Origin of the sequence: Aeromonas sp. RU39B (assembly GCF_900156095.1) — a bacterium.
Lineage (GTDB): Bacteria > Pseudomonadota > Gammaproteobacteria > Enterobacterales > Aeromonadaceae > Aeromonas.
Window position 1 is genome coordinate 1 of sequence record NZ_FTMJ01000018.1, and the last position, 57,671, is coordinate 57,671.

49 protein-coding genes and 4 tRNA genes (1 of these 53 running past the window's edge) are annotated in these 57,671 nt (G+C 56.4%); 29 read left to right on the forward strand and 24 right to left on the reverse strand.

What is annotated here, in order from left to right; genetic code table 11:
• A partial coding sequence (locus BW958_RS20425; RefSeq protein ID WP_143233151.1) for an NAD-dependent epimerase/dehydratase family protein occupies nucleotides 1-101 on the reverse strand: 101 nt, incomplete at its 3' end.
• A 196-nt stretch (nucleotides 102-297) separates the two neighbouring features.
• Here BW958_RS20425 and BW958_RS18670 point away from each other — a divergent pair.
• The 6 genes from BW958_RS18670 to BW958_RS18695 all read left to right on the forward strand — a co-directional run bounded on the left by BW958_RS18670 (nucleotide 298) and on the right by BW958_RS18695 (nucleotide 10,164).
• Nucleotides 298-1,305, forward strand: a complete 1,008-nt coding sequence (locus BW958_RS18670; RefSeq protein WP_076577423.1) for a substrate-binding domain-containing protein — start codon at nucleotides 298-300, stop codon at nucleotides 1,303-1,305.
• Nucleotides 1,306-1,445: 140 nt separating this feature from the next.
• Nucleotides 1,446-4,505: a beta-galactosidase gene (locus BW958_RS18675; protein WP_076577424.1), complete on the forward strand. Its 3,060-nt coding sequence runs from the start codon at nucleotides 1,446-1,448 to the stop codon at nucleotides 4,503-4,505.
• Nucleotides 4,506-4,751: 246 nt separating this feature from the next.
• Nucleotides 4,752-5,738 (forward strand): galactose/glucose ABC transporter substrate-binding protein MglB, encoded by a 987-nt coding sequence (mglB, locus tag BW958_RS18680; protein ID WP_076577425.1) that lies wholly within the window; start codon nucleotides 4,752-4,754, stop codon nucleotides 5,736-5,738.
• A gap of 81 nt (nucleotides 5,739-5,819) precedes the next feature.
• A complete protein-coding gene (gene mglA, locus BW958_RS18685; protein ID WP_076577426.1) occupies nucleotides 5,820-7,334 on the forward strand; it encodes a galactose/methyl galactoside ABC transporter ATP-binding protein MglA in 1,515 nt (504 codons plus the stop codon).
• A gap of 15 nt (nucleotides 7,335-7,349) precedes the next feature.
• Nucleotides 7,350-8,360, forward strand: a complete 1,011-nt coding sequence (gene mglC, locus BW958_RS18690; protein ID WP_076577427.1) for a galactose/methyl galactoside ABC transporter permease MglC — start codon at nucleotides 7,350-7,352, stop codon at nucleotides 8,358-8,360.
• A 70-nt stretch (nucleotides 8,361-8,430) separates the two neighbouring features.
• Nucleotides 8,431-10,164, forward strand: a complete 1,734-nt coding sequence (locus BW958_RS18695; protein ID WP_076577428.1) for a methyl-accepting chemotaxis protein — start codon at nucleotides 8,431-8,433, stop codon at nucleotides 10,162-10,164.
• A 59-nt stretch (nucleotides 10,165-10,223) separates the two neighbouring features.
• Here the strand turns inward: BW958_RS18695 and tdh are convergent, their stop codons facing one another.
• The 5 genes from tdh to BW958_RS18720 all read right to left on the reverse strand — a co-directional run bounded on the left by tdh (nucleotide 10,224) and on the right by BW958_RS18720 (nucleotide 15,684).
• Entirely contained in the window at nucleotides 10,224-11,249 is a 1,026-nt protein-coding gene (gene tdh / locus BW958_RS18700) for an L-threonine 3-dehydrogenase (RefSeq protein ID WP_076577429.1), read from the reverse strand.
• A gap of 54 nt (nucleotides 11,250-11,303) precedes the next feature.
• Nucleotides 11,304-12,494: a glycine C-acetyltransferase gene (locus BW958_RS18705; protein ID WP_076577430.1), complete on the reverse strand. Its 1,191-nt coding sequence runs from the start codon at nucleotides 12,492-12,494 to the stop codon at nucleotides 11,304-11,306.
• A 113-nt stretch (nucleotides 12,495-12,607) separates the two neighbouring features.
• Entirely contained in the window at nucleotides 12,608-13,243 is a 636-nt protein-coding gene (locus BW958_RS18710) for a TetR/AcrR family transcriptional regulator (RefSeq protein WP_076577431.1), read from the reverse strand.
• Nucleotides 13,244-13,276: 33 nt separating this feature from the next.
• Nucleotides 13,277-14,542, reverse strand: coding sequence for a PIG-L deacetylase family protein (locus BW958_RS18715; protein ID WP_076577432.1), 1,266 nt, complete (start codon nucleotides 14,540-14,542; stop codon nucleotides 13,277-13,279).
• Nucleotides 14,539-15,684, reverse strand: a complete 1,146-nt coding sequence (locus BW958_RS18720) for a glycosyltransferase (RefSeq protein ID WP_076577433.1) — start codon at nucleotides 15,682-15,684, stop codon at nucleotides 14,539-14,541. The genes BW958_RS18715 and BW958_RS18720 overlap by 4 nt, the downstream gene beginning before the upstream one ends.
• Nucleotides 15,685-15,911: 227 nt before the next feature.
• Between BW958_RS18720 and rfaD the strand changes: the two genes are divergently transcribed.
• The 7 genes from rfaD to BW958_RS18750 all read left to right on the forward strand — a co-directional run bounded on the left by rfaD (nucleotide 15,912) and on the right by BW958_RS18750 (nucleotide 22,816).
• Nucleotides 15,912-16,865, forward strand: a complete 954-nt coding sequence (gene rfaD / locus BW958_RS18725) for an ADP-glyceromanno-heptose 6-epimerase (RefSeq protein ID WP_076577434.1) — start codon at nucleotides 15,912-15,914, stop codon at nucleotides 16,863-16,865.
• Nucleotides 16,866-16,975: 110 nt separating this feature from the next.
• Complete coding sequence (locus BW958_RS18730) at nucleotides 16,976-17,974, forward strand: glycosyltransferase family 4 protein (protein ID WP_372630114.1); 999 nt, start codon at nucleotides 16,976-16,978, stop codon at nucleotides 17,972-17,974.
• 45 nt (nucleotides 17,975-18,019) lie between these two features.
• Nucleotides 18,020-18,733 carry a lipopolysaccharide kinase InaA family protein gene (locus tag BW958_RS18735; RefSeq protein WP_143233152.1) on the forward strand — a complete coding sequence of 238 codons (714 nt, stop codon included), beginning with the start codon at nucleotides 18,020-18,022 and terminating at the stop codon, nucleotides 18,731-18,733.
• 14 nt (nucleotides 18,734-18,747) lie between these two features.
• A complete protein-coding gene (locus BW958_RS18740) occupies nucleotides 18,748-19,566 on the forward strand; it encodes a glycosyltransferase (protein WP_076577436.1) in 819 nt (272 codons plus the stop codon).
• Nucleotides 19,559-20,893 (forward strand): O-antigen ligase family protein, encoded by a 1,335-nt coding sequence (locus BW958_RS20225; RefSeq protein ID WP_179078883.1) that lies wholly within the window; start codon nucleotides 19,559-19,561, stop codon nucleotides 20,891-20,893. The genes BW958_RS18740 and BW958_RS20225 overlap by 8 nt, the downstream gene beginning before the upstream one ends.
• A gap of 106 nt (nucleotides 20,894-20,999) precedes the next feature.
• Entirely contained in the window at nucleotides 21,000-21,752 is a 753-nt protein-coding gene (locus BW958_RS20430) for a hypothetical protein (RefSeq protein ID WP_143233153.1), read from the forward strand.
• 2 nt (nucleotides 21,753-21,754) lie between these two features.
• Nucleotides 21,755-22,816 carry a glycosyltransferase gene (locus tag BW958_RS18750; protein ID WP_076577438.1) on the forward strand — a complete coding sequence of 354 codons (1,062 nt, stop codon included), beginning with the start codon at nucleotides 21,755-21,757 and terminating at the stop codon, nucleotides 22,814-22,816.
• A gap of 79 nt (nucleotides 22,817-22,895) precedes the next feature.
• Here the strand turns inward: BW958_RS18750 and BW958_RS18755 are convergent, their stop codons facing one another.
• A complete protein-coding gene (locus BW958_RS18755; protein WP_083687413.1) occupies nucleotides 22,896-24,875 on the reverse strand; it encodes an LTA synthase family protein in 1,980 nt (659 codons plus the stop codon).
• Nucleotides 24,876-25,026: 151 nt separating this feature from the next.
• Here BW958_RS18755 and tcdA point away from each other — a divergent pair, with 151 nt between their 5' ends.
• Nucleotides 25,027-25,839, forward strand: a complete 813-nt coding sequence (gene tcdA / locus BW958_RS18760) for a tRNA cyclic N6-threonylcarbamoyladenosine(37) synthase TcdA (RefSeq protein WP_076577440.1) — start codon at nucleotides 25,027-25,029, stop codon at nucleotides 25,837-25,839.
• A 50-nt stretch (nucleotides 25,840-25,889) separates the two neighbouring features.
• Here tcdA and BW958_RS18765 read toward each other — a convergent pair whose 3' ends face one another.
• Entirely contained in the window at nucleotides 25,890-26,315 is a 426-nt protein-coding gene (locus BW958_RS18765) for a SufE family protein (protein WP_076577441.1), read from the reverse strand.
• Nucleotides 26,315-27,529: an aminotransferase class V-fold PLP-dependent enzyme gene (locus BW958_RS18770; RefSeq protein WP_076577442.1), complete on the reverse strand. Its 1,215-nt coding sequence runs from the start codon at nucleotides 27,527-27,529 to the stop codon at nucleotides 26,315-26,317. Before BW958_RS18770 ends, BW958_RS18765 begins: the two co-directional genes overlap by 1 nt.
• Before the next feature lie 141 nt (nucleotides 27,530-27,670).
• Here BW958_RS18770 and rep point away from each other — a divergent pair, with 141 nt between their 5' ends.
• On the forward strand, nucleotides 27,671-29,686 hold the full coding sequence (gene rep / locus BW958_RS18775; protein WP_076577443.1) for a DNA helicase Rep: 2,016 nt from the start codon (nucleotides 27,671-27,673) through the stop codon (nucleotides 29,684-29,686).
• A 4-nt stretch (nucleotides 29,687-29,690) separates the two neighbouring features.
• Here the strand turns inward: rep and BW958_RS18780 are convergent, their stop codons facing one another.
• The 5 genes from BW958_RS18780 to BW958_RS18800 form a co-directional block, all read right to left on the reverse strand.
• Nucleotides 29,691-31,967, reverse strand: coding sequence for a putative bifunctional diguanylate cyclase/phosphodiesterase (locus tag BW958_RS18780; RefSeq protein ID WP_076577444.1), 2,277 nt, complete (start codon nucleotides 31,965-31,967; stop codon nucleotides 29,691-29,693).
• Nucleotides 31,968-32,042: 75 nt separating this feature from the next.
• Nucleotides 32,043-32,498 carry a c-type cytochrome gene (locus tag BW958_RS18785; RefSeq protein ID WP_076577445.1) on the reverse strand — a complete coding sequence of 152 codons (456 nt, stop codon included), beginning with the start codon at nucleotides 32,496-32,498 and terminating at the stop codon, nucleotides 32,043-32,045.
• 146 nt (nucleotides 32,499-32,644) lie between these two features.
• On the reverse strand, nucleotides 32,645-35,725 hold the full coding sequence (locus BW958_RS18790; RefSeq protein ID WP_076577446.1) for a multidrug efflux RND transporter permease subunit: 3,081 nt from the start codon (nucleotides 35,723-35,725) through the stop codon (nucleotides 32,645-32,647).
• 18 nt (nucleotides 35,726-35,743) lie between these two features.
• Nucleotides 35,744-36,850, reverse strand: coding sequence for an efflux RND transporter periplasmic adaptor subunit (locus tag BW958_RS18795; RefSeq protein ID WP_076577447.1), 1,107 nt, complete (start codon nucleotides 36,848-36,850; stop codon nucleotides 35,744-35,746).
• A gap of 24 nt (nucleotides 36,851-36,874) precedes the next feature.
• Complete coding sequence (locus BW958_RS18800; RefSeq protein ID WP_256702079.1) at nucleotides 36,875-37,447, reverse strand: TetR/AcrR family transcriptional regulator; 573 nt, start codon at nucleotides 37,445-37,447, stop codon at nucleotides 36,875-36,877.
• Nucleotides 37,448-37,693: 246 nt separating this feature from the next.
• Here BW958_RS18800 and BW958_RS18805 point away from each other — a divergent pair.
• The 4 genes from BW958_RS18805 (at nucleotide 37,694) to BW958_RS18820 (ending at nucleotide 38,130) form a co-directional block, all read left to right on the forward strand.
• Nucleotides 37,694-37,770: transfer RNA gene (locus BW958_RS18805), tRNA-Arg, on the forward strand.
• Nucleotides 37,771-37,820: 50 nt separating this feature from the next.
• Nucleotides 37,821-37,896, forward strand: a tRNA-His gene (locus BW958_RS18810).
• A gap of 19 nt (nucleotides 37,897-37,915) precedes the next feature.
• A tRNA-Leu gene (locus tag BW958_RS18815) sits at nucleotides 37,916-38,001 on the forward strand.
• Nucleotides 38,002-38,053: 52 nt separating this feature from the next.
• Nucleotides 38,054-38,130, forward strand: a tRNA-Pro gene (locus BW958_RS18820).
• 110 nt (nucleotides 38,131-38,240) lie between these two features.
• On the opposite strand, the gene BW958_RS18825 is transcribed toward BW958_RS18820, so the two are convergent.
• The 7 genes from BW958_RS18825 to BW958_RS18855 form a co-directional block, all read right to left on the reverse strand.
• Complete coding sequence (locus BW958_RS18825; RefSeq protein ID WP_083687414.1) at nucleotides 38,241-39,047, reverse strand: Cof-type HAD-IIB family hydrolase; 807 nt, start codon at nucleotides 39,045-39,047, stop codon at nucleotides 38,241-38,243.
• Between the two features lie 90 nt (nucleotides 39,048-39,137).
• Nucleotides 39,138-40,166 carry an alpha/beta fold hydrolase gene (locus tag BW958_RS18830; RefSeq protein WP_076577449.1) on the reverse strand — a complete coding sequence of 343 codons (1,029 nt, stop codon included), beginning with the start codon at nucleotides 40,164-40,166 and terminating at the stop codon, nucleotides 39,138-39,140.
• 24 nt (nucleotides 40,167-40,190) lie between these two features.
• Nucleotides 40,191-40,922: a tRNA (guanosine(18)-2'-O)-methyltransferase TrmH gene (gene trmH, locus BW958_RS18835; protein ID WP_076577450.1), complete on the reverse strand. Its 732-nt coding sequence runs from the start codon at nucleotides 40,920-40,922 to the stop codon at nucleotides 40,191-40,193.
• Nucleotides 40,923-40,969: 47 nt separating this feature from the next.
• Complete coding sequence (gene spoT / locus BW958_RS18840) at nucleotides 40,970-43,090, reverse strand: bifunctional GTP diphosphokinase/guanosine-3',5'-bis pyrophosphate 3'-pyrophosphohydrolase (protein ID WP_076577451.1); 2,121 nt, start codon at nucleotides 43,088-43,090, stop codon at nucleotides 40,970-40,972.
• Nucleotides 43,091-43,215: 125 nt separating this feature from the next.
• Entirely contained in the window at nucleotides 43,216-43,491 is a 276-nt protein-coding gene (rpoZ, locus tag BW958_RS18845) for a DNA-directed RNA polymerase subunit omega (RefSeq protein ID WP_005356265.1), read from the reverse strand.
• A gap of 49 nt (nucleotides 43,492-43,540) precedes the next feature.
• A complete protein-coding gene (gmk, locus tag BW958_RS18850; protein WP_076577452.1) occupies nucleotides 43,541-44,167 on the reverse strand; it encodes a guanylate kinase in 627 nt (208 codons plus the stop codon).
• A gap of 238 nt (nucleotides 44,168-44,405) precedes the next feature.
• Nucleotides 44,406-45,503, reverse strand: a complete 1,098-nt coding sequence (locus BW958_RS18855; RefSeq protein ID WP_179078884.1) for a glycosyltransferase family 9 protein — start codon at nucleotides 45,501-45,503, stop codon at nucleotides 44,406-44,408.
• Nucleotides 45,504-45,588: 85 nt separating this feature from the next.
• Here BW958_RS18855 and BW958_RS18860 point away from each other — a divergent pair, with 85 nt between their 5' ends.
• Together BW958_RS18860 and BW958_RS18865 are read left to right on the forward strand one after the other, a co-directional pair.
• The gene (locus BW958_RS18860) at nucleotides 45,589-46,299 is read left to right on the forward strand and encodes a 3-deoxy-D-manno-octulosonic acid kinase (protein ID WP_076577454.1); all 711 of its coding nucleotides are present in this window, start codon (nucleotides 45,589-45,591) and stop codon (nucleotides 46,297-46,299) included.
• A gap of 73 nt (nucleotides 46,300-46,372) precedes the next feature.
• Nucleotides 46,373-47,239 (forward strand): GGDEF domain-containing protein, encoded by an 867-nt coding sequence (locus BW958_RS18865; RefSeq protein WP_076577455.1) that lies wholly within the window; start codon nucleotides 46,373-46,375, stop codon nucleotides 47,237-47,239.
• On the opposite strand, the gene BW958_RS18870 is transcribed toward BW958_RS18865, so the two are convergent.
• On the reverse strand, nucleotides 47,220-48,074 hold the full coding sequence (locus tag BW958_RS18870; RefSeq protein WP_076577456.1) for a carboxylate/amino acid/amine transporter: 855 nt from the start codon (nucleotides 48,072-48,074) through the stop codon (nucleotides 47,220-47,222). The genes BW958_RS18865 and BW958_RS18870 overlap by 20 nt on opposite strands.
• A gap of 41 nt (nucleotides 48,075-48,115) precedes the next feature.
• On the opposite strand from BW958_RS18870, the gene BW958_RS18875 reads away from it, so the two are divergent.
• Nucleotides 48,116-48,574, forward strand: coding sequence for a DUF6314 family protein (locus tag BW958_RS18875; protein WP_083687415.1), 459 nt, complete (start codon nucleotides 48,116-48,118; stop codon nucleotides 48,572-48,574).
• A 96-nt stretch (nucleotides 48,575-48,670) separates the two neighbouring features.
• Here the strand turns inward: BW958_RS18875 and BW958_RS18880 are convergent, their stop codons facing one another.
• Nucleotides 48,671-49,552, reverse strand: a complete 882-nt coding sequence (locus BW958_RS18880) for a DMT family transporter (protein ID WP_076577457.1) — start codon at nucleotides 49,550-49,552, stop codon at nucleotides 48,671-48,673.
• 90 nt (nucleotides 49,553-49,642) lie between these two features.
• Here BW958_RS18880 and BW958_RS18885 point away from each other — a divergent pair, with 90 nt between their 5' ends.
• Nucleotides 49,643-50,590, forward strand: coding sequence for a LysR family transcriptional regulator (locus BW958_RS18885; RefSeq protein WP_076577458.1), 948 nt, complete (start codon nucleotides 49,643-49,645; stop codon nucleotides 50,588-50,590).
• A gap of 29 nt (nucleotides 50,591-50,619) precedes the next feature.
• Here the strand turns inward: BW958_RS18885 and BW958_RS18890 are convergent, their stop codons facing one another.
• Nucleotides 50,620-51,054: a universal stress protein gene (locus BW958_RS18890; RefSeq protein WP_076577459.1), complete on the reverse strand. Its 435-nt coding sequence runs from the start codon at nucleotides 51,052-51,054 to the stop codon at nucleotides 50,620-50,622.
• Between the two features lie 318 nt (nucleotides 51,055-51,372).
• Between BW958_RS18890 and fabV the strand changes: the two genes are divergently transcribed.
• The 6 genes from fabV to BW958_RS18920 form a co-directional block, all read left to right on the forward strand.
• The gene (gene fabV / locus BW958_RS18895) at nucleotides 51,373-52,560 is read left to right on the forward strand and encodes an enoyl-ACP reductase FabV (protein ID WP_076577460.1); all 1,188 of its coding nucleotides are present in this window, start codon (nucleotides 51,373-51,375) and stop codon (nucleotides 52,558-52,560) included.
• Between the two features lie 74 nt (nucleotides 52,561-52,634).
• Nucleotides 52,635-53,162 (forward strand): non-heme ferritin, encoded by a 528-nt coding sequence (gene ftnA / locus BW958_RS18900; protein ID WP_076577461.1) that lies wholly within the window; start codon nucleotides 52,635-52,637, stop codon nucleotides 53,160-53,162.
• Nucleotides 53,163-53,239: 77 nt separating this feature from the next.
• Nucleotides 53,240-54,424 (forward strand): BaiN/RdsA family NAD(P)/FAD-dependent oxidoreductase, encoded by a 1,185-nt coding sequence (locus BW958_RS18905; protein WP_076577474.1) that lies wholly within the window; start codon nucleotides 53,240-53,242, stop codon nucleotides 54,422-54,424.
• Between the two features lie 30 nt (nucleotides 54,425-54,454).
• Nucleotides 54,455-56,128, forward strand: coding sequence for a sensor histidine kinase (locus tag BW958_RS18910; RefSeq protein WP_076577462.1), 1,674 nt, complete (start codon nucleotides 54,455-54,457; stop codon nucleotides 56,126-56,128).
• Nucleotides 56,129-56,139: 11 nt separating this feature from the next.
• Nucleotides 56,140-56,874 (forward strand): LytR/AlgR family response regulator transcription factor, encoded by a 735-nt coding sequence (locus BW958_RS18915; protein WP_076577463.1) that lies wholly within the window; start codon nucleotides 56,140-56,142, stop codon nucleotides 56,872-56,874.
• 126 nt (nucleotides 56,875-57,000) lie between these two features.
• Nucleotides 57,001-57,671, forward strand: the 5' portion of a protein-coding gene (locus tag BW958_RS18920; protein WP_076577464.1) for an L-lactate MFS transporter. The gene runs 526 nt beyond the window's last position; only the first 671 of its 1,197 coding nucleotides appear in the window; it begins with the start codon at nucleotides 57,001-57,003; its stop codon lies beyond the right edge, outside the window.

The following is a 57,671-nucleotide window of genomic DNA, read 5'->3' on the forward strand; positions in this document are numbered from 1 at the left end:
CAAAGGTTGTCGAGCAGCACCGGCTCGTGGCCAGCGGCCATCAGCGCCAGCGTGGTGTGACTGCCGATATAGCCGCACCCGCCGGTGACCAGAATCTTCATGATTACCTCCTGTCATGCAGACAAGAGTCTAGACGCTGAACTATCAAGAAACCGTGACCTAGGCAGCAAAAAAAGTGTAAACGTTTACATATTTTATCGTTAAGGCAAATAAGCAGATAAATCCTGTTATGGCTGGGAATTAGCCGCTTCGGAGATATAATGTTGCGACAAATTCTGTGAAAACAAGTGAAACAGCATGAGCACCATCAAGGATGTCGCCCGTTTGGCCAATGTCTCGGTAGCCACTGTGTCCCGGGTAATGAACAATTCCCCCAAGGCGAGTGCGGCATCCCGTGAGGTTGTGCGTAAAGCCATGGCGGAATTGGGTTATACCCCTAACGCCAATGCTCGGGCTCTGGTTAACCAAACCTGCGACACCATGGGGGTGATGGTCAATGACGTGGCCGATCCCTTCTTCGGCACGCTGGTGCGAGGGGTTAGTGCGGTGGCGGTCGAGCAGGGGATGCACTTGTTGATGGGTAATGGTTTTCACAAGGCGCGGCAAGAGCGGGAAGCTATCGAACTTCTGATTGGAAAACGCTGCGAGGCGCTGGTTGTTCATAGCAAGGCGTTATCGGATCAGGAGTTGATGGACTACGCCGCCCAAGTTCCTGGTATGGTACTGATTAATCGTGACATTCCTGAATTAGCTGGACGTTGTATTGCACTGAATAATCGCTTAGGAACGGCAACGGCAGTCCGCCACCTATTGGATCTTGGGCATCGGCAGATAGCCTTTCTATGTTCCGACCATGCCATTGAAGATGCCACTCTTCGTCGTGACGGATGGTATAGCGCATTGCATGAGGCTGGTTTGACGCCGAGTGAGGAGTGGATCGAATGGGGGGCGCCTAGTGAGGCTGGTGGCGAGCAGGCGATGCTCAACCTGCTGGCTAAGGGGCTTCCGGTGAGTGCAATTGTGACCTATAACGATGCTATGGCCGCTGGCGCGCTATCAGTACTGGCTGATAATGGCTTACGCGTGCCTGAAGATGTCTCTGTTGTGGGGTTCGATGATCTGGTGTATGCCCGCTATTTACGCCCCAAATTGACTACTTTACGCTACCCCATTGAGCTGATGGCAGCCCAAGCGGCACGTTTAGCTTTGCAACTGGCTTCCGGTGTCCCGACGGTGGACGTAGGCAGTCGTCTCTATACCCCGACCCTAGTCGTTCGCCAGTCCTCTTCTGCACGAAAATCATGAAGTAAAAATTTTACTTAGTTTTAACTGTGATTTACTTCTAGCAAACACTGTAATCGTTTACATTGCTGTGACATGGATCTCCGACAGGTAATGTCGCATCCTCCTACACTCATTCTTCAGCCTGAGAAGGAGAATGAAGGATGTTGAAGGAGATCGTGGCCAGAAGTGATTGGCAAACCCAGTCTGTCACTTCACTCAATCGTCTGGCTGCCCACACCCCGCAATCCAGTTGGCGTGATGAGGCGTCAGCCTCTGCGGATCTGCCGTCAGAGCACAATCTGTCGCTGGATGGTGAATGGTTTTTCTCCTGGTTTGACCGTCCGCAAGCCGTGCCTGAGGGCTGGCTCGCTGGCGAACTGCCCGAAGCGGTCGCCATTCGTGTGCCGGGCAACTGGCAGCTGGTCAGTGCCTATCCCGGCGACAAGCCGGAAACCGACGGCCCCATCTATACCAATATCAAGTACCCCTTCCCCTGCAATCCACCGCGTGTGCCGGATGAAAATCCGACCGGTTGCTACTCCCGTTATGTGGACGTACCTGCACAGTGGCTGGCAGAGGGTCAGACCCGCATTATTTTCAATGGCGTCAGCAGCGCATTTCATCTTTTCTGCAACGGTCATTGGGTCGGTTACTCTCAGGACAGCCGGCTGTCGGCCGAATTTGACCTGACCGACCACCTGCAACCGACCGGCAACCGCTTGGCGGTGTTGGTGCTGCGCTGGTCAGATGGCACCTACCTTGAAGATCAGGACATGTGGTGGCTGTCGGGCATTTTCCGCTCGGTGCAACTGCTGCACAAACCGACTCGCCACATCAGTGACGTGCAAGTGACCGCCACACTCGATGAGTGCTTCCGCGATGGTCTGCTGCAGGTGATGGTCGATACCTCTGTAGGTGCCGGGTTATCGTTGCGGGTGACGCTGCAACGCGATGGTGAGTGTGTACTGACTCATCAGATGGCGGTGGGCTCCGACATCATCGATGAAAAGGGACGTTACCAAGAGCGCACCCTGATGCAGCTGGCGGTGGCGGCTCCGGCCAAGTGGAGTGGCGAGGAGCCGAATCTCTATCGCCTGACTGTGGCGCTGCTGGATGAACAAGGCCGCGTCATCGAGGTCGAGGCTTTTGATGTCGGTTTCCGCCGTATCGATATTCATGAAGGGCAGCTGCGCCTCAATGGCCAGCCGCTGCTGATCCGCGGCGTCAACCGTCACGAGTTTGATCCGGCCCATGGTTATGCCGTGAGCCGCGAGCGCATCGAGCAGGATCTGCTGCTGATGAAGCAGCACAATTTCAATGCGGTACGCTGCTCGCACTACCCCAACCACCCCGAGCTCTACCGCCTGTGCGATCGTCTCGGCATCTATGTGGTGGATGAGGCCAACATTGAAACCCACGGCATGATCCCGATGCGCCGTCTGTCGGATGATCCGATGTGGCTGGGCGCATTCGTCGAGCGCGCCGCTCGCATGGTGGCGCGTGATTTCAATCACCCGTCGATCATCATCTGGTCACTGGGTAATGAGTCGGGCTACGGTGCGGCGCACGATGCCATGTATCAATGGATCAAACGTCGCGATCCGAGCCGCCCGGTACAATATGAAGGCGGTGGGGCCAATACCCCGGCCACCGACATTGTCTGCCCCATGTATGCCCGTACCGATGAAGATCAGCCGTTTCCGGCTGTGCCCAAGTGGTCGCTGAAAAAATGGATCGGCATGCCGGGTGAAACCCGTCCGCTGATCCTGTGCGAATACGCCCATGCCATGGGCAACAGTTTTGGCGGATTTGCCCACTACTGGCAGGCATTTCGTGATTATCCCCGCTTGCAAGGCGGCTTTGTCTGGGACTGGGTCGATCAGGGTCTCGACAAACTTACCGACGACGGTCGCCACTACTGGGGTTACGGCGGAGACTTTGGCGATGTGCAAAACGATCGTCAGTTCTGTTGTAACGGACTGGTCTTCCCGGATCGCACCCCGCATCCATCTCTGCTGGAAGCTAAACGTGCGCAGCAGCCGTTCCGTTTCTCGCTGCTGGCTACTCAACCGCTGCAGATCCGGGTTGAGAGCGAGCACCGTTTCCGCGCGACCAACAACGAACGCTTGCAATGGTGGGTGCGTGAAGGTGGCAAGGTGCTGTGTGGTGGAGAGATGTCCCTTGAACTGGCGCCGCTGCAATCGGTCGATCTGACGCTGGGTGAGTGGCCAGCTGCCGCGCCGGGCGCCTTGGTCTGGCTGGATGTGGCGATTGTTCAGCTGCAGGCAACTGCCTGGTCGGTGGCCGGCCATGAGGTTGCTCGTCAACAATTCCGTCTGGCGGCCGAGCTGGCGCAGCCCAAGCAAACACAGGGCGGAGCCACTATTGACGCTGTCGCTGAAGGGTGGTGGGTTCGTGGCAGCCGGCATCAGTGGTTTATTCAGGGCGAGAGTGGTCGCATTCAGCACTGGTTGCTGGCCGGTCATGAGCAACTGATGGCTCCGGTGGCAGATCACTTCTACCGCGCCCCGCTTGATAACGATATCGGCACCAGCGAAGCGGATCATGCCGATCCCAACTCCTGGATTGCCCGCTGGCAGGAGTGTGGCCTGGAGCGCTGGCAACACCGCTGCCTCGGTATTGAAGTGGGTGAGCGGGAAATTCAGGTGCGCCACGGCTATTTCCACGGTGACCGGCTTCAGGTCACTACGCTCTGGCGACACATCTTCGCCGCTGACGGTGCCATGACGCTGGATATCGATGTGGTGCTGGCTGACAACCTGCCCTCGCTGCCTCGAATCGGTCTGCTGATGCACTTGGCCATGCAGCCGGAACAGGTGCAATGGCTGGGGCGTGGCCCACATGAGAACTATCCGGACCGCTGCCTGAGTGCCGACTTTGGCCGCTGGCAGCTGCCGCTGGATGCGATGCATACCCCTTATGTGTTCCCGACTGACAACGGATTGCGGTGTGATACCCGCCATCTGTCACTGGGCGGTCTATCCTTCTGCGGTGACTTCCATTTCAGTGTCAGCCGCTATAGCCAACAGCAACTGGCAGCGGCACGTCACCAGACCGATCTGGTGGCCAAAGGTGGGGTCTGGCTCTGTCTCGATGGGGCACACATGGGGATTGGTGGTGATGACTCATGGAGTCAAAGCGTTCGCCCCGAGTTCCAGTTGATGGCACGACGCTATCGCTGGGGGTGCACCCTGGCGTGATGACAGGATATCGCAACACTTGAACAACGCGGGGCGGGGTGGTGAGCTTGCCAGAAGGCGGCAAGATCTGTGCCTTTTTCTGCAAAATTATGAATTATGTAGATTTTTTTGAATGTAACAGAGTGTAATCGTTTTCATTTTGTAGTCAGGATCACAGAAGAAACGTCAACAAGCTGATTACATTAACAGGCGCTTGCTGTTTTGGCTTGCCACCCTACAAACCAGATAGACACATCGGAGCACACAATGAAGAAACTGACTGCTGTCGCTGCCCTTCTGATGGGGATGACCACCGCCTCTGCTGCACTGGCTGAAACCACTCTTGGCTTCACCGTGTACAAGTACGACGACAACTTCATGTCGGTCGTTCGCAAGGCCATCGAGAAGGAAGCTTCCGCATACCCGGACGTGAAGCTGCTGATGAACGACTCCCAGAATGACCAGTCCAAACAGAACGACCAGATCGACGTTCTGATCGCCAAAGGCGTGAAGGCTCTGGCCATCAACCTGGTTGACCCGGCTGCCGCTTCGGTTGTTATCGAAAAGGCCCGTGTCGACGAGATTCCGGTAGTGTTCTACAACAAGGAACCGAGTGCCAAAGATCTTGCCAGCTATGACAAGGCCTTCTACGTCGGTACTGACTCCAAAGAGTCCGGTATCATCCAGGGTCAGCTGATTGCCAAGCACTGGAAGGCTCACCCCGAGTGGGATCTGAACAAGGACGGTCAAGTCCAGTTCGTACTGCTCAAGGGCGAACCGGGCCACCCGGATGCCGAAGCACGTACCACCTACGTCATCAAGACCCTCAATGACGGCGGCCTGAAGACCCAGCAACTCCACCTCGACACCGGCATGTGGGATACCGCTATGGCCAAGGACAAGATGGACGCCTGGATCGCCGGTCCGAACGCCAACAAGATTGAAGTGGTTATCGCCAACAACGACGCCATGGCAATGGGTGCCATCGAATCTCTGAAGGCTGCCGGCAAGACCAGCATCCCGGTATTCGGTGTTGACGCTCTGCCGGAAGCGCTGGCTCTGGTTGGCAGTGGCGCCATGGCGGGTACCGTTCTGAACGATGCCAACAACCAGGCTAAGGCTACCTTCGATCTGGCCAAGAACCTGGCCGAAGGCAAGGCTGCCGGTGAAGGCACCAGCTGGAAGATTGTCGACAAGGTAGTCCGCGTTCCGTACGTCGGCGTCGACAAAGAAAACCTGGCTCAATTCAAGTAATCCCATTACCCAGTAGTAGGAACCGTGGGGGGAGTCTCCTCCCCCCATGTATCACTGCGCTCCAGCGAGTAGTTGGCTGCTATGACAACAACAGCAAATCAATCGGAATGGCTGCTCGAGATGGTTGGCATCAACAAGGAATTTCCTGGTGTCAAAGCTCTCGATAACGTCAACCTGCGGGTTCGTCCCCACTCCGTTCACGCACTCATGGGCGAGAACGGTGCCGGCAAGTCCACGCTTCTTAAGTGCCTGTTTGGTATCTATGAGAAGGACAGTGGTCAGATTGTCTTCCTGGGCAGGGAAGTAAACTTCCGCTCCTCCAAGGAAGCGCTCGATAACGGCATTTCCATGGTGCACCAGGAGCTTAACCAGGTGCTGCAGCGCTCCGTGATGGACAACGTGTGGCTTGGTCGTTACCCGACCAAGGGCCTGTTTGTCGATCACGACAAGATGTATCAGGACACCAAGCGAATTTTCGAGGATCTGGAGATCGACATCGATCCCAGAGCCAAAGTTGGCACGCTCTCGGTCTCGCAGATGCAGATGATCGAGATTGCCAAAGCTGTCTCTTATGACGCCAAGATCGTCATCATGGACGAACCCACCTCGTCGCTGACCGAGAAAGAGGTCAACCACCTCTTCCGGATCATCAACAAGCTCAAAGAGAAAGGGTGCGGCATCGTCTATATCTCCCACAAGATGGAAGAGATCTTCAAGCTGTGTGACGAGATCACCATCCTGCGTGATGGTCAGTGGATCGCGACCCAGCCGCTGGAAGGGCTCACCATGGACAAGATCATCGGCATGATGGTCGGTCGTGAGCTGACCCAGCGTTTCCCTGAAAAGACCAACCAGCCCAAGGAAGTCATACTGCAGGTCAGCAATCTGACCTCCTTGCGCCAGCCCTCTATCCAGAACGTAACGTTCGATCTTCACAAAGGGGAAGTCCTCGGTATCGCCGGTCTGGTCGGTGCCAAGCGGACTGACATTGTCGAAACCCTGTTCGGTATCCGTGAACGCAACGGCGGCACTGTCCTGCTCAATGGCAAGGAAGTGTTTAACCACAGTGCGCACGAAGCGATCCAGAACGGGTTCGCCCTGGTGACTGAAGAGCGTCGTTCTACCGGTATCTATTCGCAGCTCGATATCTCCTTTAACTCCCTGATCGCCAACATGGACAAGTATCAGGACAAGCTGGGCCTGCTCAGCGACAAGAAGATGAAGAGCGACACCCAGTGGGTTATCGACTCCATGCGAGTCAAAACCCCGAGCCAGAAAACCAGCATTGGTTCGCTGTCAGGCGGTAACCAGCAGAAGGTGATCATCGGTCGCTGGCTGCTGACCCAGCCTGAAATCCTGATGCTCGACGAGCCGACCCGCGGTATCGACGTGGGCGCCAAGTTCGAGATCTATCAGCTGATTCTGGAACTGGCCAAGAAGGACAAGGGGATCATCATCATCTCCTCGGAAATGCCTGAGCTGCTGGGGATTACCGACCGGATTCTGGTTATGAGCAACGGCCGGGTGGCCGGTATCGTCAACACTAAAGAGACCGACCAGAGTGAGATTCTGCGTCTGGCCTCTCTCTATCTGTAACAGGGGAAGATCCTTATGGAGTGGGTCAAAAATTTCAACCTGATGCGTACTCTCAAGGAGAGTGGCATTTACGCTGTATTGCTGGTTCTGCTGGTGATTATCGTGGTGAAGGAGCCGTCGTTCCTGAGCCTCACCAACTTCAGTAACATCCTGACCCAGTCGTCGGTGCGGATTATCATCGCACTCGGTGTCGCCGGTCTGATTGTGACCCAGGGTACTGATCTGTCGGCTGGTCGCCAGGTGGGTCTGGCTGCAGTGATTGCCGCGACCCTGCTGCAGTCGCTCTCCAACGTCAACAAGGTGTTCCCGACCCTGGGTGAAATTCCGATTCCGGTCGTGATCCTGATTGTGTGTGCCATCGGCGCCCTGATTGGTCTCATCAACGGCCTGATCGTGGCTTACCTGAACGTCACTCCCTTCATCACCACCCTGGGTACCATGATCATCGTTTACGGGATCAACTCCCTCTACTATGACTTCGTGGGGGCATCGCCGATTGCCGGTTTTGATGCGCGCTTCTCGACCTTTACCCAAGGCTTCATACGGCTGGGAGGGTTCAAGCTATCGTACATCACCTTCTATGCGGTGATTGCTATCGGGCTGGTATGGATCCTGTGGAACAAGACCCGCTTTGGCAAGAACATCTTCGCCATCGGTGGTAACCCTGAAGCCGCCAAGGTATCCGGTGTAAACGTACCGCTCAACCTGGTCGCCATCTATGCCCTCTCTGGCGTGTTCTATGCTTTCGGTGGGATGCTGGAAGCCGGTCGTATCGGTAGTGCTACCAACAACCTCGGTTTCATGTATGAACTCGACGCCATCGCCGCGTGCGTGGTGGGTGGTGTCTCGTTTGCCGGTGGTGTGGGTACGGTCGCTGGTGTTGTCACCGGTGTGATCATCTTCACCCTGATCAACTACGGCTTGACCTATATTGGTGTCAGCCCCTACTGGCAGTTCATCATCAAGGGCGCCATCATCATTCTGGCGGTTGCGCTGGATTCGATGAAGTACGCCAAGAAGAAGTAAGGATCGCAATCGGTCTGGACCTTAAACGGGAGCCGTTCTTGCGGCTCCCGTGTCGTTACAAGGAGTAGGTATGTCGTTCAAGGCGAAGATCCGCGTGTTGTTGCTACTGGCTATCCTGATCACCGTGGCGACCTCGTACCTCAGTGTGAACCACTTCATCAGTGGTTATATCGAAAATCAGGCCCAGCAAAATATCGATAGTCAGGTGACTCTGGTCAGAGAGAAGCTGGCGGGTGACTTCAATCAGAAGATCATTTTGGCCGGTAACCTCAACTTCGGCGTCACCAACGTCAAGAAAACCCTCGAACAGACCGGCTTTTACAACATCGTCAAAATCATCAGTGACATGGCCTTTGATGGTAGTGGCGTGATTGATGATGCCAAGCGGGTTGCCGATCTCAAGGCCGTGGCCGCCGCCGCTGCTGGCAAGGTCACGGTGAGCCCACTGCAGACCATTGATGGCAAGCCCATGGTGGCCATTTTGGTGCCGCGTGGTTCTGACTCTGCCTATATCTACTACCTGGACATGACCCCCACCAAACAACTGCTAGAGCAGGCGGCCGGTGAGGGAAAATCATTCGAACTCAAGGATGCGGCCGGCAATATTCTCATCAGCCAGAAACCGGCAGGCGAGTCTGATGCCAAGCCTTATCCACTGGATATCGCCGGCTCGGGCTGGACGCTCACCGGGTTTGTCGATCATGACTACATCAAGCAGATGACCCGCGATCTGAACGGCGAGATCACGCTGGCGCTGCTCATGGTGGGCGCTGTGGTGTTGGTGCTGGCGTTTGCTGCGCTGAGCTTTGCCTACCGTCCAATCCTGCTCCTGCGCGATGTGGTGCAAGACCTCTCCCGAGGTAACGGTGACCTGACACGTCGTTTGACCGTTTCCAGCCGTGATGACCTTGGCCAGATGTCCGGCGGCATCAACAACTTTATCGGCAACCTGCAGAGCATGATGCTGGAAGTGCAGGAGTCTGCCGAGCGGCTCAATGGCGGCATCGAATCGTTGGCCACCCAGAGCCGGGCCGCCCAGTCGCTGCTCGAGCAGCACGCGGGCGAAACCAATCAGGTGGTCACCGCCATCGCAGAGATGAGTTCGGCTGCGGGCTCGGTGGCCGAGAACGCCTCGGCAACAGCCCAGTTGGCCGGTCAGAGCCGTGAACTGGCGGCCCAGTCTCGCAAAGTGGTCGATAGCGCCATGGCCAGCGTCAATGCACTGGTGGGCGAAGTGGAGGAGACCGCGTCTTCTATCCAGCTGATGCAAAAAGATGTGGATCAGATTGGTGCCGTGCTGGGGGTGATCGGCGGGATTGCCGAGCAGACCAACCTGCTGGCGTTGAACGCCGCTATCGAAGCGGCGCGCGCGGGCGAGCAGGGGCGTGGTTTTGCGGTGGTTGCGGATGAAGTGCGCGCCCTCGCTGGCCGCACTCAGCAGAGCACCGCCGAAATCCGCGAGATGCTTGAGCGCCTGCAGCGCGGCAGCCAGACCGTGGCCGCTGCGATGGAGGGTACCAAGGAGAGCTGTATCGCCACTGCCGACAAGACCTCCCGCGTGCATGGTTCGCTCGACGAGGTGATTGATGCGGTGATCCGTAGCAACGATCTGGTGAGCCAGATTGCTACGGCGGCCGAGCAGCAGAGTCTGGTTGCGGACGAGATTAGCCGCAACATGCATGCGATTGCTGATGTGGTGACCCAGTTGGAAGGGAATGGCCAGGAAATGGCGTCCACCGCTGGTGGTATGCAGCAGAGCTACCATACCCTGCGCGATATCGTCGCTCGTTTCCGTCTGCGATAATCATTCAGCTAAAAAAAGGGGCCGAATCTCGGCCCCTTTTCACGGTTGTCTTGCCTGGCTTAATCCCAGCTCAATACCACTTTGCCCGAGTGACCGGAACCCATGGCTTCGAAGCCTTGCTGGAAGTCATCAATGTGGAAGCGGTGGGTGATAATGGGGGAGAGATCCAGGCCGGATTGGATCAGGCTGGCCATCTTGTACCAGGTCTCGAACATTTCGCGGCCGTAGATACCCTTGATAAACAGCCCCTTAAAGATCACCTTGTTCCAGTCGATCGCCATGGTCGAGGGCGGGATGCCGAGCATGGCAATTTTGCCGCCGTGGTTCATCTTGTCGAGCATCTCCTGGAAGGCGCTCGGTACACCCGACATCTCGAGGCCCACGTCGAAGCCTTCGTTCATGCCGAGCTCGTTCATCACATCACTAAGCTTCTCTTTGGCGACGTTAACGGCGCGAGTTGCGCCCATCTTGCGCGCCAGCTCGAGACGGTATTCGTTCACGTCGGTGATCACCACATGGCGGGCACCCACATGGCGGCAGACGGCAGCTGCCATGATGCCGATCGGACCTGCGCCGGTGATAAGCACGTCTTCACCCACCAGATCGAAGGAGAGTGCAGTGTGTACTGCATTACCAAACGGGTCGAAGATGGCCGCCAGATCGTCGGAGATATTGTCCGGCAGCTTGAAGGCGTTAAACGCCGGGATCACCAGATATTCGGCAAAGCAGCCGGGGCGATTAACGCCAACGCCGACCGTGTTGCGGCACAGGTGGGTACGACCGGCACGGCAGTTACGGCAGTGGCCACAGGTGATGTGCCCTTCGCCCGATACGCGGTCGCCGATGGCAAAACCACGCACTTCCTGACCGATGGCGACGACTTCACCGGCGTATTCATGACCGACCACCATGGGGACCGGAATGGTTTTTTGTGACCATTCGTCCCAGTTATAGATGTGCATGTCGGTGCCGCAGATGGCGGTCTTGCGGATCTTGATCAGCAGATCGTTATGACCCAGCTCGGGCATGGGTACATCGGTCATCCAGATGCCTTTCTCGGCGTTCAGCTTGGAGAGCGCTTTCATGAGAGTTCCTTCAGGAGAGGGTCAAAAAAGGGGGCGCTTTCGCCCCCGTTATCATCAGATCACGCCCAGTTCGCGACCGATGCGGATAAACGCATCGATGGCGCGATCGAGCTGCTCGCGGGTGTGCGCCGCCGACATCTGGGTACGGATACGGGCCTGGCCTTTAGGCACAACCGGGAAAGAGAAACCGACCACGTAGATGCCTTCGGCCAGCATGCGGCTCGCCATTTCGGCGGCCAGCTTGGCATCGCCCAGCATGACCGGGATGATGGCGTGATCGGCGCCAGCCAGGGTGAATCCGGCGGCGCTCATGCGCTCACGGAAATAACGACTGTTCTCTTGCAGTTGCTTGCGCAGAGCACCGCCTTCGGCCAGCAGCTCAAGCACCTTGATGGTGGCGGCGACGATGGACGGCGCCAGCGAGTTGGAAAAGAGGTAGGGACGCGAGCGCTGACGCAGCCAGTCGATCACCTCTTTCTTGCCGGAGGTGTAGCCACCGGAGGCGCCACCCATGGCTTTGCCCAGCGTGCCGGTGATGATGTCAACCCGGTCCAGCACATCACAATATTCGTGGGTGCCACGGCCATTTTCACCGATAAAACCGACTGCGTGGGAGTCATCAACCATCACCAGCGCGTCATACTTGTCGGCCAGATCGCAGATGGATTTTAGATCGGCAATCACCCCATCCATGGAAAACACGCCATCGGTGGCGATCAGCTTGAAGCGGGCGCCATCGGCAGTCGCCTGTTTGAGCTGCTGCTCAAGGTCGGCCATGTCATTGTTGGCATAGCGGTAGCGCTTGGCTTTGCTCAGACGAACGCCATCAATGATCGAGGCATGGTTAAGCGCATCGGAGATGATGGCATCTTCGGCGCCAAGCAGGGTCTCAAACAGACCGCCGTTGGCATCGAAGCAGGAGGAGTAGAGGATGGTGTCTTCGGTGCCGAGGAAGGCAGAGAGCTGCTGCTCCAGCACCTTGTGTTGATCCTGGGTGCCACAGATAAAGCGCACCGAGGCCATACCGAAACCGTGGCTGTCGAGGCCGGCTTTGGCCGCGTCAATCAGGGCCGGGTGGTTGGCCAGACCCAGGTAGTTGTTGGCGCAGAAATTCAGCACCTCATGACCACCGACCTGAATACCGGCTTGCTGGGCCGAGGTGATGATCCGTTCATTCTTGTAGAGACCGTCCGCCTTGACCTGCTCCAATTCGGCGGCCAGGTGGCGATAAAATGCGTGTGACATCCTGTTTTACCTCTTATGCGTGGGGAGTGCAGCGCAAAGTGGCAACATATTACTCTGCGCTGGGATGGTTGTTTTCAACTTGTGTTAATCAAAATCAACAAATGTGAAAGGGATCACCCGGCCAGTGCGCGGTAGTGCGCTTCCAGGCTCTCGATCTGGCTACGCATGCCGGCGCGCAGGTAAGGGCGTAGCAGAAACAGAATGCGCAAGATGCCCTTGTAGAGCAATGCCTTGGTCACGCGGGTGCCCGGTGCCTGGGCAATCTGGTAGGCAATCCAGAAGGTCACCACCATCTTGATGGTCTGGCCAAGATCTGGCAGATCCTCATCCGCCACCTCCAGCACCCCACCATCACGCAGACTGGCGAGCAGCGCCACCACGGCACTGCCAAGCTGCTCCTGCGCCTTGAGATATTTGTGCTGCAACCGCTCATCGCGACTAAGAATGTCGGGCAGATTGGCGTAGAAGAAGCGGAACTGCCACATCAGATAGAAGATGGCATCCAGATAGCCCATCAGATGCTCAAGGCGGATCTCCTTGTCATGGATGGGCGAGAAGCTATCGGCCAGATGCTTGGCATAGTGGTCGAAGATGCTGTGGATGATGTCTTCCTTGTTGCGGAAGTGATAGTAGAGGTTGCCTGGGCTTATCCCCAGATGCGCCGCAATGTGGTTGGTCGTGACGTTGCGCTCCCCCTGTTCATTGAACAGCTCGGTGGCCCCGTGGATGATCCTGTCTCTGGTTTTCATGTCCTCTCCGACGAAAACGGGTGTCCTGCTACGTTAAGATTGTTCGGTCATGCCACGCAGGAATGCGTCACCGGTGACCCAGCAGAAAACCTCATCGGCTTTGATGTGGGTTTGAAAATAGTCATGGGTTCCATAGTAATGGAAGCCGTTGTGGCGCACGACCTGACCCCACCATCGCTTGAGTCGTTTTTCCAGCCGCAGATTTGCCTGAAGATCATGCATGCTGTCAAATGCGACCACTTTCTGCCGCTGGCGTTCCATATCTAGTGGGTGGCTGTAACACTGCCAGTCGCCGAGTCGCGACTGGTCATCAAACCAGGGCGGCAAGGTAGCCCGGCTATGTTCAGGACCATAGGGGAAATGTTTGCCATGACGCAGATGATTGGCATAAAGCAGCACCCGATCCGGAATAAAACCGCTGAATTGCATTGCCAGAGCCAGAGCTTCGGCAACCGCGATGTGATCTCGATGGGGATCAAGCTCGGGATGTGTGACGAGCACGGTCGTCGGTCTGATCAACTCCAATAGCGATTTGATATCGGCAATCAGCCGGGCTCCGCTATGCTGACTATTCGCATCGTTGGGCAAGCGATGGGGATTCCAGCGCCGGAAACGGGACGGTGTCAGGGATGGGACTGATGGGTGTGGATGTATCTGATTTGGCTCCGCGACTAAGGTACTCAGCATGTCATTGAAGTACCCTAGGCAAAACAGGCGATGAGGATTGACTCCTGCGAGACGTGGCGTACTGATGCTGTTCCAGGCACGGATATCGCCTTTGCGTAACACAGCCTCGTCCAATGAGGTGTCTAGACCATCAATATACTGTTTTTTTAGCGTTTTTAATTTCTCACCAGCACTGACGGTAATAATCCAGCTTTGCTCGGCGTGGTCACTGTAGAGACCATAGGCGGCCAGTTCTGCATCGTCCGGATGTGGAGAGAGAATAAGAATCGGACCGTCGGTCAGATCGGGATTCTGAAAGGCAAAAAGCTCCCCTTCCTTGGCCAGTGAACAGTCAACAGCTTCAAGGCGGCAATCTGCCAGCGATACGATGCCGGTCAGATTGAACCAGCGCTCTCCCTCTTCGCCTGCTTCAATATATTGAACCCACTGTTGTTTGGGACCATGGATCTTGACGTGACCCTGCTTGCGGCGGCTGCGAGCACGGCAGTTTAGGCGAAGTAACATCGTCATCTCTGCACCATTAATACTCTTTTCGAGTATCAGGCGACCGGTTGAATCCAGTGTCACATGGCAAGAGTCAGTGGCTTTTAACGGATAGGTATGGTGCGTCATGGTGCTTGTAATTCCACAAAACGTTGGGCCATGGCCATGTCATCGAAACGGGCTAACAGCGTCTCGTCTACCGGAACCGGATGCGACATCGCCTCACGCATCTTGTCGGCTAATGCCTCAGCATTCGGCGCAGAGAGCAGACGCATTTGTTCGCCAGTTAGTATTTCCCGGATGCCCCCCGGGACATCAGTGGCGATAACCTGAGTCCCACAGACTAATGATTCTATGAGCACCATGCCCAAGCCTTCAGAGCGTGAGCTGAGAACAAACGCCTCTGCTCCGGCCATCCACGGGTAGGGATTATCCTGATGTCCGGCAAAGATGACCCGGTCAGTGAGTCCTAACTCTGCCACCTTCTGTTCAAGTGATGCTCGTTCACTACCATCACCAACAATCACTAGCTGGCAAGACAGACCAGCTAACTTGAATGCCTCCAGCAGCATCTTTTGATTCTTCACTGGAACCAGACGGCTAACGTGAACCAGATAGGGGGCGCTTGGCATAACTGGGAGAGGCGTGTTTGCCAGCCGCTTTATGTCAGCCATCGGCAGCCCGTTATGAATGACGCAAACCTTGGCTGGTTTAACATCTGTCGCTTGTAACAAGCCACTGAGCATTGAGGCGATACCATGGGATACGCACACCACCTGCTTGTTTTGAAACAACAGGCGGCAAAACCAGCGCTTCCAGCGGTAGCTGCGAAGCTTCATCATCGAGCCCTCGACCACCTGCCATAGCCGTGAGTCTTGCCAGTTCCACAGCAATTCGAATGCGCCTTGCCCTCGAATGATGATCTGGTCGAAATGGCCAAACTCCTCTTCCCAAGTAGCCACCTGTTGCTTTGCTCTGCGGCTTGAGAGCCATCCATTCCAGATAAATCCGGAGCCGGGAAAGATGAAACGCAGCAGTGTACGGTTCAAGAGATGCAGCAGCGCGCCAGATAACCCCTTTCGAGCCGTACGTTCAAGATCGCCTCCTGCATGCACGATGACTGATGAGTTTGGCATTTGCATGGCCTGACCGCGCAGGACCCAGATATGGACCTGGTGCCCTTGGGTTGCCAAGGCGTTGGCCAGATTGATCGTTGCTTTTTCAATGCCGCCATGTTGCAGGCGTCGCAAAATGATCAGGATTTGCTTCATCTTCTCCAAGGACTACAGATTGTGTGCTCATGTCAGTTACCGGCAGATTCTGTCGGTAAGACGTGGTGTGTATCAGCTCAACATCAGGCAGGAGCAGGAGTGAAGATGGAAGATGTTTCTGCTCGAGACTGAGTACATGATAAACTTTTCGGCAATTTTCAAATCGCCCACTATACACGCCTTTGTGGCCTGTCTCATCGTGGGCCCATCTTTAGAGGGTAACCCCCATGATCGTAGTCACTGGTGGCGCCGGTTTTATCGGCAGCAATCTGGTCAAACAGCTGAACGCACAAGGTCGTACCGATGTGGTGGTGATCGATGATCTCACCGACGGCACCAAGTTTGTGAATCTGGTCGATCTCACGATTGCCGATTACATGGACAAAGACGAGTTCCAGGGGCGTATCGTCTCCGGCGACGAGTTCGAGGAGTGGGATGGTATCGAGGTGATCTTCCACGAAGGCGCTTGCTCGGCCACCACAGAGTGGAATGGCAAGTTCGTGATGGAAGTGAACTATGAGTACTCCAAGGATCTGTTCCACTACTGCATCGAGCGTGAAATTCCGTTCATTTACGCGTCGTCGGCAGCGACTTATGGTGGCCGCAATGACAACTTCATTGAAGATCCCAAGTTCGAGCAACCGCTGAACGTTTATGGTTACTCCAAGCAGTTGTTCGACCAATACGTGCGTCGCTGGATGCCGCAAATCAACTCGCAAGTGGTTGGCCTGAAGTACTTCAATGTCTATGGACCGCGCGAGCAGCACAAGGGCTCCATGGCATCGGTGGCTTTCCACCTCAATACCCAGGTGAAGCAGGGTGAGAATCCCAAGCTGTTTGAAGGCTGTGACGGCTTTCCCAATGGCGGCCAGATGCGTGACTTCGTCTATGTGGAAGATGTCTGCAAGGTCAACCTGTGGTTCTGGCAAAACCCGCAACACTCCGGCATTTACAACTGTGGCACCGGCCGTGCCGAGCCGTTCCAGAACGTGGCCGAGGCAGTTATTCGTCATCATGCCAAGGGGCAGATCGAATACATCCCCTTCCCGGATCACCTCAAAGGACGTTATCAGAGCTTTACCCAGGCCGACCTCACCAAGTTGCGCGGTGTTGGCTATGACGGTGAGTTCAAAACCGTGGCCGAAGGTGTGGCGGAATATATGACTTGGTTAAATCGATAATGACCAGCCGTGAGTGCGCGCCGGTCGTGTTGCATGTCTGCCTCTCCCTTGGTTGGGGGGGGCTGGAGATGTATCCGATTCGGATCGGTACAGCTCAGCGTCAGCGCGGGATGAGAGTCTATGCGCTGGCGCTGGAGGGAAGCCGTATTGCGCAGGATATGCAGGCCGCTGGAATTGAGGTCCTGACTGTCCCCTCCCGAACTCGTGCCATCTTGCAGTTGCCACGCTTGCTGCATTGGGTTCGTGAGCGTGGTATCACGGTCGTGCATAGTCACAAGTCAGCCGATCTGTTGCTTCTGGCATTGCTGAAGTCGTTTGCTCCGCTGCGTTTGATTTTTACCGAACACATGGGGGCCAAGCGCCCCAAGAAAGATTGGTTGCATCGCTGGATTTATGGCCATGTCGATATGGTGCTCTCCATTAGTGATGAGACACTAAAACGTAATCGTGCCGCGTTGCCATTGCCGCCGGAGAAGATACAGCGGTTGTGGTTAGGCACCGAATTGCAGCGCTGCGATGAAGCACCAGAGAGTATCAGAGCCGAATTGGGCATTGGCCCGGGTCCTGTGGTCGGAATGGTGGGGCGTATGACACCAGGCAAAGGTCAACGCGAATTGCTTGAGGCATTCTGTCTGCTCAAAGCCAATCATCCGCAATTACAGTTGTTGCTGGTAGGTGGATTGCACGCATCTGAAGGTGCCAATGAGCAGTTTGTTGCCGAACTGCAGAGAGTGATTGCTGAGCGTCATCTCAGTGATGCGGTGCATATGCCTGGATTTCGCAGAGATACGCCTAGAATGCTGCAAGCCATGGATGTGGTGGTGATTCCATCACACAACGAGGCGTTTGGTTTGGCAGTCATCGAAGCGATGGCTGCGGCAAAACCGATTGTGGGTTCTTCTCGCGGTGCTATCCCTGAAGTATTGGGAGAGGCAGGTTTACTTGCGGACCCCTTGTTACCTGATTCGATAGCGGCACAAATAGAGATAGTTCTTCCTTCATCCAGGAGGGCTACAGCATTAGCAGAACAGGCGCTGCATCGTGTCCGGTCATTCTTTTCTATTGATTCTCATATGGCCGTACTCAACAGCTATTACTTGGGCAGATAAGTCTCTGCCCAAGTAATCTCTTTGTGTCTTAGCTGAGGTTTTTACGTGGGATTCATTTCTGTATTTATTAATGGTCGAGCTGGACGGTATTGGTCTTGGCATAATGCTTTGCCAGAGAGTGAATGGATTCTGGTTAGTACCCCTCAGATGAAGGAGTTTGAGCGACTGGGTAGCAGTGGCTTCTTCTGGCACGCGGCCTCATCTAGCCTCTGCAAAATTGCCATTGATAAGTATCGACCTGCACAGCAACCATGGCGTTGGTTGACTCGAGACATTATAGAGCGTCGCATCCTTGGAAAAGTAGATGCGCTACGAGAGTGGTCTTCCAACCGAGAGATGCGCCGTTTGGGCATTGACACGATCGAATGTCGCGGTGTAGCGATGGCGCTAAACCCATTCAATGCTTATGGCTCATTACTATTGATGGAATTACTGCATCCAGCAGAGACGCTACGTAGCGTATACGAAAATACTGATAGTATAGGAAAAAGAGAAATCATTGACTACTTGGCCGAGAGCATAGGGAAGGTTGCGATGGCTGGATACTACTTCTCTGATCTCCATTTGAACAATATCTTGGTTTCCGGTGAGAGAAAAGTATGGGTCGATACTCATATTCGTCGTCTACCACAGTCTCAAGAGAAGGCGTCCGCTCTTCTGAATCAATCTCTGTCAGCAAAAAAAATGCTGGGAGAGGAGAATAGAAAAGAGATTGGGCTTTATCTTAAATCTTTACTTAGCTGGTATCAGTTTTCGTGAGAACTGGAGTTTCTATGCCTAAAGTCAGTGTGATCATGACATCATTCAATCGTGCTGAGCTTTTGCCTCGTGCGATTGAATCTGTTTTATCGCAGGATATGACAGATTTCGAGCTAATCATTGTTGATGACGGGTCTCAAGATAACTCCCCCAAGGTTATCACTGACTATGCAGAGAGAGATGAGCGTATCCATGCTGTTTTGAATGCTCATAACCGAGGGGCTAACGCTTGCCGTAATCAAGGAATTGAGTTAGCTAGTGGTGAGTTTATCACTGGTCTTGATGACGATGATTATTTCCTTCCTGAGCGGTTAAGAATTCTTCTTGCTGCGTATAACGATGCATATTCATTTGTATGTGATAACGTAAAAATAAAGCAGGCTGATTCATTTAGGCTTGCATATAAAAATGGTCCCTTATTGATCACGAAGGGGAAAATACTAAAAACCAATCATGCAGGGAATCAAGTATTTACCAGAACGCAGCGACTCAGGGATATTGGTGGTTTTGATATCACTCTCAGGCGGCAGCAGGATTATGATGCTTGGACCCGACTTATCCTAAAGTTTGGTCCTGCCCAGAGAATTGATGTGGGCACCTATGTCATGGATATGTCTCATGGTGGCGTTAGAATTTCTACTCGTGAGAAAAAAATTGATAGCCTAACGAAGTATTACAGTAAGTATGGCGAATTTATGAGCCCTAGGCTTAGACTATATCACAGAATTCGCCTGTATTTTATGAATGCAGCTGTTCCCGGCTTTTCTCCTGCGGAGTGTCTCTTTATGCCGATCTGGAGTTGGAAGCAATTTAAGAGTAATCGATATGAATGAAAATAATAAAAATTATCATGGCTTTTCAGCTTCTATTTTTGATGTTTGTAAAATGTCATTAAGATGGATAGCAATAATTTTATTTTTCATCTATGTTGCGCTTGGTCCATTATCTCATGAGCAGAGTCTGTTGCAGCGATGGATAATAATTATTACGCTGGTCTCACTATGTTTAGAACAACAGGCAAAGAAACTGCTGCATGATCCGATATGTTGGTGTCTGTTATTGGCCCTGTTATCCCAAAGTTTAACATGGTTAGTTGGTAAGCAGTTGGGGAATGGCTACTTCTCGAATCCATTTAACCTGAGTTTTATTGGAAGCATATTCGTGTTTGTTGCTGTAGCACATATTGTAAAAGCCAATAAGTATATCTTGTATGGAGCATTTCTAGTCGCTGTGGTGCAATATGGATATCTTACCATTTTAAAAGGTGGAATGCATTCTCAATGGTTGTTGGGATTCTCTGGTTCCCGCGTTGACTTTGCTGTTAGAAATGCACAGCATACTTCGATGATATTTGGTTCTTTATTGATAAGCGCATGTTGCTTATATAGACAGATACTGTCAATGACCAAGAGTAAAGTAGTAAATGTATTGGTGTTTACAACGCTACTCATTTTCTCTTTTTCTGGTTGTGTGATTACACAGACTAGAGCTATCTATCTGGCACTATTATTCAGTATCGGTACGTTCGTTGTTCTATATTTGACATTTAAGCTTAGTGATAAAAAATCACGGCTTGTATTTATTTCATCATTATTAACTATTGCCATAGTGGGTGGTTTTTTTTCAAGCGGGATTCTCGAACATAGAGTTAACGCTGAATCAGATGTAGTTTCTGGTGTTATTGAGGGGGGTAGTAAGGATATTCCCTATACGAGCATCGGTGTTAGATTGAATACTTGGCTAGAGGCGTTGTCCGCATTTGAAAAGCGACCTATAACTGGCTGGGGAGAGAAGGCTAGGAAAGAGGTCATTAAGAACTCAACCATTCTTCCTGATTGGGTTAAGCATGATTTTGGTCATCTCCATAATTATTTCATTGAGGTCACTCTTTCATTTGGATTGCTTGGTTTGTCGTCGGTCATCGCTATGTTTATCGTATTAATAACTCGCTTCTATAAGCGTATTGATGGACAAGATGGCGATTTTATGCTGTTAGGAGTGGCATTCTGTGTTTATTTCATCATTGCAAATAATTTTGAGTCATATTTGACTTATGATACTGGTAAATATGTTTTTTCAATTCTAATCGGATCTATCTATTCCCTGGTGTTATACGAAAATCCGCGGGATGTTAAACTAGGGTCTAAAAATGAAGCGTAAATTGATCAGGAATATGAAAAAAATATGGGCATCCACATGCGCATCATATTATCGTTGGTGTAATGTGTTTTCATGCAAAAAGCTAAAAATGCAAGGACCTGTAAACGTGTCGTTGACCTCCTATGGTATTCGCCTTGATAAGGTTTATCTAACCATAGAGTCTCTTTTTAATCAGACAGTAAAGCCAAATGCGGTTTTTCTCTGGATAGCTAAGAGAGACTGCCCATCAATCGAATCACTTCCAGTTGAACTGAAAAGGTTGGTAGCAAGGGGTCTTCATATTGAGTTGGTCGATGAAGATCTACGGTCTTATAAAAAGCTTGTTCATCTGTACGAAAAATATGTTAGAGAAGGTTTTTCTCTACCCATCGTGACTGTCGATGATGATAGAATATATCCACGCAATTTTTTGGCCGAGATGTTAAAATCTCATCAAGAGCACCCCCAATGTACGATATGTTATCGTGGGCATCTAGTATATTGTGATCGCGATGGTGTTTTTGATTATAACTCATCGTTGAAAAGACCTGTGCCTCATTCAGCGCATCAAGAACTTATCCCCACCGGGGTGGGTGGCGTTCTTTATCCACTTCAATCATTATCTAAAGAAATTGCAGATCGTGACTCATTTCTTAAAAATGCACCAGATGCAGATGATATATGGTTTAAAGCTGTAACATTGAAAAATGGTTTTCACTCTATAATGGTACATAATGAAAAGAAAGATTTCATGAAGATATCTTACGCATATTCTCATGGCCTTCACCACACTAATGTGAGAGAGAATAAAAACAACCTGTGCCTAGAAAAAACTATGCGCCACTTCGGTTTGGTTGAAAAATTTATTAAAAGTGAGTAGATATGAAAAAGTTTCTTTTCATTATTGAGGATTTGTACGGTGGCGGGGCACAAAAGTCACTGATTAATACAGCAGAGGGACTTCGCCTTCGTGGGCATGATGTTACAGTATTTATTTTGCGTGATATTATTGAACATCGTTTACCTCCGATGCTTAAAGTAATCAATCTCTCCGTAGTTAATGCTTTGACTAAAGCAATATCTAATCCTTTGGTTGAGAAGTTGCAGGCGTGGAAAATCTCACGTCAGATTAACAGGCTAAATCCTGATGTTATTTTGTCTTGCTCGTGTGACAAAATTACGAGACATCTGAGGCATCCCAACCTTTGGTTCTGGGTTAAAAGTAATATGCTTGCCTCTCGGTATACCGAAGAAGCTAAAGAAAAAGCTAGAAAAAAATTATTGCGTTTCTATACCGGGAGAAAAGTTATTGGTTGCTCCCAAGGTGTTGTGGACGGACTTCTCAATGAAGTACATCTTCGACCTTCAGAGATTAGAGCCATATTTAATCCATATGAACGGGAAGGATTTTTACGGATGTCTGATGAGAAGGTATCTATTCCCGTTGGTGATTACTTGATTAGTGTCGGTACGTATGAATCTCGTAAGCGCCATGATAGGTTATTACGAGCCTATAAAATGAGTGGGGTATCAACGCCACTTGTTATTTTAGGGAAGGGGAAGCCCGGTGAGGAAGAGCGAATTCGAGAATATGTCAAAGAGTTAGAACTGGAAGAGAAGGTTATATTTCCTGGCTACCAGCTCAATCCTTATCCATTTATTCGTAACGCTAAAGCACTGATTCTTACCTCAGATGGGGAAGGGTTGCCTAGAGTGCTGATTGAGGCTTTGCTATTAGAAACGCCAGTTATCAGCGTTGATTGCCCCTCTGGACCGAAGGAAATCTTATCTGGATCATTAGCTGAATTTCTAGTGCCTTTAAATGATGAAGATGCATTAGCCCTTGCAATAAGAAAGATGGATGAACATCCGGTCAACGTCGAGGAGTCTCATTACAAGAAGTTCTTGAGCGAATCGGTCTTACCTCAGTTTGAAGCATTATAATAGTGGTGGGGTAATCCACCATTTTTAGGGGGAGGGATTACTCCCTGCCAATAACAAAAGGGCCATAATGGCCCTTTTGTTATTTTATTCCTTTTATCCTAGCGTTGATTTGCCAACGTAACAATTTTGGATAGCTGTCGATGGATTTGGCTTCTTGAGGCGTCTGCTGCAATGGTTGCTCGTTAAGAGTCAAAGATGAATTATGCCAAGCATATGCAATCTGTTTTCCAGTAAGAGGATACGCTCCATTCCTATCTATCCAAACTAACTCGTTATAGCCAAAGGCGCGTGCTGGGTCATCATCGACAGCTAGCATGTTACGTCCACCGAGGGCTTGGTAGGTTGTATCCGAGAGACTGAAGGTGTAAAGAGTGGGGAAGATATCCTTGTGTGATCCAGCGCGGGTAGGATCAAAGCGCAGCGGTACGTGCTGCTGAATGGTTTTGGGCACGTAGAGGTAGAAAGGGACGGCACGATCGAGCATCTGCTCAGCGGGATAGAAGGCGCGAACCCGGCGCATCTGGTGGTCGCCGGTGGCGGCTATCAGGGTCTTTTCACCCAATTCAGATGCCTTGATGTTGGCGACAAAGCGGCCAAATGCATCGGCAGCATATTGATAAGTTCGCAGGATATTGAGCTGATCAATCTGCCCTTCTTCGGCGTGACGTTTCACCTCGTCGGTTAATGCCACCGGACCCGGTTGATAGTGAGTGGGCACTACGTATGGCGGGTGATTGGTGACAGTGAGGATGCTAATAAAGGTTGGCTGGCTGGCCTCCTTGAGCAAGGTCTCCGCCAGACGGTAGGCATATTCATCCGGAACACCCCAGTCTGTCAGCTCCTTGGCTGATTGCGGGTAGCGCTTCATTAAGGCGTTTTGATCAAAGACTTCATCCACCCCTTGCACCGGTAGATAGTTGACCAGATTGCGCCACATCATGTTACCGGGCGAGATGAAAATTACCCGATATCCGGCCTTCTTATATACGTCAAACGGAATGCCGCTCAGTTTGACGGATTGCGCCGACGAGTGGCTGATGGTTTGCACCGGGCTGTGGAAGAACATGGCGGCCAGTGACGGCGCGGTACCATTACCTTCTGATACAAAACGACGGAATACAAAATCGCTGGCAAATGCCGGTCGCCAGGCGCCCAGCAGGTCATTGACTCCCGGCTGGTCAAAAACCAGCATGTTGCTACCAAAGCTTTCCATCAGGTTCATCACAACATGGGGCTTATGCTCAGCCAGCCAGGGGTTACTCGGCGTGGTCACATCCAGCGATGTGAAACCCATCTGGGCCAGTAGCGCCTTGCCTTCCTCTGCGCTGACTTTGCTAAAGCTCACGTCATCACGGCGATCTTTTAGTGCCCAGTCGATGGCAATCAAGCCATTAGGGGTCAGTTTATTGAGCACCGTCAGGTCGGATACTTGAGCATTGCCTCGGCGCAGCGGGAAGGTGCCAACACTGCCGCGCGCTGCGATCGCTACGACAGCGACAATCAGTAGTGTGGTGAGCAACAGACGCCATGATGGCCAGCGCCGGTCGGGCGAGCCAGCCAGCAGGCGCTTGGTGATAAAGCCCGATACCAGAGCTGCTATCAGTGCTGCTAGCACCCCCTTCACCAACGGGTAGTCTTGCCACATGTTGGCTAATACGGCCTTGGTGTCATCATCCATCAGGCCGAAAGCGAACACGTCGATGTGGGTGTGATAGGTCTGATAATAAAAGAAATTACTGATGGCTACCGCTGCTACAGCAAACGCCAGTATGGCGAACAGAATCGGGACCATCTTCTGAAGCCAGCGCCATGATCTCTGGCTTGCAGCCAAGGGCAATGCCAGTACTAACCAGGGAGCCAGCGCCATCCCGCCAATGCGCAGGTCATAGCGCAGCCCAGTCGTCCACATGCGCAGCAGGTCGTCTTGTTTGCCTACCAGCTGGGCCTGCTCGACAAACGCGTGATACATGGCAAAGCGTGCCGACATCAACAGTAATGTCAGCCAACCAAGTTGAAATAGCAGGGCGCGCAATAAAGGGCGAAGTCTGAGTTGATACATGGCGTCCAGTGAGGGGCTTAAGCCACAGAGTTGGAGAAGAGGCGGAATTGTAACCTAAGCACTCAAGGCTACCAATACAGGGGACAGCGACACGAGTCGCGGTATAATGCGCCGCCACGCCAGCAGGTCGTGATGCAGTAAGGTGAAGAGAATGAATGCAGAGTATCAACAACGTTTCGGTGGTATTGCTCGCCTCTATGGTCAGGCGGCGCTGACGTCCTTTAGCCGCGCCCGGGTCTGTGTGATCGGCATTGGCGGGGTGGGCTCTTGGGCAGCCGAAGCGCTGGCCCGCTCCGGGATAGGCAGCATTACCCTGATCGACATGGACGATATCTGCATCACCAACTCCAACCGGCAGATTCATGCCTGGCAGGGGACGGTGGGGCGTCTCAAAACCGAGGTGATGGCCGAGCGTATCCGGCTGATCAATCCAGATTGCCAAGTGCTTGAAGTGGATGATTTTGTCACCGCCGAGAATCTTGCCGAGCACATTCATGGCGAGTTTGATTACGTCATCGATGCCATCGACTCGGTCAAGGCTAAGGTGGCGCTGATCGCGTTTTGCAAGCGACGTAAAATCCCGATTATTGTGGCGGGTGGTGCTGGTGGGCAGATGGACCCGACCCAAGTGCAGGTCGCCGATCTGGCCAAGACCATTCAGGATCCGCTGGCGGCCAAGGTGCGCAGTGATCTGCGCCGGTTGCACAACTTCAGCAAGAACCCGGCCCGCAAGTTTGGGGTTGAGTGCGTCTTCTCGACCGAGCAGCTGACCTATCCCGATGGCAGTGGTGGCACTTGTCAGGCTAAAGCCGCCAGCGATGGCACCATGAAGATGGATTGTGCTTCGGGATTTGGAGCGGTGACGCCGGTGACGGCCACTTTTGGTTTTGTCGCCGTGGCGCGGGTGCTCAAAAAGATTGCCGAGCGCGGCGCACGTGCCGAGAAGAGTGTGGCCAGCGAATAAGTGTGAGATCGCCGCACAACAAGGCAGCCCCAGTGGCTGCCTTGTCTGTTTTAGCTCACCCGCTCGTAGATGGCCTGGACAATGGCGCGCAGTCCGTTGCCACGGGAGGGGGAGAGGTGTTTTTCTAGCCCTAACTCGGCCAGATAGCCCTCCATATCGAATGCGCGGATGGCTGCGCCGCTCTGATGGTTGAGGGCGGCCAGCACAATCACGATAAGACCACGCACGATGCGAGCATCCGAATCGCAGGCAAAATGCCACAGCCCGTCTTGCTCACTGGCCAGCAGCCAGGCGGTACTTTCGCAGCCATGCAGCCGATGCTCTTCACTTTGCCACTTTGCAGGTAGCACGGGCAGTTGCTTGCCCAGCGTGATGATCAGGCGGTATTGATTCTCCCACCCTGTGGCGGCGGCAAAGGCATCGCGGATCGTCGCCGCAGTGGTTTCAGCGCCAATGGCGGTATAGTCGGCCAGCATCAGAAAAAGTCCTCCAGTTTGCCGATGGCAGTGATCAGGGCGTCTACATCCTGTTGGCTTGAGTAACAGGCCAGCGATGCCCGAATAGTGCCTTTAAGTCCCAAACTCTCCATCAGCGGCATGGCGCAGTGGTGACCAACGCGCACCGCTACCCCCTGCATATCGAGCAGCGTGCCGGCATCTTGCGGGTGAATGTCAGCGAGTAGAAACGAGACAGCGCCAAGGCGCTGGGCAGGATTGCCGACCAGATTCACACCGGGCAGGGCTTGTAGCTGCTCCGCCAGATAGCGGGTGAGTGCTTGCTCATGGGCCAGCAGTGCTTGGCGATCCTGCGCTTGCAGAAAATCGATGGCGGCGGCCAAGCCGATCGCGCCAGCCATATGGGGCGTGCCAGCTTCGAATTTGAACGGCAGTTGATTGAAGGTGGTGCCGGCAAAGCTCACCCGCTCAATCATCTCGCCACCACCTTGCCAGGGCGGCATCTTTTCCAGCAGTTCCCGGCGCCCCCACAATACGCCGATGCCAGTCGGGCCATACATCTTGTGGCCAGAAAAGGCATAAAAATCGCAGCCAATCAGCTGCACGTCGATGGGCAGGTGCGCCGCCGCCTGAGCACCATCGATCAGCACCAGTGCTCCTGCCGCCTTGGCCAAACGGGTCAGCTCTGCCACCGGGTTGACGGTACCGAGCGCATTGGAAACATGACCCACGGCCACCAGTCGGGTGCGTGGGCCAAGCAGCGCCTGGTAGGCGGCCAGATCAATGTCGCCGCTGGCGTTGAGCGGAATGGGTCGCACGATGGCGCCGCACCGCTCGGCGGCCAGTTGCCACGGCACGATATTGGCGTGGTGCTCCAGCGTGCTGACCAATATTTCGTCACCCGCTTGCAGGCTGTCTCCCCAACTGGCGGCCACCAGATTGATGGACTCGGTGGTGCCGCGGGTCCAGATCACCTCGCTCGGATCGCCTGCGTTGATAAAGCGGGCGACAGTGCTGCGCGCCGCTTCAAAGGCGGCGGTGGCGCGAGCGCTCAAGGCATGGGATGCGCGGTGGACATTGGCGTTGTCATTGCGGTAGAAGTGCTCCATCGCCTGCAGCACGGCCAGCGGTTTCTGGGTCGTGGCCGCATTGTCCAGATAGATGAGTGGCTGGCCATTGACCTGCTGATGCAGGGCTGGAAACTGTTCCCGCAAAGTGGGGACAAGTTCGGACATACTGACAGTCATGGCAGGTTCACCGCGAGGAAAAGGGGGCAACATGATCCTGAAAATAGCCGCAAAGCACAAGGTTGTAGCGGGAAAGCGGGGAAAGCTTTCTGCTACAATCCTGCCCCTGCTTGCCAGACGGAGTCCCTCATGAAGCTCAACCCCAATCAGAATGAAGCGGTCAAGTACGTATCCGGCCCCTGCCTGGTGTTGGCGGGAGCCGGCTCGGGCAAGACCCGCGTAATTACCAACAAGATTGCCTATTTAGTGCAGCAGTGCGGCTATAACGCCCGCAATATCGCAGCGGTGACCTTTACCAACAAGGCAGCCCGCGAGATGAAAGAGCGGGTGGGCCAGACATTGGGGCGCAAAGAGGCGCGCGGCTTGATGGTATCGACCTTCCACACGCTGGGGCTCGATATCATCCGGCGCGAGCACAAGATCCTCAATCTCAAGGCCAACTTCTCGCTGTTTGATGACACCGACCAGCTGGCCCTGCTCAAAGAGCTGACCGACCCCGAGCTGCAAGGGGACAAAGACCAGCTCTCGGCGTTGATGAGCAGTATCTCGAATTGGAAGAACGATCTTATTCTGCCGGCGCGGGCGATGCGTATCGCCAAGGGGCAGGATGAAGTGCTGCATGCCCAGCTCTACGAGCGCTATCACCGCCAGATGGTGGCCTATAACGCCCTCGATTTTGATGATTTGATCCTGATGCCGACCCTGCTGATCAAGCTCAACGACGAGGTGCGCACTCGCTGGCAGAACAAGATCCGCTATCTGCTGGTGGACGAGTATCAGGATACCAACACCAGCCAGTACGAGATGGTCAAACAGCTGGTGGGCGAGCGGGCCCGCTTTACCGTGGTGGGGGACGACGACCAGTCGATCTACTCCTGGCGTGGCGCCAAGCCACAGAATCTGGTGTTGCTTGGACAGGATTTTCCGAACTTGCGTCTTATCAAGCTCGAGCAGAACTACCGCTCCAAGGGACGCATCTTGAAGTGCGCCAACATCCTGATCGCCAACAACCCGCACGTTTATGACAAGGCGCTGTTCTCCGAACTCGATTACGGGGTGCCGGTGCGGGTGCTGTTTGCCAAGAACGAAGAGCACGAGGCGGAGCGAATTGCGGCTGAGCTGATGGGCCACAAGTTTATGAATCGCACTCGCTTTAAGGATTACGCCATCCTCTATCGCGGCAACCACCAGTCGCGCATCTTCGAAAAGGCGCTGATGCAAAACCGGATTCCCTATCGCATTTCCGGCGGCACCTCCTTTTTTTCGCGCACCGAGATCAAGGACATCATGGCCTACCTGAAACTGCTGGTGAACCCGGACGAGGACACCGCGTTTTTGCGAGTGGTGAATCTGCCGCGGCGCGAAATTGGCCCCACCACGCTGGAAAAGCTCGGCGAGTATGCCAATAACCGCAGTAAGAGTCTGTTTGCCGCCAGCTTTGAGCTGGGGCTTGAGCAGACACTCTCCGGCCGTGGGTTGCATGCCTTGCGCGGTTTTACCGAGTGGCTGGTGCGTCTGGGCGACAACGCCGCCCGTGGCAATCCGGTCGAGGCAGTGCGCGATATGATCAAGGATATCCACTACGAAGAGTGGCTCTACGAGAGCTCACCGAGCCCGCGTGCCGCCGAAATGCGGATGCAGAACGTCTCGACCCTGTATCGCTGGATCACCGAGATGCTGGAAGGGGACGACGTCGATGAGCCGATGACCCTGCCACAGGTGGTCAGCCGGTTGACCCTGCGCGAGATGATGGAGCGCAACGAGGGCGATGATGACACCGATCAGGTGCAGCTGATGACCCTGCACGCCTCGAAGGGGCTGGAGTTTCCCTACGTCTTTATGGTGGGGATGGAGGAGGGCTTGCTGCCGCACCAGACCAGTATCGATGAGGATAATGTGGAGGAGGAGCGGCGGCTGGCCTATGTGGGGATTACCCGTGCCCAGACCGAACTCACCTTTACCCTCTGTCGTGAGCGGCGCCAATTTGGCGAGACGGTGCGCCCCGAACCGAGCCGCTTCCTGCTTGAGCTGCCACAAGACGACCTGATGTGGGAGAACCAGAAGACGGTGACGGCCGAAGAGCGTCAGCAGAAAGGGCAGACCGCGGTGGCTAATCTGCGCTCTCTGTTTAATAAGGAGTCGTAGCGCCTTAATGAGCGGGTAGGTTGAGCGGGCGGCCCAACAGCGGAAGTATGTCCTCACCCGGCATGGGAGAAGCAATAAAGCGCCCCTGCCCAAATTCGCAGCCCAGCTCGAGCAACTTCTCATATTCGGGTTGGGTTTCTATCCCCTCGACAATCAGCAGCAAACCGAGATCGCGGCTGATATCGCGCATGGCCCGGATCAGCGCTAAATCGCGTGGCGACTGCAACATGCGGTGGGTAAAGCTGTCGTCCACCTTGATGTAGTCCACCGGGTAGTGAAACAGGGCGTTGAGGGACGAAAAACCGGAGCCGAAATCATCCAGACACACCTGCAGGCCACCGGCTCTGAGCTCATCGAGCCGGGCTATCATATTGCCCTCCTGGCGTGACAACTCCCGCTCGTTAAATTCAAACACCAGATAGCGCGGGTCGATGCCGTACTGCTGGATGCACTCCAGCAGTTCACCGAGCAAGGTCCGGCTCATCAGATGGCGACCCGAGAGATTGAGCGATACCTTCAGATGGCAATCGCCCAGCTGCGCCAGCCATTGGCTCAGTTGCTGGCAGGTTTGGCGCAGGATCTGCCGATCCAGCTCGACGATGAGACCACACTGCTTGGCCAGCGGAATAAAATCGAACGCATCACGAATGACCCCATCCGGCGTGATCCAGCGCGCCATCACTTCAAGTCCGGTCAGGCGGCTGTCTTTGAGACGAATCACCGGCTGGAAGTAAGGCTGGATCTGCCCCGCATCGAGCGCCTGGCGCAGGGCTTGCTCCGGCGAGAGCCAGCCCGGCTCATGGCTGGCTGTCGCATAGAACACGTTGCGATTGCGACCCGCCCGCTTGGCCTGATACATGGCGAGATCCGCCTGATGCAGCAACTGGCTGATATCGCTGATGGCCGGGGTCATGGTCGCTACCCCGATGCTGAATTCGATCTGCAGCTCATGATCCCCGAGCAGGCAGGGCTCAGAGTGCAGGGTTTCGATCCGATCCAGGATCTGCCGGATCCGGCTGTTGTCAGCACAATCATCCAGATAAATGACAAACTCGTCGCCGCCGAGCCGCGCCACCATGTCGTTTTGTCGCACGCTGCTTTGCAGGCGCTGACCTATCTGCCTGAGTAGCTGATCCCCTGCCATATGACCCAATGTGTCGTTGATCTCTTTGAAGTGATCCACATCGACAAACAGCAGGGTAAACGGTTGGTCTGGATGGCGGCGATAATGTTTGATGGCCTGATCCAGCCGGCTCATCAGCTGGGCCCGATTTGGCAGCTGGGTCAGCGGATCGTGCAGAGCATCGAACTGCAGGCGACGCTCCTGCTCCTGATGTTGTTTGAGCTGTTTTTGCAACTTCTGGTTGGTCTGCTGCAGTTGCAGCAGTTGCTGATCGAAGCGGTCATCCCGGGTCAGCTGGGTGCGGATGAACTGCAACTCCATCACCATGGCCAGCTGACTGGTGAGAAAGTCCAGCAACAGGCGCTCGTCCGGTCCGAATGGAGAGCGTGAGGCCAAGAGCAGATGGCCAAGATAGTGGTGCTGTTGATAGAGCGGCGCGCTACTCCAGTAGCAGTCATCCTGGCGGGTTTCGACCGGATGGCGGTCGTGGCAGAGGCTGGCCAGCTGCTCGAGGGCATGGTGCGCTTGCTGCGGATAAACCAGCCGGGTACTTGTCGGCTCTTTGTATAAAACCAGCAACTCCTGCACGTTAAGGGTAAAGCGGGCGGCGGAGTCGAGCTGGGCATAAAAGCTGTCAACTGGCAGGCTGCCGGCGAGGCGAATGACCCGGCGCAGACTATCAATTTTCTGTTGCCAAGCCGGCTGGTGGCGCAGCAAAGGGGATATATCCCGTCCGAGACGGGCGCCGCGCTGGGTTTCTCCCAATCGGATTGCCAAACACTCCAGCAGCAGTTGCAAGGTCGGCTGATCCGTTGCGGTCTGCGCCAGTAACCCCAGCACCGGCTCGCCTGCCACCGGCAGATAGCACCAGCCGTCACTGGCTGGCAATCGCTGCAGTTCATCAAGCAGGGCTACTGGATGGCTTTTGATCTGCGCTTGCCAGGTGGTGGGCAGTGCATGCTGATAGAGCCAGCTCACACCTGCTGCACTCTGGCCCAACACGGCAAACAGGCTGATGGGCACGAATTGCATCAGCTGTTGATGTAAATGGTGGCATGACTCATAAGTGGGCTGGCCGGGCGCAGAAAAGCTGGCAAGCAGGGATGCCAGTTCTGACAAAGATGGTGTGAGTGCGCGATCCGGATATGTATTCACCATGGCTGGAGACCTCGGAAAGCCAAGATCACTATCTTGCTCTGCCAGCCCGGTGAAGGCAATTTGCTCAGAACGTGGTCAGAGCTTATCAATCATGAAGTGGATCGCATTTTCGATCTCTTCATCGCTACATGCGGCGCAGGTGCCGCGCGGCGGCATCACACCAGACTTGCCCTGAAAGCCCGCAATAGCGTGCTGTTTCAGGGTTGCGATACCTTGAGCGATGCGCGGCTCCCACGCCGCCTTGTCACCCCGTTTGGGGGCACCGGCAGCACCGGTATCGTGACAGGCAAAGCAGGCGCTCTTGAAGACAGTCTCACCATCGCGGGGCGTGGCTGAGGCGGTCGCAACAGGGGCTGCGGCCGGTGCGATGCCCGCCAGATCAGTGGCAGAGTAGACACTGCCAACCGGCTTGATTCGATCGGCAATTGCTTCCGGGGTCATTTCCTGATCGGCGGCATTAGCCGTGCAGAAACAGCTGGTTGCCAGCAGGCTGCTGGCCAGAATTAGGCTGGTTTTTGTCAACACGTTCAGGCTCTCCCCGCAATATTCACAATATCCCTACTGCCCGCACGAGTATAACCGAATGGTTAACACCCTTTAAGGCACTTGTGTGCAAAGTGTTATCCAGCATAAAAAAACGGGGGAGCCTTGGCTCCCCCGTGTCGTTCAGATATGGCTTAGTGGCCCGCTTTGGCTTTGGGCGGAATCGACTCATCAAACACTGGCAGCGGCTTGTGCTCGGAGGCCAGGTAGGTGTAGATCACCGGCAGCACAAACAGGGTGAACAGGGTCCCGATGGCGAGTCCGGCCACGATGACGATACCGATACTAAAGCGCTGGGCCGCCCCCGCACCAGAGGCGTACAGCAGTGGGATCAGACCGGCAATCATGGCGGCAGTGGTCATCAGGATCGGACGCAAACGAACCTTGGCAGCCGCCATCACGGCTTCCATCCGGTTGCGACCATGCAGCAGTTGCTCCTCCTTGGCCACTTCACAGATCAGGATGCCGTGTTTGGTAATCAGACCGACCAGCGTGATCAGCCCCACCTGCGAATAGATGTTCATGGTTGCCGCCCCCCAAGCCAGCGCAATCAGGGCGCCGCTGATGGCCAATGGTACCGAGACCATGATGACCAGCGGATCGCGCACCGACTCAAACTGGATTGCCAGCACCAGGAAGATGATCGCCAGTGCTAGGGCAAAGGTGCCATAGAGTGCGCTGCCTTCGGTGACAAACTGGCGAGCTTCCCCCATGAAATCATAGCGATAGCCCTGCGGGAGCTTCTCGTCAGCGGTGCTCTTGAGCCAGTTGATGACAGAGCCCATGGTCACACCCGGAGCCGGTACGGCGCCAATGGTGGCCGAGTTGAGCTGGTTGAAGTGGGGCAGGGCGCGCGGCTCGCCAACCACCTGGATGTTCACCAAACTACCTAGCGGGATCTGATCGCCATTAGCTGCGCGTACATAGAAGTGCTTGATCGACTCGGGATTGAGACGGAACTTGCGCTCAACCTGCGGGATCACTTCATAGGAGCGGCCATCCAGATCGATACGGTTGACGTAGCCATCCGCCATCATGGTCGCCAGCGTGGTGCCGATGTCCTGCATGGTGATGCCATAGGCACCCGCCTTATCCTTGTCGATCCTGATCTTCATGGTGGCGGAGTCGTAGTTCAGATCCAGCGTCGAATAGACGAACTGACCATTGGCCTGCACGGCCGTCAGCATCTCGGTCGCCACCTGGAACAGGCTCTCGAAGCTGCTCGGCGTGGTGATGACAAACTGGACCGGCAGACCGCTTGAGGCGCCCGGCAGCTCCGGGAACTGGAACGCGGTAATCGACATGCCCGGGATCTCTTCAACCATGGCGGCTACCCGATCGAGCACCTCTTTCTGGCTGGCTTCACGCTGGCTCCACGGCACCATGGAGGCGATACCGAACGCCTGATTGGCATCAAACAGGCCAGAGAAGACCTGCGAGAAGGCCACTTCGGGCTGATCGTCGAGGATCTTGTTCACCCGTTGCATGGTCTGTTCGATGTAGTCGAGGTTGGCATTAGAAGGAGCCGTCCCCAACACAGCCAGTACGCCCTTATCTTCGTTCGGTGCCAGTTCACTCGGGATGAATTTGAACAAGAGCGGCAGGCTGACGCAGACGATCGCCGCAAACATCAGGATCACGATGCGCTTTTGCATCACGGCGTGCAGCATGCCGTCATAGCGCTGGGTCATGCGCTCCAGGAAACTGTGCACACTGCGCTCGAAGCGGTTGGGTGCTGCGTTGGCCTTGAGCATATTGGCGCACATCATCGGCGACAGGGTCAGGGCGATGACCCCGGACACAAACACAGCACCGGCCAGGGTGAGCGCAAACTCCTTGAACAAGGATCCGGTAATGCCTCCCATCAGGGCGATCGGCGCATACACCGCTGCCAGAGTGAGGGTCATGGCGATAACCGGTACAGCGATTTCGCGGGTGCCGATGATGGCGGCGCGGAACGGATCTTCCCCCTCCTTGATATGGCGGTCGACGTTCTCCAGCACCACGATGGCGTCATCCACCACCAGACCGATGGCAAGCACCATCGCCAGCAGGGTCATCAGGTTAATCGAGAAACCAAACAACTCCATCATCATCACCACGCCGATCAGGCTGAGCGGGATAGTGATAATCGGGATCAGTACCGCCCGCAGGGAGCCTACGAACAGGGTGATCACCACCAGTACGATCAGCGCAGCTTCACCAATGGTCTTGATAACCTCATGGATCGACTCGTTGATGGCCACGGTCGAGTCATAGAGCACGTTGACTTCCATGGTGCTCGGCATGTTGCGCTTGATCTCCGGCAACATGGCCAGCACATCGTGGGCGATGTTGATCGGGTTGGCGGTCGGCGCGGCGTTGATGGCCAGCACCACGGCTTCGCGGCCGTTGGCGGTGGCACGATAAACGTCGTGGCTCTTCTCCAGCGTCACCTTGGCCACGTCAGAGAGGCGGATGACCTTGCCTTCGGTAGAGGAGACCACCAGGCGTTTGAGCTCGTCCACATCCTTGACCTGGGTCTCGGCATTACCGTTATAGAGGGTAAAGTTGCCGATAGCCTGGCCGGTGGCCGACTGGTAGTTGTTGCTGCTAAGAACCTGCATCACCTCACTGGAGGTGAGGCCAAAAGCGGCCATCTTGGCCGGATCGAGCCAGACCCGCAGGGCGTACTGGGTACCGCCATACATATCGACCTTGGAGACGCCGCCGACGGTGAACAGCTGCGGTTTGACCACCCGCTCGAGGTAGTCGGTGATCTGGCTGGCATTGAGCTCGGGGCTGGTGACGCCAATATAGAGCACTGCGGTGGTTGAGCCGGTCGACATGGTGACCGAGGGATCTTCCGACTCCTTCGGCAACTGGGAACGCACCGAGTTCACTTTGGCCAGAATGTCAGAAAGTGCGGCGTTTGGATCGGTGTTGAGCTTCATGTAAGCCGTCACTGTCGAGCTACCGAGCTGACTGGACGAGGTCATGAAGTCGATGTTGTCGGCTTGTGCCACGGCCTGCTCCAGCGGCTGGGTAATAAAGCCCTGAATCAGATCGGCACTGGCGCCGTAATAGCTGGTGGTGACGGTGACAACCGTGTTGGTCATCTCCGGGTATTCACGCACCTGCATCTTGAAGATGGCCTGTAGCCCCAGCAGTGCGATCAGGAAACTGATCGACACAGCCAGCACAGGGCGCTTGATGAACATGTCGGTAAAACGCATGGCAGTTCTTCTCCGCGCTTACAGCATCGGGGTCTGGGCCGGTGGGGTCAGCCCCTCACCCGGTTCGATCTTCACCTTGGAGCCGTTGCTCAGGCGCACTTGCCCCGAGGTGACCACTCGCTCGCCCGGCTTGACGCCACTGACGATCAACGCATTGTCACCACGGCGCTCGGCCACCTTCACCACCCGCTGCTCGGCACGAGGTTCGCCATCTTTCTCATGGATCACGTAGACGTTCTCGCCATAGAGGTTGAAGGCGATGGCTGTCTGCGGCAGCACCACTTGGTTAGGCTGACCAGGCAACAGGATGCTGGCGCGGGCAAACATACCTGAACGCAGGCGCCCGTCGTTGTTCGGGATGTCGGCCTGAACCTGGATAAGGCCGCTCTGATAGTTCACCGCCGGCTCGATGGCACTGATGTGGCCGTTGAACTGGGTGTCCGGGTAAGCATCTACGCCGATATGGATCGGCTGGCCCAGTGTCAGCTTGGCGATATCGGTTTGCGGCACGGTAAAACGCAGGCGCATCACGCTGATATCTTCGAGACGGGCAATGCTGGTGCCCGGCTCAAGATACTGGCCGAGGAAGACGTTACGCAGACCGACGACACCGGCAAACGGAGCACGGACTTCACGACGGGCGATGGTGGCCTTGAGACTCTCGATATCGGCCAGCAGCGACTTGTAACTGGCTTCGGCATCATCGAGCTGATCGCGCGAGATGGAGTTCTTAGCCACCAGATTCTGGTAGCGCTCGAACTTGGCGCGGGCGGCATTGAGCTTGGCTTGCGACGCGGCTAGGTTGGCCTTTTCAACGCTCGAGTCGAGGCTCAGCAGCAACTGGTCGGCTTGCACCATGGCGCCCGACTGGAAGCTGATCCGATCGACCGAACCACTGAGCTCAGTTGAGAGGGTTACCCCTTGATTTGGCTCGATAAAACCGATCGCTTCAATGGTCGGTACCCACTCCTGAGGCTTGGCTTCGAGGACCGTCACCGGGAACGCAGGTTCGGGGCGATTAGCCAGAAACTGGGCAATCATCTTCTCTTTGAACAGGTTGAAGCCGATGACGCTGCCAAACAGGGCAAATGCGATCAGCAACATGACGACTATCCACTTCTTCATTCAGTGACACTCCTCGGCGGAAGTTCAGGATTGGGGTTTCAGGATGGCTCGCCAGCTGGCGCGCACGGCCTCTTCACGCTCTGCTTCAGAAAGGGCGTGACCGGCCAGCCGATCCAGCTGGGCAATGTGCATGACCGAGTCCAGGCTCAGGGCGCTGAGAATTCGGTGGGGCAGGGCAATAAACAGCCCCTGCCGGACTCCCTCTTCGAAGAAATGCTGCAGGCGTAGCCAGATCTGTTGATTCTCAGGATCCAGCTCCATCTGTTCGAAGTTCGGGGAGGATTCGTATTGCGCCTTGCAGCGCAGACAGAAGGTATCGGTGCTGAGCAGTCGAAATGCGTTCAGCCAAATCTGCCGATACTGTTCAAACGGTGTGGCATCCGGCGAGACACCTTCAAACACCGCATCTCGTGCGCGCAGGCTGACATGCAGATGCAATTGGCGCAGCAGGTCATCTTTGTCGCTGAAGTAGCGGTAGATGGTTCCGGCGGCGACGCCAGCCTCTTTGGCGACCAGTGACATGGAGATGCCGTGGAAACCTTGCGTGGCCAGCAGCTCTTCCGTCGCTTTGAAAATGCGTTCTCGTTTATCCATCATGATGGTATCTGGCTGTGAATGAACGTTCATTCATTCACTATAGGGGAGTGTTAAGAATTGTTCAAGGCACCATGAACAGTGTGTAGTGAAGCGTAGCAGGTCAGCCTTGATGGAGGCTGAATGAATACGAAGTGATCCCTTTTTGCCCGTTTTGCGGTAAAAATCGGCAAACGCATCGTGGCAATGAAAAAAGTGCTGGACAGCTGCAGGGGGGGTCATTAACATTGCGCCTCGTTCGACAGCGTGGCGCCCGTAGCTCAGCTGGATAGAGCGCTGCCCTCCGGAGGCAGAGGTCACAGGTTCGAATCCTGTCGGGCGCGCCATTTATGGCGTGCCGATGCGCGGGTGGTAAGCTTGTCGAATAGCAGCTGTGGTGGCTGTAGCTCAGTTGGTAGAGTCCCGGATTGTGATTCCGGTTGTCGTGGGTTCGAGTCCCATCAGCCACCCCATTATTTTGCTGCGCACTGTGCGAAGGTGGCGGAATTGGTAGACGCGCTAGCTTCAGGTGTTAGTGCCCCCCGGGCGTGAGGGTTCAAGTCCCTCTCTTCGCACCATAATTAAGAAGACAAATGACCCTGGCGGGTCTTTTTGTTTTTCTCCCCCTGTCGGTGATTAGCGCAGTCTGGTAGCGCATCTGGTTTGGGACCAGAGGGTCAGAGGTTCGAATCCTCTATCACCGACCACTCTTCCGAGAAGCCGGCCTTGTGCCGGTTTTTTGCTATCTGGCGTTTACTGCAGGCAATAAAAACGGGAACCACAGTTCCCGTTATCATCACTATGCCGGATGTCGCGCTCAGGCGATGGCCGGCAGCGCGAAGCAGTTGGCCAGATAGCGTGCGACGCCATCTTCATCGGCGGTCACGGTGCGCTGATTATTCGGCAGCGCTGCCATCAGGCGATCATGGGCATTGCCCATCACCACGCCATGCCCGACCATGCTCAGCATCTCGAAGTCGTTCATCCCGTCACCGAAGGCAATTGCCTGTTCCAGCGACAAACCGTTCTGCTCCAGCACCGCTTTGACGGCGCGCCCCTTGTTGACTTCGCCGTGCATGACTTCGAGGCAATCGGGCAGGGAGAAGGTGATATTGAGGCTCTGGCCGTAGCGGGCCTGTAGTTGCTGCTCGATCACCAGCAACTTTTCGTGCTCACCGGTATAGAAGACCTTGTTTACCCGGTCGAGTGGGTGAGTGGCGAAGTCGGCCAATGTGTAGTGGAAACCTGACTCGTGGTGGAACTCCAGCAACCAGGGCATCTCCTCCTCAACCAGCCACTGCTCGCCGTAGTAGACGTTGACATGGATCGATGGGTCACGCGCCAGATTGGCCAGCTCGCGGGCGACATCGGTGGCGATGGTCTGGTTATAGATAAGCGTGTCTTGCTTGTCGTGCACCATGGCGCCGTTGGAGGTGATGAGATAGATATCCAGGCCAAGGGTGTTACGAATATGGCGGACATCCACATAGTGACGGCCGGTCGCCATCACGAATTTGACCCCCTTTTGCACTAGCGTATGCAGGGTCTCACGGGTCTGGTCGGAGATTTGGTGGGCACTGTTGAGCAGGGTTCCGTCGAGATCGGAGACTACGACCTTATACATCATCACCTCGGGGTTACGAATGAAAGCGGGAGCAGTGTACAGCAACCGCTCCCGCCTCCCCATTTATTTAGCAGCCCAAAAAATAGGCGCTCAATAACGGTTTAAAAAGCCCAAGGCAGCATCCAGTGCCGCCTGACGCTGGGCATCCTGTTCGATAAAGAGTTCATGCCAGGCCCCCTCGATTCGTACCGGGCGACCTTCGCTGCAGGGGGCTACGAGGCAGAATTGATCCTGTGCGGCGTTGTCCACCACGTTGTCCAAACCGGCCTGCAGCAACAGCAGCGGTGTGCGGATCTTGTCGGCTTCGGCAATGGCCTGCTCACCGGCGCGGATCCCCTCCTGAATCCAGTGGGCGGTGGCGCCGCCCAGCTTCACCTCGGGGGTGCGCTCGTATTGCTCGCGAAACAGCTGATAGCGCAGCGTGCTGTGCGTCAGTTCATTATCGGCAAAGCCATGATCCTGATAGGGTCCCTGACCGGGGCCGTAGGGCGGCTCGCCAAACCAGCGACCGAATGTGTCAATGCTGCTGGCCAGCCCTTTGGCCAACCACACCGGCAGGCTACCCAGATTGATGCCCAGCATGGGGGAGGAGAGCACGGCCGCATCGATCTCGGTGGGCCAGCGCTCCAGATAACGCGCGGCAATGGCGCCGCCCATCGAGTGGGCCAGAATAAATACCTTCTCCGGTTTGTCGGCCATGACGACCTTATCGTGGAAGGTTTTCAGATCGTCCACATAGTCATCAAACTGCTCGACATAGCCTTTTTGCACATCTGTCAGCAAGCGGCCGGAGCGGCCCTGGCCGCGATGGTCGATGAGATAAATGCTATAGCCCTGTTGCCACAGGTCCCAGGCCAGCTCCTGATACTTGAGATAGGTTTCTACCCGACCATTGACCACCATGATGGCCCGATGGCTGTCTGGGTGGCGCAGCGCGGCATAACGAATAGGTACCTGGTCTTTGCCGATAAACTCCCCTTCACGGGCATGTTCGCGCCAGAAGCTAGGCAGCACGTCGCGGTGCAGCGCCTCAAGGTGATCTTCGGTACTGAGCGGTGCAGTCACGGCGAATACTCCGGGGGTCAACAGGGCCAGGGTCAGTAACCAGCAGGCTTTCATCAGGGTTCTCCTGCAGGCCGGGGATCACTCCTCCGGCAACTCGTCCTCGTCATCCAGATGCTCCCAACTGGCGCGGGACATCTGTACTTTCTGCCACCACTCTTCGTCGGCCAGGATTTCGCCCTGCTCGCCGAGTTGCGGATAGGGCAGATCTTTCTGCTTACAAATTCTGGCAAAGATGGGGTGTCCGCCCTCAAACAGAATGGCATTCTGCTCTTCGGCGGGTAGCGGGCAACCGCGCTGATAGCAGCCGGCCAGCTCGCGTTGACGCTGCGCTTCATACAGGATGGCGGCAGCCGCCACCGAGACATTCAGTGACTGCACCATGCCGACCATGGGGACGACGATATGATGATCGGCCAGTGCCAGCGCCGCTTCGGTGATACCGAACTTCTCCTGACCGAGCAGAATGGCAGTGGGCTTGGTGAAGTCGATAGTGCGAAAATCCACCGAGCTTTCGCTTAAGTGGGTGGCCAGAATCTGCATGCCGGCAGCCTTTAATTCTGCCACGGCAGTGTGAATATCCGGATGCAGTTTCACATCCACCCAGTTCTGGCTGCCGCGTGCCGTACCCTTGCGTTTGGCAATACGGGTGCGCGGCCAGACCGCATGTACCCGGTGAACGCCGATCGCATCGGCGGTGCGCACGATGGCGGCCAGGTTGTGAGGCTTGTGCACCTCTTCCATGCAGACGGTCAGGTCGAGCTGACGCATGGCCAGCATATCGGTGATGCGCTTGAAGCGTTCGGGTGTCATGGCAATTCTCTTGTGAAAACAGCGGGCGGCTCGCGCCGCCCGTCAGTTCAGTTTTTCTGGCGGCTGACCCGCATTACATCGGGCATGACCCGGATCTTGCGCATGATATTGGCAAGATGGAGTCGGCTGCGGGTGGTAATCAACAGGGTGACCACATAGATCCGGCCATCCTTCTCCTCGGTACTGATACCGTGGATATTGGCACCGGTGGCGGCTATCACGTTGGCCAACTCGGCCAGGGCACCCTGATGGTTGACGATGTCAATCTGGATGCCGGTTTTGAACTCCTGCTCTTGCTCCTGATCCACTTCCCACTGCACCGGCAGATACTTGTCCGGCTCGCGGCTATAGCCTTTGATATTACGGCAGGATTCCTGGTGGATGACCAGACCTCTGCCCGGGCTGACATGAGCAATGATGGCATCGCCGGGGATTGGGCGACAACAGTTGGCAAAGGTGACCAGAAGGCCATCGGCCCCCTTGATTGGCATCTTCTTGCTGCCACCGCTCTTGGGCTGCTCGTCGGCCGGCAGGCCGTCACCCAGCATGCGCCGCGCCACCATCACACTCATTGCATTGCCAAGACCGATATCCGCCAGCAGGCCCTGCAGGGTTTCATGCTTGGTATCGGAGAGCACCTGACTGATGCGCTCTTGCGGGATATCTTCGATGTTTTTGGCGCCGAGGGCGTGGTTGAGCAGGCGGCGACCGAGCACCACCGACTCTTCGGTGCGCAGGTTCTTGAGGAATTGCCGGATCTTGGAGCGAGCCTTGGTGGTGACCACAAAGTTGAGCCAGGCGGCGTTGGGACGGGCGCCCGGTGCCGTGATGATCTCAACCGTCTGCCCCGAATGCAGCGGGCTGCTGAGCGGGTAGGGGTGGCGGTCAACCCGGGAGCCGACACAGGCGTGGCCGATGTCGGTATGCACCGTGTAGGCAAAGTCCACCGGAGTCGCTCCGGCGGGCAGCTCCATGATGCGCCCTTCCGGAGTAAACACATAAATCTCGTCGGGGAACAGGTCAGTCTTGACCCCTTCGATAAACTCAAACGAGCTGCCGGCACTTTGCTGCAGTTCGAGCAGGCTCTGCATCCAGCGCTGGGCGCGGATCTGGGCAGTGGTGCCGGAGCTGTCACCATCCTGTTTGTAGGCCCAGTGGGCAGCGACGCCCTTGTCGGCCATCTGATCCATGAACTCGGTGCGGATCTGCACTTCAACCGGCACCCCATGCGGCCCCACCAGGGAGGTGTGCAGCGACTGGTAACCGTTGCTCTTGGGGATGGCGATGTAATCTTTGAAACGACCCGGGCGCGGCTTATAGAGACTGTGCATCTGGCCCAGCACCCGATAGCAGGTGTCGATATCCTTCACCTTGACGCGGAAGGCGTAGATGTCCATCACCTCGTGAAACTGCAGCTCTTTCTTTTCCATCTTGTTGTAGATGGAGAAGAGGTTCTTCTCGCGGCCACTCACTTGAAACTCAATGCCCGCTTCGCGCAGCCGTCCCTCGACTTCGCTCTGAATCGACTCGATGATCTCGCGGCGGTTGCCACGGGCACGGCGCACCGATTCACGCAGCACCCGCGAGCGCATCGGATAGAGCGCTTCAAAGCCGAGCTCTTCCAGCTCGCTTTTCATGGTGTGGATGCCGAGGCGATTGGCGATGGGGGCAAAAATTTCGAGGGTTTCGCGAGCGATGCGGCGACGTTTGTCGGGGCGCAGCGAACCCAGAGTGCGCATGTTGTGGGTGCGGTCGGCCAGTTTGATGAGGATGACCCGAATATCCTGGGTCATGGCCATGACCATCTTGCGGAAGTTTTCGGCTTGGGCTTCCTTGCGATCGCGGAATTTCAGCTTGTCGAGCTTGGAGACGCCGGACACCAGTTCAGCAACCGCATCCCCAAACTGAGTGGCCAGATCTTCCTTGGTTACCGGGGTATCCTCGATGACGTCGTGTAGCACCGCGGCCATCAAGGTCTCGTGATCAAGCCGCATCTCACCGAGAATGCGCGCAACCGCCACCGGGTGAGTGATATAGGGCTCACCACTGGAACGCATCTGCCCCTGATGCGCGTCTCGCGCCACCACATAGGCTTGCCTGAGTTTCTCAACCTGCTCTGATGGCAGATAGGAACTGGCTATTTCTTTAAGACTTTCAAACAGATACAAGTCAGCCCCACTAGCGTTTCGCTGTTGTCCATGGCAAGGGTGATTGGGCTTGAGTGTGCGAGGTTTTTGATCGCTTGTAAATAAGGGGCGTATGGGCCCGGAATCGGGCCCACGCAGGGAGGGGATTAACCGCGACCCTCGGCAATCGCAGCGACGGCAGCCAGTTCGGCGGCTTCCTGCTCTTGCTGCTCATAACGATCCTGGGCGTCCATGACCTGGTTGTTCACCAGACCTTGCTCGATTTCGCGCAGGGCAATCACGGTCGGCTTGTCGTTTTCTTCGTCAACCAGGGGCTCTTTGCCTTGAACCGCGATCTGACGGGCGCGGCGAGCGGCGACCAGCACCAGGTCAAAACGGTTACCCACCTGTTTTACAGCATCTTCTACAGTAACGCGTGCCATGCAGGACTCCAGTGTTTAAAAATGACGCAAAATATTACTTGGTTTTAGCTTATTCCGCCAGTAGGCGTTGCAGCAAGTCCTGTTGTGCCTGCTGCTGGCTGGCGAGAGTCAGACGCTGGCTCTCGAGAATAGCACGCAGTTGGAACAGGGCCTGCTCAAACTCTTCATTGATGATCACGTAGTCATACTCGTCGTAGTGCACCATCTCGGCAATCGCTTTCTCCATCCGGCCCTTGATGATCTCGGCGCTGTCCTGGCCGCGGCCAATCAGGCGGCACTCCAGCTCTTCACGGCTCGGGGGAAGAATAAAGATCGACTTGGTTGGCATCTGCTCGCGGATCTGGCGGGCGCCCTGCCAGTCGATATCGAGAAACACATCGATGCCCTTGGCCAGATTGGCCTCAATGGCGGCGCGCGAGGTGCCGTAGTAGTTACCGAACACTTCGGCCCACTCGAGAAAATCACCGCGCTCAATCAACTGCTTGAACTGCTCGACCGCCACAAAATGGTAGTGCTGGCCATCCACTTCGCCCGGGCGCGGAGCGCGGGTGGTGTGGGAGACCGACAGCATCATCATTCCTGCAGTGTTGTACTGGGTCAGCAGGGCATTGATCAGGCTGGATTTACCCGCCCCGCTCGGGGAGGAGATGATATAAAGAGTGCCTTGCTGCGCCATGGCTCACCTAGCTCCTGAAACACTTACATTGGTTGTAGCAAACCCCGCCGTCGTTTTCCCGTTGGGTGACAGCTATTGCCTCATAGTGGCAGGGGTTGGAAAGGGGGCGCAATTCTAGCAGAGCGTGGCGGATAAAAAAATGGCTGGAGAAACTCCAGCCATAGAAACAAATAGCTTGCTTGCAGCGGGACAACTCTCCACGCCTCTGCATTGTGCGCGGCGCGGCGCAGTCAGACCATCAGGTTATCTCTGTTTCATCTTTCGGTTTATTCGAAACGGCGTTCCATTCTTGATGCCAGCGATCAAACTCGGCGATCACCCGCTCAACCGGCAGCCGTCGCATGGCGTCACCATCCTTGAGTCGGGTGCGCCAGTCCAGCTCGGCCAGCGGCTTGCCGGTTTCGGCCTCGATCGCTTCCTTATAGATGCTGACTACTCGATCACGGGCGTGATAGGGGCCGGTGCGCGCCGGGTTGTGGTGGGCATACAGACCGATTACCGGCGTGCCGGTGATGGTGGCCATGTGCGCCGGACCGGTATCGGGTGCTAGCACCAGACTGGCCTCGGCGATCAGTGCCAGCAACTGGGGCAGGCGGGTCTCGCCCACCAGATTGCCCGGTTTGTGCCGGCAGCGCGCCTGAATGTCGTGCGCCAGTTGCCGCTCCAGTTGGGCCGGACCGCCGCACAGATAGACCTGCATGCCGCGTTCGGCCGCATGGTCGGCCAGCGCGGCGTAGCCTTCTGCCGTCCAGTTCTTGAAGGCTTTGCTGGCAGCGGCGCAAATCAGCAGGGTGGGGCGACCCTGCAGTGTTTCCTTGGCCCAGGCGCGATCGCGCGGATCAATCGGCAGTTGCCAGTCCGGGGTCAAGTCTGTGATGCCCAGTTCGCGGGCGAAGGCGAGAAAACCGTCCAGCACATGGGGTGAATCGGGCGAGGGGACCGCATGGTTGGTAAACAGCCACTGCCCGTCGTTGGCGCGCGCCCGGTCAAAACCCAGCTTGACCCTGGCTCGAATGCCGAGGGTGGCGATGCTGGCCCGCAGTGCCGCTTGCAGATGTAGCAGGGCATCAAAGCGGCGCCCGCGCAGGGTTTGCCACAGTTCACGATAGCCGCGCCAGCCTTTGCTCTTGTCGAACGGTATGATCTCCACGCCCGGCAAGTTGGCAAACAGACTGGCCTCCAGCTTGCCCACAATCCAGGTGATGCGGGTCTCGGGCCAGGCTCGGCGGATCACGGTGATCAGGGCCAGCGCATGGCAGCAGTCGCCAATGGCCGAGAGGCGCAAGATGCACAGGGAGCGGGGAGGACTCTGAAATAGCGGCATAAGGTGGCGCATTCGAGGGAATAAGTAGTGGTTTGGCATTATGCAAACTCCCCCCCTGATTGTAAAATTGCGCAGAATCTTCTGCCGGAATAGCGCCATGCAAGTAACCAACCATGACAATCAGGTTTGCTGGTATGCCGATCAACTGATTGGTGACCCTCATCCCCATCTGTTTGACTCCCAGTGGTGGCAGGCGCAGAAGGCGGTGGTGGGCTCCTCGCAGGGGCGTGGGGTCACCTGGTTCGTCAAGCTCGATGGCCGCCATCTGGTGCTGCGCCACTACTACCGCGGTGGCATGGTCGGTAAGGTGGTGCGTGATCGCTTCTGGTTCGAGGGGGTTGAGAGCAGCCGCGCCATGGCGGAATTTGCGCTGCTCGATACCTTGTGCGCCAAGGGATTGCCGGTACCGCGTCCCTATGCGGCCCGCATGAGCAAGCGAGGGCCCTTTTATCGGGCGGATATCCTGATCGAGCGCATCCGCGGCTCCAAGGACTTGGTCGGCCTGCTCAAGACTGGCTCGCTCGATGCCACGGTCTGGCAGCGTATCGGGCAAACCCTGCGGCAATTTCACGATGCCGGTGTCTATCACGCCGATCTCAACAGCCACAACATCCTGCTCGATCGGGATGGCAAGGTGTGGGTCATCGATTTTGACAAAGGCGCCATCCGCGAGCCGGGTTCGTGGCAACAGACCAACCTGGAGCGGCTGCTGCGCTCCTTCAACAAAGAGGCACTGCTGCACACCAGCTTCTACTGGGTTCCTGGCGATTGGCAAGCGCTGATGGCCGGTTATGAGGGGCGCATCTGAGGCGTTGCCCCGCCTGACGGGCAGTGATAAAACTAGCCTCAGTTGCTCCCTTTCTCCCAGGCCGAGGTCGGACATGGATCCACTGCGCGCACCCTTGATGTTGGCGGTTTCCAGGCATGAACAAGCGTTGGCCTGGCAGGCCCTTGATCTGCTGCAGGCTGGGCTCTGGAGCTGGACCCCGGAGCAGGGGATGCAGCGTGACCCGGCCTGTCTGCGACTGCTTGGCCTCGCTGCCGAGGATGAGGACGATCTGAGTTGGCTGGATCGGGTGCATCCTGACGACAGCCCGCAACTGCTGGAGGCCATGTCAGCCTGTCTCGAAGGGCGCGAGCCGACCCTCTATGCCCATTACCGGATCCTGCATCACGATGGCCGCTATGTTCGGGTTGAAGAGCGCGCCCGCCATCAGCCCGATGGCAGTATTCTGGGCGCGGTGCAGCTCTGTCAGCCGGTGCAGGTGGTGCATGAGCTGGCGCTGGTCACCGATCCGTTGACCGGCCTTGATAGCCGGGTCCGCTTTGAGCAAGGGTTAGCCGAGCAGTTGCAACATCCCGATGGTGAGCCTTTCTGCCTGCTGCGTTTTACCGTCGATCACAAAGCCAAGATCATGCAGTTGTTTGGTGAGGTGGAGTGCGACGCCATGCTGGCCAAACTGGCGCGGCTAGTGCGCCGCGAGCTGCGCAAAGATGACCCGTTTGCTCGCTGGGATGAGGATTCGTTTATTTTGATGCTATCTGGTACCGATCGCTTGGCCGGTATCGAGATTGCCGAGCGGCTGCGCAGCGAAATAGCCGATGCCAGCCTGCTGCCAGGAAGGCCAGTCACCGTGAGCGGTGGACTGGTGCAGTATCAGGAGGGCGAGCAGATCGATCATCTGCTGGCGCGCCTGGCCTCCTGTCACGGTCAGGCACGCCGTGAATTTAACGCCGTGATTGGCTAGGGGTTCGGCAAAACCAGAGCGATGCCGCAATCACCGCGCCGCCCAGCGCCAGACGGGTGAGATCGGTGCCCTTGTTCCAGATCAGCAGATTGACGAGCAGTCCGGCGGGGATGAGCGCGTTGTTCATCACTGCCAGGGTGCCGCTGCTGACTAGGGTTGCCCCCTTGTTCCACAGGAAATAACCCAGCCCCGATGCCCCGGCGCCCAGCCAGAGCAGGATGCCCCACTGCAGCTGCGTGGTCGGATATTGCGGCTTGCCCAGTAACAGCCAGGCCGGCACGGCCACCGCCAGCGCCCCCAGATAGAACCAGCCAAAGATATGGTGATGAGCCGGCGCTTGCGGCTCACGCGCCATCACCACTTTGTAACCGACCTGACCGATAGCAAAGCAGAGGTTGGCGCCTTGTACCACCAGAAAGCCCAGCAGGTAGTTTTGTGTCAGGCCGTCATAGCGAATAATGGCTGCCCCCGCCACGGCCAGCAGGGCCGCCCACAGGAATCCCGGGTTGAAACGGCGCTGCTGCAGGTCATAGAGCGCGGTGACATAGAGCGGGGTGAAGATGGTGAAGATCAGCACCTCCGGCACGCTCAAGAGCAGGAAAGAGTGGTAGTAGAACAGGTACATGATGCCGAGCTGGGTACCGCCGAGCGCCATCAACCGGCCAATCAGCCCGGGGCGCAGACCACGCCAGCGCAGGAAGGGCAGAAAGACCAGACAGGCCAGCACAACGCGGGTCAGTACGGCAAAGTAGGAGTCCACCTGGCCGGCGAGATAGACACCGATCAGGCTAAACGAGAAGGCCCACAACAGGGTTACCGAAATCAGATAGTTCATGAGAGCAACAAGTGTTCAGTTGTAAATCTGGAAAGGGCGACATGATGAACGATAGTGCGGTGGCAATCCACCTCCTTTGGTGCCGATTACCACAAATTTCCCGCTTCACTTTTCAGGCTGGCAACGGTGAAGGTTCACAGACGGACTGGAACGGCTCCTGCGAAGGCGAGGTGTTGGTCGCGCCGTGGCAGGATGGCTGGAGTTTTGACGAGCGCGGCCACTATCTCACGCCGCGTGGCCAGCGCATTGCCATGCATAACCGCTACGGTTGGCAACGCAGCGAGCACGGCATTGTGCTCTACCACCTGCGCCACACCGAGCCGGTGCATTTGCTGGAGTTGCGGCCGGTGAGCCCGCAGCGCTGGCAAACGGATGAGCCGCATCTGTGCGGCGCCGACCACTATCAGGCGGTGCTGGAGGTTGTTGGCAGCGGCTTTGACATGCAGTGGCAGATTCGCGGGCCCCGCAAGAACGAGCGGCTGGCTTATCGCTATCGCTGATGCACAAAAAAGCCGGCACAGAGTACCGGCAGCAGGGACAATCGGAGGTGCAATCCCTCAAAGTCAGGTGGCGTCGCCCACCACCCATGGAGTCACTCAGCACACTTGGCGCTGACGCCTGTGCTGCGACCATTGGTTGATGGCCACCGAGCCCAGGATGAGAACCAGCGCCAGCGCGGTAGTGCGCTGAACCTGTTCACCGAGGAACAGGGCGCCGAGCAGGACGCCAAACAGGGGCACCAGATAGTTACTGAATGACGCAAAGGTCGGGCCCGCTTTCTGGATCAGCGCCATATACAGGAAATAGACCAGTCCGGTGCAGAACACCCCGAGCAGGGCCACGGCAATCAGTGAGCGGCTGCCCGGCAGGGCGAGCAGGCTTGGCTGGATCAGCCAGGGCGTGAGCAGCAGGAGCTGCAGTGCCGAACAGAGCAGAATATTGCGGGCCACGATCACCGGGTGATCCTTGGCAAAGCGCTTGATCATCAGCAATCCCACCGCAAAGCAGCCGGCGCCAATCAGGATTGCCAGCGCTCCCAGCAGTCCCACATCCATGCCGCGAGTCAGACGCGGCCAGAACAAAACGATGACCCCCATCAGACCGAGCAGCACCGACAGCAGGCCACTGCGGGTAATACGCTCTTCGCTCAGCAGCAAGGGCGCCACCAACACGGTGACCAGCGGAATGCAGCCCATCACCACGGCGGCGACGGCGCTATCAACGAACTGCTGACCCCACGCCACCATAATGAAGGGGATGGTGGCATCAAGCAGGGCGATCAGCATGTAGGTACGCCAGCGGGTCTGGCGCTTGCCCAAGTCCAGCCACAGACAGAGCAGGCCCAGTGTGGCGCTCCCGCACAGGGCGCGGCCGGCAGCAACCAGCAGGGGGGGCATATCGCTCACCGCCTGGTGCATGAAAATAAACTGGGAACCCCACAGCAGGCCAATGGCGAGCAGGAGCAGGTAGTGACGCATGGTGCTTCTCCAATCAATGACCGGGTGATTCTAGAAAAGCTGGTAGTATGTAAAAAATGAATTATCTACATGTCATCATGGTGAATATCGATGGATACCCCGCTCGCCCGTCTCGATCTCAATCTGCTCACCGTGTTTGATGTGTTGATGCAGGAACGCCATGTCACCCGCGCGGCCGAGCGGCTGCACCTCTCCCAATCCACCGTCAGCCATGCCTTGGCCCGCCTGCGGCAGGCGCTGGACGATCCTTTGTTTGTGATGACCCGGCGCGAGATGGTGCCCACCGAACGGGCGCGGGCATTGGCAGGGCCGGTGCGTATCGCTCTGGCCACGCTCGAGCAGGGGTTACGGCAGACCGATGCTTTCGATCCGGCGACCGCACGGCGGGTGTTTCGCCTTGCCACGCCTGGCTCGGTGGAGCATGGATTGCTACCGGCCATGGTCGAACGCTTGTGGCAGCTGGCGCCACACTGCCGCATCGAGTTGTGCGAGCTGGCTGACAGCGACTATGAGCGGGAGCTGGAGAAGGGGGAGCTGGATCTGGTGATCGGTTTTGCCGCCGCCAACCATTTGTCACAGCGCTTGTGGCGTGAGCCCTGGTTTTGTAATCCGTTGGTCTGTCTCTCGCCGCTGGATAGCGATGTGCCCGAGCGGGTCACGCCGCACGATCTGGCGGCTTATCCCCACATTCACACCTCAAGCTGGGGGCACAGCCAGGCCATGGTCGATCACTGGTTGGCTGAGCAGGGGATGACGCGGGAGCTGGGGGTGCGGGTTCCCAGTTTTATGGCCGTGCCACAGCTGATGGCCAGCGGGCGCTATCTGGTGGTCGTGCCTGAGCTGATCGGCCGTTACTTCTGCCAGCACTATCCGCTGCAGCAGTATCCGCTGGAGCCCGAGCTGCCGATCCTTTACGTCATGGCCGGCCACCCGTTGAGCAATCACGACAGCGCGATCTGCTGGTTGCGCGCGCAGTTGCATCAGTTGGCGGAAGAGCGCTTCGGGCCGTTGCCACCCGGTGTCAGCGCGCAGGCGTGACAACCGGTGGCAGATGATGGGCGGCTGGACTATTTCTGCAGCGGCACGACCAGCAGGTCGCAGGGGACAGTATTCATCAACTGGCGCGCGCTTGAGGTAAGCAGGCTCCAGAAACTCTGGCGGTGGCCACACACCAGCAGGTCGACTTCATAGTCGCGCACGGCCTGATTGACCCGCTCGCTCAGGTCGCCACAGATCACCAGTTTCTTCTCGATGGGGAAGTCGACACAGGAGAGGAACGCTTCGAGCTTCTCCTTGGCTTCGGCAATCACCTGATCCTGCACGTTGTCGATGTCGATATCGATCATCTCGGTGTAGAGATCCTTAAGATCGACGTCAACGTGGATAACGGACAGTTTGGCTCCGTTGGAGCGGGCACGATCCACCGCCTTTTCAATGACCTTGCGGTTGTCTTCCGAAAGATCGATGGCTGCCAGAACGTGTTTGTAATAGGTCCCACTCATGGCTCACTCCCTCTCCCTAGAACGGTCTCTGATGAAACTCCAGACTATTGTGCGCTTCTGACACCCTGATGACCATGCCCTTTGTCACCCCTGACAGGGTGTGTCGAAACTTTGAACAGATATTTGAAGCCGCTCACATCAACCTATTGTGGTCGGATCTGCCGCAGCATACTATCTGCGCAGTGCACCGCAATGGGCATGCAACAATAAAAGCATCTGAATACCGCTTTGGGGAGCAACATGCTCCCCATTTGTTTTCTAGGTTTCCCTTCCTTATTGTTGATGACGGTTTCTTCGCCGGCTTGCAGGAGTCTTGTCATGCTGATTCACCCCCAGATCCAGGGCTGTGTTGCCCGCAATTGCCACCCTCTTGGTTGCCGCGCTGCAGTGCAGCAGCAGATCGGCCGTGTGCGTGCCGCCGGGACCTTTGCCGGGCCCAAGCGGGTGCTGGTGATCGGGGCCTCTTCCGGTTTCGGGTTGGCATCGCGCATTGCGCTGACGTTTGGGGCTGGCGCCGACACCATCGGCATCTCGTTCGAGCGTGGACCGTCTGACAAGGGGCTCGGCAGTGCCGGCTGGTACAACAACATCTGGTTTCGAGAGGCGGCCGAGCAGGAGGGGCGGGTTGCCATCAACCTGCTGGGCGATGCGTTCTCCAACCCCATGCGTGAGCAGGCGATCGCTGCTGTGCGCCAACATCTCGGGCAGGTTGATCTGGTGGTCTATTCGCTGGCAAGCGGCCTGCGCGTGTTGGCCGATGGCACACAGGTGCGTTCCACCCTGAAAACGACCGGCCAGCCCTTTACCGGGTTGGGCTATGACATCGAGCACGATGCGCTGGTGGCGCAGACCTTGCCGGTCGCCAGCGAGCAGGAGATCCGCGACACCGTGACCGTGATGGGCGGTGAGGATTGGCAAGTCTGGATGCAGGCGCTGCAGCAGGCCGATTGTCTCGCGCCCGGCGCCCAGACGGTAGCTTACTCCTACATCGGTCCTGAGCTGACCTATCCCATCTATCGGGATGGCACCATCGGCTATGCCAAGGCTCATCTGCATGCTGCCGCCGACAGTATCAACCTGCAACTGGCTGGCATTGGCGGTCACGCCTGGGTGGCGGTGTGCAAGGCGCTGGTGACCAAGGCCAGTACGTTTATTCCGGTGTTGCCGGTGTATCTGGCGATATTGATGCAAGAGATGAAGGCGCGTGGCACCCACGAAGGGTGCATCGAGCAGATGCAACGTCTGTTTTCGGACAAGATGTATGGCGCTCGTGGCGTTGTGGCCGATGGTGAGCGGCTGATCCGGATGGATGACTACGAACTCGACCCGGCGCTGCAAGCGGTGGTGGCGGAGCGCTGGTCGCATCTCTCCCCCGCGACATTTCGCCAGCTGGGCGATATTGCCGGTCTGCGGCAGGAGTTTATGGCGCTCAACGGTTTTGGTTTGGCCGGGATGGATTATCAGGCCGAGGTCTCGCTTGAGATGTTACAAACTCTACGCCCTTAAGTTATCGGTGATGACTTGATTCCCCACAGAGGGGCGGCGACAATCGATAGACACCATCTAGCGGAGAGATCACCATGCTGGCCCAAGCCATGATCGACAAACTGAACGAGCAGATTAATCTGGAGTTTTACTCCTCCAATCTCTATCTGCAGATGAGCGCCTGGTGCGCGGACCGCGGCTTTGAAGGTGCGTCTGACTTCCTGCGTCAACACGCGGTCGAGGAGCGTCAGCACATGGAGCGCCTGTTTACTTATGTGAGTGAAACCGGTGCGCTGCCCAAGCTCGGCGCCATCAGTGCCCCGCCGCACGAGTTTGATTCTCTGGGCGCCGTATTTCGTGCCACGCTGGAGCACGAATACCACATCACCAAGTGCATCAACGAGTTGGCACATGTGGCCTTTACCTCTCACGACTACTCCACGTTTAACTTCCTGCAGTGGTACGTGGCCGAGCAGCATGAAGAAGAGAAGCTGTTCAAGAGCATCGTCGATCGCCTGACCCTGGTGGGTGAAGATGGCAAGGGACTCTACTTCATCGACAAGGAGCTGGCCGAGCAGGCCAAGGGCACCTCGACCAGCATCATGGACAGCACCAACGCCTGAGACGTGCACGGCGAGTGACCAGCCAGTACAATGACGGCCCCTTTTGTGGGCCGTTTTCTTTTTGATGGGTGATGATGATGAAGCAGGTTGATGTGGTGGTGATCGGTGCGGGTGCGTCCGGCTTGATGTGTGCGGCGCAGGCCGGTTATCGCGGACGCTCGGTGCTGCTGCTCGACAATGCCAAAAAGCCGGGTCGCAAGATCCTGATTAGTGGCGGTGGCCGCTGCAACTTCACCAACATGCAGGCCAACCATCAGGCCTATCTCAGCCACAATGCCCACTTCTGCAAGTCGGCGCTGGCCCGTTTTACCGCGCAGGATTTTGTCGAACTGGCTGACCGCCACGGTGTTGCTTATCACGAAAAAACCCTGGGCCAGCTCTTTTGCGACGAAAGCGCCAAGGAGATCGTCGATCTGCTGCTCACCGAATGCGACTGGGCGGGGGTGACTTTGCAGACTCACACCGAGATCCTGGCGGTGCACAAGCGTGATGATGGCTTTCTGTTGGAGACCAGCCAGGGTGAGGTGAGCTGCTCTTCGCTGGTGGTGGCCACCGGCGGTCTCTCCATGCCCAAGCTCGGCGCCACGCCGTTTGGCTATCGCCTGGCCGAGCAGTTTGGCCTCAAGGTCTTGCCGACTCGCGCCGGACTGGTGCCATTTACCCTGCATCAGGCGGACAAAGACGCCTTTGCCGATCTCTCCGGGGTGAGTTTTGAGGTGGAAGTGACGGCCGAAGATGGTACCCGTTTTCGTGAGGCGATGCTGATTACCCACCGCGGACTCTCCGGTCCGGCCATGCTGCAAATCTCCTCATTCTGGCTGCCGGGGCAGGCGCTCTCTATCAACCTGCTGCCGGGGCGTGATATTGCCGCCACCTTGCAGGCATGGGTCAATGCCAACCCGGCGCAGGAGCTCAAGACGGTGCTCTCCCGTGAGCTGCCCAAGCGTTTTGTCGAGAAGCTGATCGAGCTCGGCCAGCTGCAGAGCAAACCACTGCGGCAGTACAACGCACCGGAGCTGGCCGCCGTGGCGGCGTTGCTGGGCGGCTGGACGGTGCGACCGAACGGCACCGAAGGGTATCGCACTGCGGAAGTGACGCTGGGGGGGGTCGATACCGACGAGCTCTCCTCCAAGACCATGGAGGCGCGCAAGGTGGCGGGGCTCTATTTCGTCGGCGAGGTGGTGGATGTCACCGGCTGGCTCGGGGGCTACAACTTCCAGTGGGCCTGGGCATCGGGCTGGGTGGCGGGTCAGTTCTGCTAAACGCCACTTTGCGGTGGGGAGGAGAAAGGGATGTTTGAGCATGTGATGATGTTGCTGGCGGTGTTTGAGCGCGCCGCCCTGATGCTGATGACGCTGTTTTTCCTCACCCGCATCTGGCCGTTCCAGCATCTGTTTCAAAAACGCGATCACTCGCCGCTCGAGCTTGGGCTGGTGTCGGTGCTGTTTTGCGCCTTTGCGGTCTTTAGCACCTACACGGGTCTGCCGGTGGATGGAGCGCTGGTCAATGTGCGAATCATCGCGGTGCTGGCGGGCGGCATTCTGTTTGGTCCCTGGGTCGGCATTCCGGCGGGGATCGTCTCCGGGGTTCACCGTTATCTGATTGATATCGATGGTTATACTTCGCTTCCTTGCCTGCTCAGTAGTGTGACCGCCGGGGTGCTCTCGACGATGATCCACCTGCGGGTGCGCAAGTCGATGCTCTGGTTTTACGGGATTTTGGCAGGCATGGTTTGCGAAGGGCTCACCATGCTGCTGATTTTCCTGCTGACTGAGCCACACTCGATCGCTATCGACATCATCCATCGGATTGCCATGCCGATGATTGTCGGCAGCGTCTGTATCGGGCTGATCGTCCGGTTGGTGCAGGATCTGGATGACGAGAAAGAGCTGATTGCTGCCAAGCAGGCCAAGTTGGCGCTGGAAGTGGCCAACAAAACGCTGCCCTTTTTCCGCGACCTGACCCGCCCCGCGTTGGCACAGGTGTGCGACATCATCCGCAGCGAGATCGACGCCGACGCGGTGGCGATTACCGATACCCATGACGTGCTGGCCTATGCCGGGGCGGGCAAGGAGTACTATCAGCTCGACGGACATGATGCCATCAGCGAGATGACCCGCCAGGTGATCATGTCGGGGCAGATCGTTATCAATAACGAGTTACAGCAGTATCACCTGGCCGATTTCCACTCGGTGATCCTGATCCCGCTGCGGGAAAACGGCACCGTGACCGGTACGCTCAAGATCTTCTACCGACGCACCCACCGCATTACCAGCTCACTGCGCGAGATGGCTGTCGGCCTCTCCCAGCTCATCTCGACCCAGATGGAGGTATCGCGCATCGAGCAGTTGCAAGAGGCGACCCGCAAGGCTGAGTTCAGTGCCTTGCAGAGCAAGATCAATCCGCACTTCCTGTTTAATGCTCTCAACGCTATCTCGTCACTGATCCGCATTGAGCCGGGCAAGGCACGCCAGTTGATTGCCAATCTGGCTGACTATTTGCGCTATAACCTGTCGCGCGGTGATGAGCTGATCGACATCGACAGCGAGCTGCAGCAGGTGCGTGACTATGTGGCGATTGAACAGGCGCGCTTTGGCAATAAGCTGACGGTGGAGTTTGATCTCGACGAGGTGGATATCAAGGTGCCCAGCCTGCTGTTACAGCCGCTGGTGGAGAACGCGATCTTGCACGGCATTCAGCCGCGCAGTGCGCCGGGCAAGGTGACCATCGAGGTACGCCAGCTAGCCGGCGGGGTACGGGTGGCGGTGCGTGACAGCGGTTACGGCATCAGTCAGGAGGTGATCGATAATCTGGCGGCCGGTACGGTCAACAGCGACAGCATTGGCCTCACCAACGTACACCAGCGTTTGACCCTGCTCTATGGCTCCGGCCTGCAGCTGCACCGGTTGGAGCCGGGTACCGAGGTCTGTTTTTATCTGCCTGATCCTGCGCATCAGCCGGCCTGAAGGGAGTTCCTATGCTCAAAGCGATTGTGGTGGAAGACGAATACCTGGCACGGGAAGAGCTCGCCTATCTGATCCGTACCCACAGCAGTATCGAGATTATCGCCAGTTTTGAAGATGGGCTGGAGGCGTTCAAATTTTTGCAGGATCACGAGGTGGATCTGGTGTTTCTCGACATCCAGATCCCGGCCATTGATGGGGTGATGCTGGCGCGCAATCTGCGCAAATCCTCCCATCCGCCGGAGGTGGTGTTTGTCACCGCCCACAAGGAGTTTGCGGTGGATGCTTTCGAGCTGGAGGCGTTTGATTACATTCTCAAACCCTACAACGAGACCCGCATCATCCACCTGCTGCAGAAGCTGGAACAAGCCGCACCAGCCAAGCCGGTGATGGCGCTGGAAGAGCCGGTGGCAGCAAGACGGCACACCGTAAACCTGACCAAGGGCGAGCGGATTGTGGTCACACCATGTGACGAGATCTACTACGCCGAGGCGGACGAGAAGCTGACCCATGTTTATACCCGGCATGATCGCTTCGTGCTGACCATGAGCATCAGTGATTTTATTGCGCGGCTCCCTGCCGAAGGGTTCTTTCGCTGCCACCGCTCCTATTGCGTCAACATCAACCGTATTCGTGAAATCGTGCCCTGGTTCAACAGCACCTATCTCATCCGGCTGCATGACTTGCCGGCCGAAATCCCGGTCAGTCGCAGCAACATCAAGGCGTTCCGTCAGCTGATGCAACTCTAGCTGCAGTTCATTCCTCCCGATCTGCAGTTCATGCCTTTTCTCGCCGGCATGAGCTGCCTCCCACTTACAGTGAGCACCATAGAACGGGGATCGACCCCGTCCCTGATGTCACAGTGAGTAGGAACCATGAACCATCACACATCGAATCGCACCCGGGTTCTGACCCTGGTCGGCACCATCATCACCCAGTTTGCACTCGGCTCTGTTTACACCTGGAGTCTGTTTAACGCCCGCCTTTCCGACAAGCTGGATGAACCGGTTAGCCAGGTCGCCTTTGCCTTCGGCCTGCTCAGTCTGGCATTGGCGGTGGCCTCATCGTTGGCAGGTAAACTGCAGGAGCGATTCGGCGTGCGCAAGGTCACCCTCGGGGCCGGCATTCTGCTGGGGCTGGGTTTTTTCTGTACCGCCCAGGCCAGCAATCTGGCGATGCTCTATCTGTGTGCCGGCATTCTGGTCGGTTTTGCCGACGGTACGGGCTATCTGCTGACGCTCTCTAACTGCGTGAAGTGGTTCCCAGAGCGCAAGGGGTTGGTCTCGGCCTGTGCCATCGGCGCCTACGGTCTCGGCAGCCTCGGTTTCAAGTATGTGAACATGCTGCTGCTGTCGCGCACCGGGCTGGAGACCACCTTTCAGCTATGGGGCGTGATTGCCATGGCGCTGGTGATGGTCGGTGCATTTTTGATGAAGGATGCTCCGCGGCAGGAGAGTGCCAGCCAGATGGCCGGCGCTCGTGACTTCACACTGGCAGAAGCGATGCGCAAGCCGCAGTACTGGATGTTGGCGTTGATGTTCCTGAC

Coding starts and splice junctions, on each gene's coding strand:
- BW958_RS18670 (WP_076577423.1), top strand. CDS start 298: ATGAGCACCATCAAGGATGTCGCCCGTTTGGCCAATGTCTCGGTAGCC.
- BW958_RS18675 (WP_076577424.1), top strand. CDS start 1,446: ATGTTGAAGGAGATCGTGGCCAGAAGTGATTGGCAAACCCAGTCTGTC.
- mglB (WP_076577425.1), top strand. CDS start 4,752: ATGAAGAAACTGACTGCTGTCGCTGCCCTTCTGATGGGGATGACCACC.
- mglA (WP_076577426.1), top strand. CDS start 5,820: ATGACAACAACAGCAAATCAATCGGAATGGCTGCTCGAGATGGTTGGC.
- mglC (WP_076577427.1), top strand. CDS start 7,350: ATGGAGTGGGTCAAAAATTTCAACCTGATGCGTACTCTCAAGGAGAGT.
- BW958_RS18695 (WP_076577428.1), top strand. CDS start 8,431: ATGTCGTTCAAGGCGAAGATCCGCGTGTTGTTGCTACTGGCTATCCTG.
- tdh (WP_076577429.1), bottom strand. CDS start 11,249: ATGAAAGCGCTCTCCAAGCTGAACGCCGAGAAAGGCATCTGGATGACC.
- BW958_RS18705 (WP_076577430.1), bottom strand. CDS start 12,494: ATGTCACACGCATTTTATCGCCACCTGGCCGCCGAATTGGAGCAGGTC.
- BW958_RS18710 (WP_076577431.1), bottom strand. CDS start 13,243: ATGAAAACCAGAGACAGGATCATCCACGGGGCCACCGAGCTGTTCAAT.
- BW958_RS18715 (WP_076577432.1), bottom strand. CDS start 14,542: ATGACGCACCATACCTATCCGTTAAAAGCCACTGACTCTTGCCATGTG.
- BW958_RS18720 (WP_076577433.1), bottom strand. CDS start 15,684: ATGAAGCAAATCCTGATCATTTTGCGACGCCTGCAACATGGCGGCATT.
- rfaD (WP_076577434.1), top strand. CDS start 15,912: ATGATCGTAGTCACTGGTGGCGCCGGTTTTATCGGCAGCAATCTGGTC.
- BW958_RS18730 (WP_372630114.1), top strand. CDS start 16,976: ATGAGAGTCTATGCGCTGGCGCTGGAGGGAAGCCGTATTGCGCAGGAT.
- BW958_RS18740 (WP_076577436.1), top strand. CDS start 18,748: ATGCCTAAAGTCAGTGTGATCATGACATCATTCAATCGTGCTGAGCTT.
- BW958_RS20225 (WP_179078883.1), top strand. CDS start 19,559: ATGAATGAAAATAATAAAAATTATCATGGCTTTTCAGCTTCTATTTTT.
- BW958_RS18750 (WP_076577438.1), top strand. CDS start 21,755: ATGAAAAAGTTTCTTTTCATTATTGAGGATTTGTACGGTGGCGGGGCA.
- BW958_RS18755 (WP_083687413.1), bottom strand. CDS start 24,875: ATGTATCAACTCAGACTTCGCCCTTTATTGCGCGCCCTGCTATTTCAA.
- tcdA (WP_076577440.1), top strand. CDS start 25,027: ATGAATGCAGAGTATCAACAACGTTTCGGTGGTATTGCTCGCCTCTAT.
- BW958_RS18765 (WP_076577441.1), bottom strand. CDS start 26,315: ATGCTGGCCGACTATACCGCCATTGGCGCTGAAACCACTGCGGCGACG.
- BW958_RS18770 (WP_076577442.1), bottom strand. CDS start 27,529: ATGTCCGAACTTGTCCCCACTTTGCGGGAACAGTTTCCAGCCCTGCAT.
- rep (WP_076577443.1), top strand. CDS start 27,671: ATGAAGCTCAACCCCAATCAGAATGAAGCGGTCAAGTACGTATCCGGC.
- BW958_RS18780 (WP_076577444.1), bottom strand. CDS start 31,967: ATGGTGAATACATATCCGGATCGCGCACTCACACCATCTTTGTCAGAA.
- BW958_RS18790 (WP_076577446.1), bottom strand. CDS start 35,725: ATGCGTTTTACCGACATGTTCATCAAGCGCCCTGTGCTGGCTGTGTCG.
- BW958_RS18795 (WP_076577447.1), bottom strand. CDS start 36,850: ATGAAGAAGTGGATAGTCGTCATGTTGCTGATCGCATTTGCCCTGTTT.
- BW958_RS18800 (WP_256702079.1), bottom strand. CDS start 37,447: ATGATGGATAAACGAGAACGCATTTTCAAAGCGACGGAAGAGCTGCTG.
- BW958_RS18825 (WP_083687414.1), bottom strand. CDS start 39,047: ATGTATAAGGTCGTAGTCTCCGATCTCGACGGAACCCTGCTCAACAGT.
- BW958_RS18830 (WP_076577449.1), bottom strand. CDS start 40,166: ATGAAAGCCTGCTGGTTACTGACCCTGGCCCTGTTGACCCCCGGAGTA.
- trmH (WP_076577450.1), bottom strand. CDS start 40,922: ATGACACCCGAACGCTTCAAGCGCATCACCGATATGCTGGCCATGCGT.
- rpoZ (WP_005356265.1), bottom strand. CDS start 43,491: ATGGCACGCGTTACTGTAGAAGATGCTGTAAAACAGGTGGGTAACCGT.
- gmk (WP_076577452.1), bottom strand. CDS start 44,167: ATGGCGCAGCAAGGCACTCTTTATATCATCTCCTCCCCGAGCGGGGCG.
- BW958_RS18855 (WP_179078884.1), bottom strand. CDS start 45,503: ATGCGCCACCTTATGCCGCTATTTCAGAGTCCTCCCCGCTCCCTGTGC.
- BW958_RS18860 (WP_076577454.1), top strand. CDS start 45,589: ATGCAAGTAACCAACCATGACAATCAGGTTTGCTGGTATGCCGATCAA.
- BW958_RS18865 (WP_076577455.1), top strand. CDS start 46,373: ATGGATCCACTGCGCGCACCCTTGATGTTGGCGGTTTCCAGGCATGAA.
- BW958_RS18870 (WP_076577456.1), bottom strand. CDS start 48,074: ATGAACTATCTGATTTCGGTAACCCTGTTGTGGGCCTTCTCGTTTAGC.
- BW958_RS18875 (WP_083687415.1), top strand. CDS start 48,116: ATGATGAACGATAGTGCGGTGGCAATCCACCTCCTTTGGTGCCGATTA.
- BW958_RS18880 (WP_076577457.1), bottom strand. CDS start 49,552: ATGCGTCACTACCTGCTCCTGCTCGCCATTGGCCTGCTGTGGGGTTCC.
- BW958_RS18885 (WP_076577458.1), top strand. CDS start 49,643: ATGGATACCCCGCTCGCCCGTCTCGATCTCAATCTGCTCACCGTGTTT.
- BW958_RS18890 (WP_076577459.1), bottom strand. CDS start 51,054: ATGAGTGGGACCTATTACAAACACGTTCTGGCAGCCATCGATCTTTCG.
- fabV (WP_076577460.1), top strand. CDS start 51,373: ATGCTGATTCACCCCCAGATCCAGGGCTGTGTTGCCCGCAATTGCCAC.
- ftnA (WP_076577461.1), top strand. CDS start 52,635: ATGCTGGCCCAAGCCATGATCGACAAACTGAACGAGCAGATTAATCTG.
- BW958_RS18905 (WP_076577474.1), top strand. CDS start 53,240: ATGAAGCAGGTTGATGTGGTGGTGATCGGTGCGGGTGCGTCCGGCTTG.
- BW958_RS18910 (WP_076577462.1), top strand. CDS start 54,455: ATGTTTGAGCATGTGATGATGTTGCTGGCGGTGTTTGAGCGCGCCGCC.
- BW958_RS18915 (WP_076577463.1), top strand. CDS start 56,140: ATGCTCAAAGCGATTGTGGTGGAAGACGAATACCTGGCACGGGAAGAG.